Annotated in this window: 49 protein-coding genes and 1 other RNA gene (2 of these 50 only partly in view); 28 read left to right on the top strand and 22 right to left on the bottom strand. The window is 61.3% G+C overall.

What is annotated here, in order from left to right; genetic code table 11:
• Window positions 1–919, top strand: partial view of an ABC transporter ATP-binding protein gene (locus tag AB5Y94_RS18930; RefSeq protein WP_368206306.1) — the 3' portion only. It extends 218 nt beyond the left edge of the window; the window shows 919 of its 1,137 coding nt (coding positions 219–1,137); the start codon falls outside the window, past its left edge; the stop codon is at window positions 917–919.
• A 115-nt stretch (window positions 920–1,034) separates the two neighbouring features.
• Here AB5Y94_RS18930 and ppk2 read toward each other — a convergent pair whose 3' ends face one another.
• Window positions 1,035–1,850, bottom strand: coding sequence for a polyphosphate kinase 2 (gene ppk2 / locus AB5Y94_RS18925; RefSeq protein WP_368206305.1), 816 nt, complete (start codon window positions 1,848–1,850; stop codon window positions 1,035–1,037).
• A 173-nt stretch (window positions 1,851–2,023) separates the two neighbouring features.
• Between ppk2 and AB5Y94_RS18920 the strand changes: the two genes are divergently transcribed.
• Window positions 2,024–2,824 (top strand): alpha/beta fold hydrolase, encoded by an 801-nt coding sequence (locus AB5Y94_RS18920; protein ID WP_201988538.1) that lies wholly within the window; start codon window positions 2,024–2,026, stop codon window positions 2,822–2,824.
• Window positions 2,825–2,898: 74 nt separating this feature from the next.
• Here AB5Y94_RS18920 and AB5Y94_RS18915 read toward each other — a convergent pair whose 3' ends face one another.
• Genes AB5Y94_RS18915 through AB5Y94_RS18905 form a run of 3 tightly spaced genes read right to left on the bottom strand, consistent with a single transcriptional unit; the run spans window position 2,899 to window position 5,073 of the window.
• On the bottom strand, window positions 2,899–3,687 hold the full coding sequence (locus AB5Y94_RS18915) for a MipA/OmpV family protein (protein ID WP_368206304.1): 789 nt from the start codon (window positions 3,685–3,687) through the stop codon (window positions 2,899–2,901).
• Between the two features lie 56 nt (window positions 3,688–3,743).
• Entirely contained in the window at window positions 3,744–4,814 is a 1,071-nt protein-coding gene (locus AB5Y94_RS18910; RefSeq protein ID WP_017786655.1) for an AI-2E family transporter, read from the bottom strand.
• 16 nt (window positions 4,815–4,830) lie between these two features.
• The gene (locus AB5Y94_RS18905) at window positions 4,831–5,073 is read right to left on the bottom strand and encodes a sulfurtransferase TusA family protein (protein ID WP_017779381.1); all 243 of its coding nucleotides are present in this window, start codon (window positions 5,071–5,073) and stop codon (window positions 4,831–4,833) included.
• Between the two features lie 129 nt (window positions 5,074–5,202).
• Here AB5Y94_RS18905 and AB5Y94_RS18900 point away from each other — a divergent pair, with 129 nt between their 5' ends.
• Window positions 5,203–6,657: a M48 family metalloprotease gene (locus AB5Y94_RS18900; RefSeq protein WP_368206303.1), complete on the top strand. Its 1,455-nt coding sequence runs from the start codon at window positions 5,203–5,205 to the stop codon at window positions 6,655–6,657.
• Window positions 6,658–6,786: 129 nt separating this feature from the next.
• On the opposite strand, the gene AB5Y94_RS18895 is transcribed toward AB5Y94_RS18900, so the two are convergent.
• On the bottom strand, window positions 6,787–7,269 hold the full coding sequence (locus AB5Y94_RS18895; RefSeq protein ID WP_195878382.1) for a TlpA disulfide reductase family protein: 483 nt from the start codon (window positions 7,267–7,269) through the stop codon (window positions 6,787–6,789).
• A 60-nt stretch (window positions 7,270–7,329) separates the two neighbouring features.
• Here AB5Y94_RS18895 and arsC point away from each other — a divergent pair, with 60 nt between their 5' ends.
• Together arsC and AB5Y94_RS18885 are read left to right on the top strand one after the other, a co-directional pair.
• Entirely contained in the window at window positions 7,330–7,680 is a 351-nt protein-coding gene (gene arsC / locus AB5Y94_RS18890) for an arsenate reductase (glutaredoxin) (RefSeq protein WP_010634363.1), read from the top strand.
• On the top strand, window positions 7,677–8,060 hold the full coding sequence (locus tag AB5Y94_RS18885) for a DUF2069 domain-containing protein (protein ID WP_017781717.1): 384 nt from the start codon (window positions 7,677–7,679) through the stop codon (window positions 8,058–8,060). Before arsC ends, AB5Y94_RS18885 begins: the two co-directional genes overlap by 4 nt.
• 143 nt (window positions 8,061–8,203) lie before the next feature.
• On the opposite strand, the gene AB5Y94_RS18880 is transcribed toward AB5Y94_RS18885, so the two are convergent.
• Both AB5Y94_RS18880 and AB5Y94_RS18875 read right to left on the bottom strand, forming a co-directional pair.
• Window positions 8,204–10,486, bottom strand: a complete 2,283-nt coding sequence (locus tag AB5Y94_RS18880) for a hypothetical protein (RefSeq protein WP_195878729.1) — start codon at window positions 10,484–10,486, stop codon at window positions 8,204–8,206.
• 844 nt (window positions 10,487–11,330) lie between these two features.
• A complete protein-coding gene (locus tag AB5Y94_RS18875) occupies window positions 11,331–11,945 on the bottom strand; it encodes an ACP phosphodiesterase (protein ID WP_368206302.1) in 615 nt (204 codons plus the stop codon).
• Window positions 11,946–12,120: 175 nt separating this feature from the next.
• Here AB5Y94_RS18875 and iadA point away from each other — a divergent pair, with 175 nt between their 5' ends.
• Window positions 12,121–13,251: a beta-aspartyl-peptidase gene (gene iadA, locus AB5Y94_RS18870; RefSeq protein WP_319870671.1), complete on the top strand. Its 1,131-nt coding sequence runs from the start codon at window positions 12,121–12,123 to the stop codon at window positions 13,249–13,251.
• Window positions 13,252–13,365: 114 nt separating this feature from the next.
• Here the strand turns inward: iadA and AB5Y94_RS18865 are convergent, their stop codons facing one another.
• The gene (locus tag AB5Y94_RS18865; RefSeq protein WP_010634358.1) at window positions 13,366–14,268 is read right to left on the bottom strand and encodes a lysine exporter LysO family protein; all 903 of its coding nucleotides are present in this window, start codon (window positions 14,266–14,268) and stop codon (window positions 13,366–13,368) included.
• Between the two features lie 533 nt (window positions 14,269–14,801).
• Here AB5Y94_RS18865 and AB5Y94_RS18860 point away from each other — a divergent pair.
• From AB5Y94_RS18860 to AB5Y94_RS18845, 4 genes are all read left to right on the top strand, one after another.
• Window positions 14,802–15,572, top strand: coding sequence for an ABC transporter ATP-binding protein (locus tag AB5Y94_RS18860; RefSeq protein WP_005299631.1), 771 nt, complete (start codon window positions 14,802–14,804; stop codon window positions 15,570–15,572).
• 64 nt (window positions 15,573–15,636) lie between these two features.
• Complete coding sequence (locus AB5Y94_RS18855) at window positions 15,637–16,410, top strand: ABC transporter substrate-binding protein (RefSeq protein ID WP_017765964.1); 774 nt, start codon at window positions 15,637–15,639, stop codon at window positions 16,408–16,410.
• Between the two features lie 139 nt (window positions 16,411–16,549).
• Window positions 16,550–17,290 carry an ABC transporter permease gene (locus tag AB5Y94_RS18850; protein ID WP_005299635.1) on the top strand — a complete coding sequence of 247 codons (741 nt, stop codon included), beginning with the start codon at window positions 16,550–16,552 and terminating at the stop codon, window positions 17,288–17,290.
• Between the two features lie 3 nt (window positions 17,291–17,293).
• Window positions 17,294–17,986: an ABC transporter permease gene (locus AB5Y94_RS18845; RefSeq protein WP_124250140.1), complete on the top strand. Its 693-nt coding sequence runs from the start codon at window positions 17,294–17,296 to the stop codon at window positions 17,984–17,986.
• A gap of 51 nt (window positions 17,987–18,037) precedes the next feature.
• Here AB5Y94_RS18845 and AB5Y94_RS18840 read toward each other — a convergent pair whose 3' ends face one another.
• The 3 genes from AB5Y94_RS18840 to AB5Y94_RS18830 all read right to left on the bottom strand — a co-directional run bounded on the left by AB5Y94_RS18840 (window position 18,038) and on the right by AB5Y94_RS18830 (window position 22,589).
• Window positions 18,038–18,679, bottom strand: coding sequence for an energy-coupling factor ABC transporter permease (locus AB5Y94_RS18840; protein WP_368206301.1), 642 nt, complete (start codon window positions 18,677–18,679; stop codon window positions 18,038–18,040).
• A gap of 86 nt (window positions 18,680–18,765) precedes the next feature.
• On the bottom strand, window positions 18,766–19,584 hold the full coding sequence (pflA, locus tag AB5Y94_RS18835) for a pyruvate formate lyase 1-activating protein (RefSeq protein WP_017765948.1): 819 nt from the start codon (window positions 19,582–19,584) through the stop codon (window positions 18,766–18,768).
• A gap of 65 nt (window positions 19,585–19,649) precedes the next feature.
• Window positions 19,650–22,589 (bottom strand): EAL domain-containing protein, encoded by a 2,940-nt coding sequence (locus AB5Y94_RS18830; RefSeq protein ID WP_368206300.1) that lies wholly within the window; start codon window positions 22,587–22,589, stop codon window positions 19,650–19,652.
• Window positions 22,590–22,723: 134 nt separating this feature from the next.
• Between AB5Y94_RS18830 and AB5Y94_RS18825 the strand changes: the two genes are divergently transcribed.
• The 3 genes from AB5Y94_RS18825 (at window position 22,724) to pbpC (ending at window position 31,870) form a co-directional block, all read left to right on the top strand.
• Window positions 22,724–24,412 carry an FAD-dependent oxidoreductase gene (locus AB5Y94_RS18825; RefSeq protein WP_126882082.1) on the top strand — a complete coding sequence of 563 codons (1,689 nt, stop codon included), beginning with the start codon at window positions 22,724–22,726 and terminating at the stop codon, window positions 24,410–24,412.
• An 86-nt stretch (window positions 24,413–24,498) separates the two neighbouring features.
• Window positions 24,499–29,469 carry an alpha-2-macroglobulin gene (locus tag AB5Y94_RS18820; protein WP_368206299.1) on the top strand — a complete coding sequence of 1,657 codons (4,971 nt, stop codon included), beginning with the start codon at window positions 24,499–24,501 and terminating at the stop codon, window positions 29,467–29,469.
• Between the two features lie 10 nt (window positions 29,470–29,479).
• Entirely contained in the window at window positions 29,480–31,870 is a 2,391-nt protein-coding gene (gene pbpC / locus AB5Y94_RS18815) for a penicillin-binding protein 1C (protein ID WP_368206298.1), read from the top strand.
• 101 nt (window positions 31,871–31,971) lie between these two features.
• Here the strand turns inward: pbpC and AB5Y94_RS18810 are convergent, their stop codons facing one another.
• Window positions 31,972–32,931 (bottom strand): hypothetical protein, encoded by a 960-nt coding sequence (locus tag AB5Y94_RS18810; protein ID WP_139753745.1) that lies wholly within the window; start codon window positions 32,929–32,931, stop codon window positions 31,972–31,974.
• A 178-nt stretch (window positions 32,932–33,109) separates the two neighbouring features.
• Here AB5Y94_RS18810 and thiI point away from each other — a divergent pair, with 178 nt between their 5' ends.
• Window positions 33,110–34,558, top strand: a complete 1,449-nt coding sequence (gene thiI, locus AB5Y94_RS18805) for a tRNA uracil 4-sulfurtransferase ThiI (protein WP_005299656.1) — start codon at window positions 33,110–33,112, stop codon at window positions 34,556–34,558.
• Between the two features lie 73 nt (window positions 34,559–34,631).
• Here thiI and AB5Y94_RS18800 read toward each other — a convergent pair whose 3' ends face one another.
• Both AB5Y94_RS18800 and AB5Y94_RS18795 read right to left on the bottom strand, forming a co-directional pair.
• Window positions 34,632–35,024, bottom strand: coding sequence for a hypothetical protein (locus AB5Y94_RS18800; RefSeq protein WP_005299659.1), 393 nt, complete (start codon window positions 35,022–35,024; stop codon window positions 34,632–34,634).
• Window positions 35,025–35,124: 100 nt separating this feature from the next.
• Window positions 35,125–35,757 carry a trimeric intracellular cation channel family protein gene (locus AB5Y94_RS18795; protein ID WP_017779902.1) on the bottom strand — a complete coding sequence of 211 codons (633 nt, stop codon included), beginning with the start codon at window positions 35,755–35,757 and terminating at the stop codon, window positions 35,125–35,127.
• Window positions 35,758–36,172: 415 nt separating this feature from the next.
• Here AB5Y94_RS18795 and flaA point away from each other — a divergent pair, with 415 nt between their 5' ends.
• The 7 genes from flaA to AB5Y94_RS18760 all read left to right on the top strand — a co-directional run bounded on the left by flaA (window position 36,173) and on the right by AB5Y94_RS18760 (window position 43,327).
• A complete protein-coding gene (gene flaA, locus AB5Y94_RS18790; RefSeq protein ID WP_274182495.1) occupies window positions 36,173–37,084 on the top strand; it encodes a flagellin A in 912 nt (303 codons plus the stop codon).
• A 579-nt stretch (window positions 37,085–37,663) separates the two neighbouring features.
• Entirely contained in the window at window positions 37,664–38,569 is a 906-nt protein-coding gene (gene flaB / locus AB5Y94_RS18785) for a flagellin B (protein WP_368206297.1), read from the top strand.
• A 38-nt stretch (window positions 38,570–38,607) separates the two neighbouring features.
• The gene (locus AB5Y94_RS18780; protein ID WP_368206296.1) at window positions 38,608–39,051 is read left to right on the top strand and encodes a flagellar protein FlaG; all 444 of its coding nucleotides are present in this window, start codon (window positions 38,608–38,610) and stop codon (window positions 39,049–39,051) included.
• Between the two features lie 27 nt (window positions 39,052–39,078).
• Window positions 39,079–40,488 carry a flagellar filament capping protein FliD gene (fliD, locus tag AB5Y94_RS18775; RefSeq protein ID WP_368206294.1) on the top strand — a complete coding sequence of 470 codons (1,410 nt, stop codon included), beginning with the start codon at window positions 39,079–39,081 and terminating at the stop codon, window positions 40,486–40,488.
• A gap of 25 nt (window positions 40,489–40,513) precedes the next feature.
• Window positions 40,514–40,936, top strand: a complete 423-nt coding sequence (gene fliS, locus AB5Y94_RS18770; protein WP_094697281.1) for a flagellar export chaperone FliS — start codon at window positions 40,514–40,516, stop codon at window positions 40,934–40,936.
• Complete coding sequence (locus tag AB5Y94_RS18765) at window positions 40,933–41,232, top strand: hypothetical protein (RefSeq protein ID WP_124250010.1); 300 nt, start codon at window positions 40,933–40,935, stop codon at window positions 41,230–41,232. The genes fliS and AB5Y94_RS18765 overlap by 4 nt, the downstream gene beginning before the upstream one ends.
• Before the next feature lie 7 nt (window positions 41,233–41,239).
• Window positions 41,240–43,327, top strand: a complete 2,088-nt coding sequence (locus tag AB5Y94_RS18760; protein WP_368206293.1) for a 6-hydroxymethylpterin diphosphokinase MptE-like protein — start codon at window positions 41,240–41,242, stop codon at window positions 43,325–43,327.
• Window positions 43,328–43,426: 99 nt separating this feature from the next.
• Here AB5Y94_RS18760 and AB5Y94_RS18755 read toward each other — a convergent pair whose 3' ends face one another.
• The 5 genes from AB5Y94_RS18755 to AB5Y94_RS18735 all read right to left on the bottom strand — a co-directional run bounded on the left by AB5Y94_RS18755 (window position 43,427) and on the right by AB5Y94_RS18735 (window position 47,761).
• The gene (locus AB5Y94_RS18755; protein ID WP_368206292.1) at window positions 43,427–44,236 is read right to left on the bottom strand and encodes a cobalamin-binding protein; all 810 of its coding nucleotides are present in this window, start codon (window positions 44,234–44,236) and stop codon (window positions 43,427–43,429) included.
• Window positions 44,229–45,179, bottom strand: a complete 951-nt coding sequence (locus AB5Y94_RS18750; protein ID WP_215269338.1) for a cobalamin biosynthesis protein — start codon at window positions 45,177–45,179, stop codon at window positions 44,229–44,231. Before AB5Y94_RS18750 ends, AB5Y94_RS18755 begins: the two co-directional genes overlap by 8 nt.
• Complete coding sequence (mtnN, locus tag AB5Y94_RS18745) at window positions 45,176–45,868, bottom strand: 5'-methylthioadenosine/S-adenosylhomocysteine nucleosidase (RefSeq protein ID WP_017765936.1); 693 nt, start codon at window positions 45,866–45,868, stop codon at window positions 45,176–45,178. Before mtnN ends, AB5Y94_RS18750 begins: the two co-directional genes overlap by 4 nt.
• Before the next feature lie 107 nt (window positions 45,869–45,975).
• Window positions 45,976–46,734, bottom strand: coding sequence for a substrate-binding periplasmic protein (locus AB5Y94_RS18740; protein ID WP_368206291.1), 759 nt, complete (start codon window positions 46,732–46,734; stop codon window positions 45,976–45,978).
• Between the two features lie 94 nt (window positions 46,735–46,828).
• Complete coding sequence (locus AB5Y94_RS18735; RefSeq protein ID WP_368206290.1) at window positions 46,829–47,761, bottom strand: ZIP family metal transporter; 933 nt, start codon at window positions 47,759–47,761, stop codon at window positions 46,829–46,831.
• Window positions 47,762–48,138: 377 nt separating this feature from the next.
• Between AB5Y94_RS18735 and AB5Y94_RS18730 the strand changes: the two genes are divergently transcribed.
• Window positions 48,139–49,770: a methyl-accepting chemotaxis protein gene (locus AB5Y94_RS18730; protein ID WP_162518734.1), complete on the top strand. Its 1,632-nt coding sequence runs from the start codon at window positions 48,139–48,141 to the stop codon at window positions 49,768–49,770.
• A gap of 356 nt (window positions 49,771–50,126) precedes the next feature.
• On the opposite strand, the gene suhB is transcribed toward AB5Y94_RS18730, so the two are convergent.
• Window positions 50,127–50,930 (bottom strand): inositol-1-monophosphatase, encoded by an 804-nt coding sequence (gene suhB / locus AB5Y94_RS18725; protein WP_005299686.1) that lies wholly within the window; start codon window positions 50,928–50,930, stop codon window positions 50,127–50,129.
• Between the two features lie 202 nt (window positions 50,931–51,132).
• Between suhB and AB5Y94_RS18720 the strand changes: the two genes are divergently transcribed.
• The 3 genes from AB5Y94_RS18720 to emrD all read left to right on the top strand — a co-directional run bounded on the left by AB5Y94_RS18720 (window position 51,133) and on the right by emrD (window position 53,886).
• Window positions 51,133–51,588, top strand: a complete 456-nt coding sequence (locus AB5Y94_RS18720) for a hypothetical protein (protein WP_017765933.1) — start codon at window positions 51,133–51,135, stop codon at window positions 51,586–51,588.
• Between the two features lie 186 nt (window positions 51,589–51,774).
• Window positions 51,775–52,437, top strand: a complete 663-nt coding sequence (locus AB5Y94_RS18715) for a glutathione S-transferase family protein (RefSeq protein ID WP_005299690.1) — start codon at window positions 51,775–51,777, stop codon at window positions 52,435–52,437.
• Between the two features lie 249 nt (window positions 52,438–52,686).
• Window positions 52,687–53,886, top strand: coding sequence for a multidrug efflux MFS transporter EmrD (emrD, locus tag AB5Y94_RS18710; protein WP_005299692.1), 1,200 nt, complete (start codon window positions 52,687–52,689; stop codon window positions 53,884–53,886).
• A 149-nt stretch (window positions 53,887–54,035) separates the two neighbouring features.
• Here the strand turns inward: emrD and ssrS are convergent.
• Together ssrS and zapA are read right to left on the bottom strand one after the other, a co-directional pair.
• Window positions 54,036–54,218, bottom strand: a non-coding RNA gene (ssrS, locus tag AB5Y94_RS18705) — 6S RNA.
• Window positions 54,219–54,234: 16 nt separating this feature from the next.
• Window positions 54,235–54,567, bottom strand: a complete 333-nt coding sequence (zapA, locus tag AB5Y94_RS18700) for a cell division protein ZapA (RefSeq protein WP_005299694.1) — start codon at window positions 54,565–54,567, stop codon at window positions 54,235–54,237.
• A 173-nt stretch (window positions 54,568–54,740) separates the two neighbouring features.
• Between zapA and AB5Y94_RS18695 the strand changes: the two genes are divergently transcribed.
• The 3 genes from AB5Y94_RS18695 to AB5Y94_RS18685 all read left to right on the top strand — a co-directional run.
• A complete protein-coding gene (locus AB5Y94_RS18695; protein ID WP_005299696.1) occupies window positions 54,741–55,310 on the top strand; it encodes a UPF0149 family protein in 570 nt (189 codons plus the stop codon).
• Between the two features lie 183 nt (window positions 55,311–55,493).
• A complete protein-coding gene (gene ubiH, locus AB5Y94_RS18690; protein ID WP_124250009.1) occupies window positions 55,494–56,711 on the top strand; it encodes a 2-octaprenyl-6-methoxyphenyl hydroxylase in 1,218 nt (405 codons plus the stop codon).
• Between the two features lie 88 nt (window positions 56,712–56,799).
• Window positions 56,800–57,162, top strand: partial view of an FAD-dependent 2-octaprenylphenol hydroxylase gene (locus AB5Y94_RS18685; RefSeq protein WP_185450613.1) — the beginning only. 873 nt of this gene lie beyond the right edge of the window; the window shows 363 of its 1,236 coding nt (coding positions 1–363); the start codon lies at window positions 56,800–56,802; the stop codon falls past the right edge of the window.

Here is a 57,162-nt window from a genome sequence, read left to right as displayed (position 1 = left end):
GCCGCCGGTGGAGCGCAACGTGGGCATGGTGTTCCAATCCTACGCCCTCTATCCGCACATGAACATCTACGAGAACATGGCCTTCGGCCTCAAGCTCAAGAAGATGGACAAGGAGAACATCCACAAGCGGGTGATGCGCGCCGCCGAGATCCTGGGTCTCGAGCCGCTGCTGGACCGCAAGCCCAAGGCCCTCTCCGGCGGTCAGCGCCAGCGGGTCGCCATCGGTCGCTCCATCGTCCAGCAGCCACAGGTGTTCCTGTTTGACGAACCCCTGTCGAACCTCGACGCCGCCCTGCGGGTCAAGATGCGCATCGAGATCGCCAAGCTGCACAAGGAGCTCAACTCCACCATCATCTACGTGACCCACGACCAGGTGGAGGCCATGACCCTGGCCAACCGCATCGTGGTACTGAGCCCGCTCAAGGCGGATGCGACCACCAACCTGGAACAGTTCGGCACCCCGCTCGAGCTCTACCACAACCCGGACAACAAGTTCGTGGCGGGCTTCATCGGTTCCCCCAAGATGAACTTCCTGGCGGGCGAGCTGGTGGAGATTGGCGAGCAGGAGTGCCTGGTCAAGCTGACCACGGACGACAGCGTGCGGGTGCGGGTCGATGCCCGCCGCGGCGCGGTTGGCGACAAAGTGGAGCTGGGCATTCGTCCCGAGCACCTGGTGCCGCTCGATCACGCCCATGCCGACAGCCGCGTGAGCGGGGTGGTGCAGGTGGCTGAACACCTGGGGGCCGAATCCTTCGTCTACATGGACGTGGCGGGCCACGACTTCACCGTCAAGGCCAGCTCCGACGTGGACGTGGCCACCGGCCAGCAGTACAGCGTCGGCATTCCGGCCGAGGCCTGTTACCTGTTCGATGCCAAGGAGCAAGCCTTCCCGCGCACGGCCAAATACATCCGCACCTGACAAGGGGCGGCTGCCGAGGTTTCCTTTTCTTTATATTCAATGCCTTTTTGCCGGTCGCAAGACCGGCTTTTTATTGCCTGCCGTTTGGCGAGAACGGCAGGCGAGGTGGCAGTGCTCAGGCCTCGAGCGCAGCTGTGATGTCCGGCACAAAGTGCTGGCTGGTGAGCGGCGGGCGCTCGTAACCTTCGGTGCTGATAGGGGGCAGCTCTATGTGTTCGTAGTGGATCGCCTCGTAGGGCACCTTGCCCAGCAGGTGAGAGATGCAGTTGAGGCGGGCGCGGCGCTTGTCGTCCGCCTCCACCACGAACCAGGGGCAATCCTCGGTATCCGTGTAGGTGAACATGTCATCCTTGGCGCGGGAGTATTCGACCCAGCGCGAGCGAGATTGCAGGTCCATCGGGCTGAATTTCCAGCGCTTGATGGGGGTGCTGATCCGCTCCTTGAAGCGCTTCTCCTGCTCCTCGTCGCTGACCGAGAACCAGTACTTGATGAGGGTGATGCCGGAGCGAGTCAGCATCCGCTCGAACTCGGGGCAGGCGCGCAGAAACTCGCGATACTCGTTGTCGCTGCAAAAGCCCATCACCCGCTCGACCCCGGCCCGGTTGTACCAGGAGCGGTCGAACAGCACCATCTCGCCGGCAGCGGGCAGGTGGGCCACGTAGCGCTGAAAGTACCACTGGGAGCGCTCCCGGTCCGAGGGGGCGGGCAGCGCCGTGACCCGGCAGACCCGGGGGTTGAGGGGCTCGGTGATAGCCTTGATGACGCCACCCTTGCCGGCGGCGTCGCGGCCCTCGAACACTACCACCACCTTCAGCCCCTCCTGCTTGACCCACTCCTGCAGCTTGACCAGCTCCTCCTGCAGATGGGCCAGGTGGTGCTCGTAGGTCTTCTTGTCCAGGCGCGGGCGCTTCTTGCTCTTGTCCTTCGGCATGATTGTCTCCTTATTGAGTCCTTTCCAGATTGCACCAGGCGAGCGTCACTGCCAAGGGGGTCGTGTTACACTGCCGCCTCACGAGCCTCCGGCAGGCAATAGAAAAAACATGACGCCAGTGATGGCGATGTGCACTGCCGTCTCATCACCGGCTGTTGGCAACAGGAGAAAACATGAAGCAAGTTATGGAGATAGCGGGCCGCCAGATGGCCTATCTGGACGAGGGGCAGGGCCCGGTCGTGCTGTTTGGTCACAGCTATCTGTGGGACAGCGCCATGTGGGCGCCCCAGGTGGAGGCCCTCAAGGGGCAGTACCGTTGCATCGTGCCCGAACTGTGGGGCCACGGTGATTCCGATGCGCTGCCCGAGGGGGGCTGCACCCTGGCGACCCTGGCCCGCGACCACCTGGCCCTGCTCGATGCGCTCGGCATCGACGAGTTCGTGCTGGTGGGTCTCTCCATCGGCGGCATGTGGGGCGTGGAGCTGGCGCGCATGGCGCCCGCGCGCCTCAAGGGGTTGGTGCTGATGGACAGCTTCGTCGGCCTCGAGCCCCAGATCACCTGCGAGCGCTACCTCGGCATGCTGGCCATGATCGAGCAGCTTGGCACCATTCCGGCTCCCATCGTCGAGCAGGTGGCGCCGCTGTTTTTTGCCGACCAGCCGGATGCCGCCCTGATGAGCGGCTTCAAGGCGCGCCTCGCCGCCTGGCCGGCCGACAAGGTGGCCGCTATGGTGGCGGTGGGCCGCAGCTTCGTAACCCGCGAAGATCGCATTGAGTGGCTGGAAGAGATCCGCGTGCCCGCGCTGGTGATGACCGGTTGCCAGGACAAGGCTCGCCCTGTGCTGGAAGGCTATCTGATGGCCGAGGTGCTGGGCTGCCCGTTCAAGGAGATCCCGGCGGCCGGCCACATCGCCTCGCTGGAGAACCCCGCCTTCGTCAACGGCGCGCTGGCTGAGTTTCTGGCCCGCCTGTAACAGTGTTCTCTGCCGGATAACAAGAAAAGGAGCCATGGGCTCCTTTTCTCTTTGATGCGGGTGTGGTCTGGGCGTTACCAGATATAGCCGAGCCCCAGCCCGGCATAGAGTTCCCCCTGATGCTGGACGAGGGGGCTGTCCGCGATGTCGCCGTCATAGCGTTCGTAGTTGATGCCAAAGCCGCCGATCCAGTTGGCGTTGAAGCGATAGCTGCCGATGAGGGAGACCATGGGGGAGAGGGTGGTGCCGGTGTTCCATGCCGGCCTGTCCGCCCTCGCTTCATCTTGCGAGACACCACCGAAGTAGTAGTTGGCGAGGTTGTGGCTGCGCAGCATGACGCCGGCCCCCGGCATCAGCAGCAGCGGGCCGCAGATGATGGGGAAGTTGGCCCACAGCATCAGCTCCTGGCCATTGCTGGTGCCGGTCACGTCGCTGGTGGCCCGCACGCTCCAGAGGGCATAGGGGGTGATGAGATCGGCCCCGATCCCGGCCTCGAACTCACCCTTGCGCTTGTCGAGGCCGTGCAGGAAGGGATCATCGTCCGGATCCAGATTGCCAAAGCGCATCCGGCCGAAGGCGTAGGTGGAGAGGCCGCCATTGCGGCTCAGGTAGTAGCGGGCCCGATCCCCCAGATACATCAGGTTGTCGCCAAAGTAGAGGGCCCCCGGGATCGGCAGCAGGGTGTCATCCTGGTGCTGGTAGCGGGCCTGACCGCCGATGACGGCCCCGCCCAGCACCAACCCTTTGGGAATGGGGCTGTCGGGGCTGTCGCTGGAGAAGGCGCTGAGCGCCCCGATATCGAGATCGGCCCGGGCCGGCAGGGTGGTCAGGAGCAGGGCCGCCAGCCCCGTCCGTGTGAGCATGTTCAATATCTTCATGGACACTCCGTTGTCATCGATGGCCAGGCACGACTATCGCATTATTTGGGCACGGCGGGCAGCTCTTCGCGCTTGGGCCAGGCATTGAGCACCGCCTTGACCAGGGTGGCGAGGGGGATGGCGAAGAAGACCCCCCAGAAGCCCCACAAACCGCCAAACACCAGCACGGCAACGATGATGGCCACCGGATGCAGGTTGACCGCCTCGGAGAAGAGCAGAGGTACCAGCAGATTGCCGTCGAGGGCCTGGATCACCAGATAGGCCACCATCAGCCAGGTGAACTCGGGGGTCAGCCCCCACTGGAACAGGGCCACCATGGCCACCGGCACCGTCACCGCGGCGGCGCCTATGTAAGGGATCAGCACCGAGAAGCCCACCGCCACCGCCAGCAGCGCCGAGTAGCGCAGCCCCATCAGGGCGAATGGAATATAGGTCGCCACTCCGACGATGAGGATCTCGATCACCTTGCCGCGGATGTAGTTGAGGATCTGCTCGTTCATCTCCACCCAGACCCGGTTGACCAGGGTGCGGTTGCGCGGCAGGAAGCGGCGCAGCCCCCCCATCAATATCTCTTTGTCCTTGAGCATGAAGAAGACCATCAAGGGCACCAGGATGGCGTAGATGAGGATGGCCACCACGTTGATGAGGGAGCCGAGGGAGGCGGTCACCAGCTGCTCGCCCCCGCTCAGGATACGCTGGCGCATGTTGTCGATGACGGTCTCCACCAGGCTGACATCGACCAGCTCGGGGTACTGTTCCGGCAGGGTGCGCACATAGTCCTGAGCATGGGAGAGCATGGCCGGGGACTCCTTGGCCAGGTTCAGCCCCTGGCTTGCCAGGGTCGGGATGAGGCCGAGAAACGCCATGGCGGTGAGGGCGATGAACAGCAGCAGGATGAGACTGGTGGCCAGGGTGCGGGAGAGCCCGGCCCGCTGCAGCCGGCTTACCGGCCACTCCAGCAGATAGGCCATCACCAGTGCGACCAACAGTGGCGCCAGCAGATCGCCAAACAGCCAGAGCACGGCGAAACAGGCCGCCAGCAGCAGAAACAGGGTGACGGCATCGGGATCGGAGAAACGGGTCTGATACCAGCGCTTGATGACTTCTAACATGGCGACATCCTTTACGTTACTGGGGCTGGCTGTGGTGCCTGGCCCCGACCACCAACTGCAAAGAGAGGGTATTGTCCGGCGCTTCCTGCAAGGTGAAGGGGTGACCCTGGCGCTGCAGATAGGCGGGAATGTCCTGCCGTGAGCCGGCATCGGCCAGCCGGATGGCGAGGGCTTGACCGGTTTTGGCCTGGCGCAGCCAGAGCTTGAGCCGGATCAGCGGCTCGGGGCAACGCCAGGGGGTCAGGTCGAGGTATTCCATGGAGGCTCCATCGCGCGTGATGGCGGCTATTATGGCCGTGATGAGAGCGCGAAACAACGCTTGTAGCCCTTGATGGGCAAGGGTATTCTGCCGGTGTCCCGGTAGGGTCTGATTGGAGATAGAGATAACGTGGCACGCTTTTCCCCCCTGATGGCATCGCTCCCCCTGCTGGCTTCCCTGATGGGCGCCACTTTCCATGCCCAGGCCAGCAACCAGCTTCCCGATATCGGCACCGCCGGGGTGGCCGCCCTGCCCATCGAGCAGGAGGTGCGCTACGGCAGCGCCTTCATGCGCTTTGCCCGGGCCGGTTTGCCGATCATAGATGATCCCGTGTTGAGCCAGTACATCGACGATCTGGGCCAGCGGCTGCTCTCCAACGCCGACGGGGTGCGTTTCCCGTTCACCTTCTTCCTCATCAACGACCCCAGCATCAACGCGGCCGCCTTCCTCGGCGGGCGGGTCAAGGTGCACACCGGCCTGTTTCTCTATGCCGACAGCGAGAGCGAGCTCGCCTCGGTACTGGCCCACGAAATCACCCACGTGACCCAGCGCCACATCGCCCGCTATATGGAAGCGCAGGCGAGCAGCTCCGCCATGACCCTGGCCGGGCTGGTAGGCTCCATTGCGCTGGCGGTGATCAACCCCACCGCAGGGATCGCCGCGCTGCAGACCACGCTGGGTCTCTCCATGCAGTCGGCCATCAACTACACCCGCGACAACGAATACGAAGCGGACCGGATCGGCATGAAGACCCTCTACGACGCCGGTTTCGATCCCATGGGCATGGCCAACTTCTTCCAGAAGCTGGCGGCCGAGTATCGCTACGCCAGCAAGCCGCCGGAGATGCTGCTGACTCACCCGCTGCCGGAGACCCGGATCAGCGAGGCGCGCGCCCGGGCGGGCAGTTATGGCCGTCGCAATCTGCCACCGAGCCTCGACTTCTGGCTGGCCAAGGTGCGCATCCAGGTGCGTTTTGGCACCGAGAGCCCGCAGGCCCTGCTCACCTATTTCGACAACCGGTTGCAGAAGGGGGACTACCCGCTCAAGGATGCGGCCATCTACGGCAAGGCGCTGGCGCTGCTGCAGCTCAAGCGCACCGATGAGGCCGACGCCCTGATGCAGGAGCTGGCGACCCGCCACCCGGAAGATCTGTTCGTGGTGGATGCCCTCACCGATATCGACTTGGCCAAGGGGCGCAGCGCCCAGGCCATCGCCCGGCTCGAGAAGTTCCGCACCCGCATGCCGGACAACGAGGTAGTGGTGGTGAACCTCGGCAACGCCTACCTGGAAGGGGGCAACTACAAGAAGTCCATCGCCATTCTCGACCCCTATGCCCGTGAGCACGAAGAGAACAACCTGGCCTGGAGCCTGCTCTCCGATGCCTATCGCAAGGCGGGCAGGATGACCGAGCTGCACATGGCGCGCGCCGAGATGCTCTCCCTGCGCGGTGACTACCAGGCAGCCATTGACGAGCTGATCGTGGCGCGCGGCACCACCAACGACAAGTTGACCCTGGCAAGGCTGGAGGCGCGCATCACCGAGCTGGAGCGGGCCAAGAAGGATCTCGACAGCCTCAAGGGCTGACGGGCCAGCGGTTCTCACACACGACAAGGGCGCACCAGGGGGCGCCCTTGTCGTTGATGCAGGTGGCCGATGGGCAACAACAGGGGGGAAGGGCGGGGAAACAGAGCGGCCGGCGGCAAGGGGTCAGGCTCAGTGGCCAGCCGGCTTGACGGAAGCCCTGAGGGCCTCGACCCGCGATGGGGTGAGTTCTCCCATCAGGGTCTGCAGGAGTTTTCCTTTGCCATCGAGCAGATAGCTGGTGGGCAGCCCGGCGGGACGGGGGAAGGGGAGGCTCGCCTCCTGCCGGGGGATGAGCAGCGGCACCTGGATGCGGTACTGCCCGGCCAGTTTGCGAAGCTCGGCTGGTGTGGTCGGGTCATAGTTGACCATCACCACGGCGATCTCTCCCTCCCGCGCCAGCGCCTCCAGCAGCGGCAGCTCCCGCAGGCAAGGGGCGCACCAGGGGGCGAAGTAGTTGACCAACAGCGGCTTGCCGGCAAAGTCGGCCAGGGCCACCGGCAGGTGCTGGCTGTCGGTGAACTGGGGCGCCGGGCTGCAGGCCGTCAGCAGGCCGGCCACAATCAGCCAACACATTCGTTTCAATTCCTGCACTCTCGCGCTTACCCTGACCATCAGTTTCCCCTACAATAGCGCCGTTTCTTGTCCCATCTTGCGATTAATCAGGGAGTTATCATGAGCGAGACCCAAATCTACCACAATCCGCGCTGCTCCAAGAGCCGTGAAACCCTGGCCTTGCTGGAACAACACGGGATCGCCCCGGCTGTGGTGCTCTATCTGGAGCAGGCCCCGAGCGAGGAAGAGATCCGCACCCTGCTGAGCCAGCTGGGGTTCAGCGATCCGCGCCAGCTGATGCGTACCAAGGAAGATCTCTACAAGGAGCTGGGGCTTGGCGAGGTGAGCGGTGACGCCCTCATTCGCGCCATGCACCAGAATCCCAAGCTCATCGAGCGCCCCATCGTCATCAAGAACGGCCAGGCCCGCATCGGCCGCCCCCCCGAGCAGGTGCTGGAGATCCTCAAGTGAGCACCCGCTTCGCCCGTCTGCTGACCCTGGTCGGCTTCTTTGGCCTGCTGGGCTGGGTGCTGCTGTGGCATCTGTGGCTCTCGCCCCATCCCGACCTCAACCCATGGCTGTTGCCGGTGATCTGGACGGTGCCGCTGCTGTTCCCGCTCAAGGGGATTGTGCAGGGCAACCCCTACACCCACGCCTGGGGCAACTTCGTGCTGATGCCCTACTTCCTGCACGCCCTGACCCTGATCACCACGGATGAGGGGGAGCGGTGGCTGGCGGTGGTGGAGCTGGTGTTCACCGTGCTCGCCTTCATCGGCACCATCTATTACGCCCGCCTGCGCGGCCGCGAGCTGGGCCTGAGCATTCGCAAGAAAAAGGATGCCGACAGCTGACCCGCTGAGTTTCTACCCCGGCTTGCAGGGGAACACGGGCTGTCGCTGCGACCACAGTGCAGAGCGCGCCCCAAATAAAAAGTCCCTGCCAAGGCAGGGACTTTTTTATGGCCAAAGTGGCCTTGGCTACGCTTGCCGTTCGCTTAGAAATGAATGGTCAGCTGGGGCGCTTTGGCCGGGGTTGCCTCCGAGGTATAGACATATTTATCGTAGAAACTGGCATAACCGGGATCGAGTGCGAAGCTCAATCTTGGTTGTTCATAGGTATTGCCACTCCCCGTTTTTGCCCTGTCCAGGGCGGCATTGAACAAGTCAGTGACATCAACCCAGGCCACCTGTTCACTGGAGTAGGTGATTTGGTCGCTGAACTTGGGCCGGTACTCTTTCCAGCTGTTTTGTCGCATCGCCCAGGTTGAGGCGTTGGCGCTGAAGAAGTAGTAACTCCAGTAACTGGAAATATATACGGTGCCGGGATCGTACTGCTCAATTCTCAATGAAACCGAGTTAGGTTTTCTGTTGCCATATTTGGCAACATATTCACCCAGGTTGAATGAGAGAAATCCCCAGGTCATGGCAGGATTGTAAGCACCATCGGCGCCGAGAGTCAGGTAGTTGTTTTGAGACTGACTGACTTGTTTGGGGTCATAGGTATAATAAGCCATGTCTTCATCGGCATAGATGGCATAGGTGCCATCGCTTCTGACCTCATGGGGCTTGTTATATTCCCCTTCTGCCGCGCAATAGTTCTTTATGGTGACCTGACTTGATGGTGCACCGAGACGAATATCAAGACCTTGCTTGGGAGTCAGCGTCACATTGCCCAGTTGTCCTGAATTGATCAGGCGCTTGGCATCGCTGTCCGGATCCAGTGTGTCCTTGGTATAACTCAAGGTGGCGGGATACTCTTTCATGGTCAAATAATAGGGAACGAATTTCCCCTCGGCGTCCGTTTTATTCACCATGGCAATGTCTTTATTCAATATGTTGTCATGGAGGGTGGCGGAATTATTCTTCGCCGTGACGATCAGGGAGATGCTATCCACAACCCCTTTTCCCCCCTGGAATGAAATGCTCGGGCGCTTGCTGTTCAAGCGGTCGTACAAATACATCAAGGGCACATCATCGGTGACTACCGTATACAGCTTGGAACTGCTGCCATTGGTAGACATAGCGGCATAGGAGAAGCTGTCATTATTGCCATCTATATCGTGAAGGTTGGTGAACTGCGGGGTGACATCAGCACTGACCAGATATTTGATCTTCAATCTCCCGGTGAGATTGACGCCGGTATTCTCGGTCGTGTTCCAGCCACTCATGGTCAAGCCCGACTTGGCATTGCTTGCCAGCACGACGTTGGAGGGGATGAAGGTGGTGACCAGCTTGTATCCCTGGGAGCTGGAGCGATCGCTATAGGTCTTGTCGACACGGACCTTCGGGGTGGTCAACAGGGTGAACAAGCCCATGGGCTCATCATAGAGCGGGAACGAAATATCACTGGCACCATTTTCGCCAAAATCTTGCCAGGCGGTGGACAAACTGCCCGGCATTTTCAGTTTGACCGTGATGCCAGGATCTGAGGAGGTCGTTTCACCCCGCAAATACACCTCCGAGAAGGAGATTTGTGGAATGATTGGGCTGTAGCCGGGCACGGCCGCCGCCTGTGTTCCGAAGATGGATCCCACGCCAGACAGGGTGCCGGCCAGTGCCTTGAAGCCTGCCGTTACACTGCTTCCCCCCGGAGCCAGCTCCATCATGCCGCCCAGAAAGTCGCCTGCGGCACCCAGGGCATCGCTGGCCACGGCATTGGAGGTGGCGGAGTCGTTGATGCCGCCGAAGACATTCTGCAGGTCGGAGAGATTGCTGACGGTATAATTGCCGGCCTGTTCCAGGTTGTCGCTCAAGCTACCCGAGACATCCATCAGATAGGCCGCCGGATCGCCGATACCCTCGTCGGTGATATTCTGCGAGATACCGGTGGCATGCCCATACAGTTCAACATTGGCGATCGCTTTTGGACTGATTTTGATGTTCAAGTCAATCTCATCTGAACCGGCGGAACAGGGATCCAGATTCACCTGGAAGTCGGTCACCCCCCAGCCACCATCCTGCGCGTTATTGATGGCGCCAAAGCCGGTCTTGCTGCTGGAGTAGAATCGGGCATCCGCGCTCTGGTTGCTGTCAAAGAGCTTGGATTTGCCAGTGGTGGAGAGCGTCACCGCAACGCCGGTGCCTATGGTGTAGCCAGGGAAATATCCCATCACCCGCAGTTTTGCCGTCATCCGGTTGTAGAGAATGAGGTAGGGGTATTGGTTGGTCGAGAATGCATCATCCCCATCGGCAGACCAGACGGACTTCGCATTGGCATAATGCTGCATCTTGTAGCCAAGATTGAATTTGAGGAGCTCCCAACCGCTATTTGGGTCCATGTCGGGTATTTTGTCTGCGATGGATCTGGCTACCCGCCTGGTGCAGCTTGTGGCGGGAGGAAGCTGATTACCCGGGCCCATGATATCCGAGGTGATGGCTGCGCCACCCGGAATATTATAGAGCGATTCTATTTCGCAGATATAGAATGGGCTGGTCATCAGCTCATCTTCTCCGCTTATCGAAGACATGCCAACTTGCAGGTGTTGGGTGCGCCAGTCGAAAATATTTTTGCGCTGTTGTTGAATTGCCGCTGCCGTATTTGGGTAGCGCGCATGATCCGGGTGGGTAATGACGGCTTCCTGTTTCCAGCGAGCATCTATATCCAGCGGGGTGGCTGCATGAGCCATTAATGGAAGCATGGCACTGACGGCCATCCATAATGTTGAATGCCTGATCTCCATTATCATAATTCTCCAGGTTTTAATCGACATTGTAAAATCTTACAATTGACAGATATCGAGAATGTTATTCTCGCAATGAATATGTCAGCGGATTTTAAATGAAGCATATCCATTACCGTGAGGGTAATAATTAATGCTGGCTAGTCAATGACTTTTTTATTATTCTGGAGGTCATGGATAATAGCAGCGGCATTCGACAGGCGTTTTTATATGAAAATAATGTCAGTCAGAGCTGGTGTGGCCCCATTTATGTGGGGCCTTCATTGGCGTTGATTTTTTTGCAGCCAGAGCGATATATGAAAATATATATTCAATGAATGAAATCTTTTCCATCAAGGGTCACTGCCAAGCAAATATTCCTTACCCCAGCTCAACCGGAGTTATGCTCTCGTGAAGTACGGGGAGCGAAAGAGAGTGTGTTTGCCGTCATTTCGCGGGGTACTCATGGCTGCGGCCGTTCATCCCCGCCACGATAGTGGGCCAGCTGCTGCACGCTGAACTGCATCAGCTGGGGATAGAAGCGCAGAAAGCCCTCTTCGCACTGCTGCCAGCGGGTCGCGTCCAGGGTCGTGAGCGCTTCTCCCAGAGGCTGCGGGCGGCTCAGCCGGCGACCTATGCCGTTGAGGGCCTGCGCCAGTCCCTCTTTGCGCTGATAGGAGGCGATCCAGTCCTGCTCTGCCATTCGTTTGAGGGGCAGGGGCAGCCCCTCCGGCAGCTGGTGTGCATCCGCCAGCAGGCGCCCGTAGCTCTGTTGCAGGAAGCGGGGCAGGGCCTCGTTATGAAACTGCGGCCAGTGCAGGCTGAGCCAGTGGTCATAGAGCATGTCCACCAGGATACCGCCAAAGCGACGCCAGGGAGCCTCGAAGCAGGCCACCGCCGCCCTGTGTTCGGGGTGGCCGTCGGTGAAGGCGTCTATCTTGCGGTGCAGCCAGATCCCCTCGTCAAATTGTGTAGCGAGGCCGGTGGGCAGGGCGCCCTTGACGAAGTCCCCCAGCAGGTTGCCGGTGAGGGAGCTGTGGGTATGGGCTGCCAGATGCAGATGAGCCAGATAGTTCATGAAGGGGGAACCAGCCAAAGGGATTGCCGCTGAGCCTAGCGGATCCGGCGGCCCTTGCCTATGAAAACGGCCGCCTGGCCGTGAGGAAGTGCTTCCCTCCCTGACCGTCGGCTGGGTAGAGTGCAGCATGGCTGCCGCTTTACGGCGCACATCAACATCACGAGGAGCATGCCGCATGTTGACCCTGATCGAAGGGGCCGAACTCTATGGTCCGACCCCGCTTGGCCGCCAGGATCTGTTGGTGGCAGATGGCCGCATCGCCTGGCTCGGGCAGGGATTGTCTGTCCCCGCCGACTGGCCGCTGACACGGGTGGACGCTCGCGGCCGCTATCTGGTGCCCGGACTGGTGGATCCGCTGGCCCACATCACCGGCGGTGGTGGCGAGGGGGGCTTTGGTTTTCGTACCCCGGAGCTCTCGGCAAGGGAGGCGCTGAGCGCCGGGGTCACTACCCTGGTGGCGGCGCTTGGCACCGACAGCCTGACCCGCAGCCCGGCCCAGGTGCTCGGCAAGGTGCGCGAGTTTCGCGCCGCCGGGGTGAGCGCCTTCATGTATACCGGCTCCTACCATCTGCCGGTCAAGACCCTCACCGGCACGGTGGAGTCCGACATCATGCTCATCCCTGAGGTGCTGGGGGTGGGGGAGGTGGCCATCAGCGATCACAGATCCAGCGCGCCGACCCACGACGAGCTGGCACGGCTGGTGAGCGAGGCGCGGGTGGCCGGGCTACTCGCGGGCAAGAGCGGGGTGAGCTTCTTTCATCTGGGGGACGGGCGTGGGGCGCTGGCACCGCTGCGGGCCCTGCGCGATGGCACCGACATCCCGCTGCGCCAGCTCTACCCCACCCACTGCAACCGCAATCCCTGGCTGTTTGCCGAGGCCATCGAGTGGGGCCGGGCCGGCGGCTGGGTCGATCTCACCACCTCGAGCTTCCCGGACCTGCTGGACGATGGTGAGTTGCTGGCGGCCGACGCCCTGGTGGCGCTGCTGGCGGCCGGGGTGCCTGCCGAGCGTATCAGCTTCAGTTCGGACGCCAACGCCAGCCTGCCGCGCTTCGATGGTGAGGGGCGTCTCATCGAGCTGCGCTGCGGCCAGATAGGCAGCCTGTGGCAGGCACTGGTGGGGAGCTGCAGCAAGGGGATCGCACTGGAGGTGGCGCTGGCAGTGGTGACAGCCAATCCGGCCAGGGCGTTGGGGTTGGCGGCCAAGGGCACGCTGGCGGTGGGGCAGGATGCGGATCTGCTGCTGATCGACCCCGACACGCTCACCATCGAGCGGGTGATGAGCGGCGGCCGCTGGTGCAGCTGAATATCGGAATTGATGAGGAATCTGTGAGGTCAGGCCACCCCTCTTTTAAACAACAAGCCCGGCAGCAGTGCCGGGCTTGTTGTTGTTGACCGTGGGCCAGTCAGCGGGTCGAGATCAGATGGCCAGGAAGCCCAGGATCAGGATGGGGCCGAGCAGGCTCAGGATAAAGCCGGAGACGATGGCCACCGGCACCACCTGGATGCCGCCGGATTTCTGGATCACCGGCAGGGTGAAGTCGAGGGCCGTGGCGCCGCCATAACCAATGGCGGCGGAGGGGTGGCGGCGCATCAGCACCGGAATGATCAGGATGGCGATGAGCTCGCGCCCCAGATCGTTGATGAAGGCGGCAGAGCCCAGTACCGGCCCCAGCTTGTCGGCCACCAGGATGCCGGAGAGCGAATACCAGCCGAAGCTGGAGCTGAGGGCCAGGCCGTGGGCCAGCGGCATGCCGAGCAACTGGGCGGCCAGCAGGCTGCCGAGCCAGCTGCTGACGATGACGGTGGCGGCGATCTTCATGCCCCAGGGGTTGAGCAGGATCTGGCGCAGTCGCATGCCGGAGTTGCGCATCTGCACCCCGATGAGAAACAGCAGCAGCATCAGCGCCCACTCGCTCCACTTGTCGATGGGCAGGGCGCGCAGGTCCACCAGCAGCCCCAGCAAGACGCCGCCCAGCACCACGAAGCAGAGCTGCAGCGATTCCCACAACAGGTGCAGCTTGCTCGGCATCTGGCCGTCGCTGGCTTCATGCGTAGGGGGGGAGCGCCGGTCCAGCCACCAGAGGGCCAGCAGGTTGCACAGGGTAATGGCGGCGAGCATGACGCCGGCCACCTTGAAGATCACCGCCAGGTTGCTGCCCAGGTTCTCCACGTAGGCGAGCCCCAGCCCCATCAGGAACAAGATGAGATAGACCATCTTGCCCAGCGATTGATTGACCAGCTTGATCAAACGGGCGGAGGAGAGGGGTACCAGATAGCCGATCACAAGCGGCAGCAGGATCAGCAACACATTGAGCAACATCGGGGCCTCGATCACAAAAACTGACAAAAATGACACCTTATCATCACTTATTGGCCCTGTGTCACATATTTGTGTGTTTGCCTGCCTCATCCGGAACTTTTTTATCGATTTGTTATGTTTCTGGTATGAAATGAGGCCCCGTTTCGGGGCATCTACCCACCCTGGTGCAATCCAAAAACGGCGCGAGCCGGCGATTTTTCAACGGGATGCGAGGGCGGGGCGGGTGAATAAAGCCACTTCGGCTGCCTTATGGCATGATGGGCGGAATTTTCTTGCCAGTAGTGCGCTGCGGGTATAAAAAGGCGGTGTCATCGAACCGGGGTGATTGGCATTTTATGCAGATAAAGTGCTGAAAAATACCTGTTTGGCCAATAAAAATACAGACAAAACACCAAAGACCTCGGTTCTGTATTGTTTTTTGACTATCCGAGTGATATTTTCGCTGAAGGTTGCCATCGGTTAACTTTTTGTTAAATAAGCGATGGCGTGAGTCACGCCCCAGCGGCGTCTAGGGACAGACAAGGTTGTAATGGATGAGCGACGTTGCCGCACTGGAAGTTCGTGATCTGCACAAGTATTTCGGCACCCACGAAGTGCTCAAGGGCATCGATATGACCGCCCACAAGGGGGATGTCATCTCCCTTATCGGCTCCTCCGGCTCGGGGAAGTCGACCTTTCTTCGCTGTATCAATCTGCTGGAAACACCCTCTTCCGGCACGGTTTCCCTCCATGGCGAGCTTATTCGCATGAAAACCAACCGCACCGGTGAACGTCTGCCGGAAGACATGCGGCAGGTGGAGCGCATTCGCAGCCGGCTGGCCATGGTGTTTCAAAGCTTCAACCTCTGGTCGCACATGACCATCATGCAGAACATCATCGAAGTGCCGATCCAGGTGCTCAAGGTGCCCCGCGCCGAGGCCATTGCCAAGGCGGAACACCTGCTCAACCGGGTAGGGCTGTGGGAGCGGCGCGACTACTACCCGGGTCACCTCTCCGGCGGCCAGCAGCAGCGGGCGGCCATCGCCCGGGCGCTGGCGGTGGAACCCGAGGTAATGCTGTTTGATGAACCCACCTCGGCGCTCGACCCCGAGCTGGTGGGCGAAGTACTCGGCCTGATGCGCGAGCTGGCCGAAGAGGGGCGCACCATGCTGGTGGTGACCCATGAGATGTCGTTTGCCCGCGATGTGTCGAACAAGGTAATGTTTTTGCACCAGGGCCGCGTGGAGGAGGAGGGCAATCCCAAGGAGATCTTCGCCCATCCCAAGTCCGAACGGTTCAAGCAATTCATCTCCTCCATCTATTGATGGCCGGAGCTGAGCCCAACAATCTGCAATTGCAACAGTCGATGACTTTATCAAGGAGAGATACATGAACAAGCTGATGCTGGCGACTGCCATGGTTACTGCCCTGTCCTCCGGCAGCCTGATGGCCAAGGAGTGGAAAGAGGTGCGGATCGGTGTCGAAGGTGCCTACCCCCCCTTCTCCTGGACCGAGCCGAGCGGCGAGGTGAAAGGCTTTGACATCGACATCGCCAACGCCCTGTGCGAGGAGATGAAGGTGAAGTGCACCCTGGTCAAGCAGGACTGGGACGGCATCATTCCGGCGCTGCTGTCGCGCAAATATGACGCCATCATCGCCACCATGGACATCACCGAAGAGCGCAAGAAGAAGGTGGACTTCACCCAGAAGTACCAGCACATTCCGGCCCGCTTCGCCGCCAAGAAAGGCACCGAGGTGAAACTGGAGAAGGCCTTCATGGATGGCAAGACAGTGGCGGTGCAGCGTGCCACCTCCATGGACACCTTTATTACCGACAACTTCCCCAACGCCACCATCAAGCGTTACGGCACCGCCGATGAGGCCTATCTCGACCTGAAATCCGGCCGCGTCGACTACGTGCTGGCCGACTCCGCCGCCATCAGCGACGGTCTGCTCAAGAAAGAGGGCGGCGATGCGTTCGAGTTTGTGGGCCCGAAACTGACCGATCCCAAGTGGTTTGGTGAAGGCGCCGGCATCGCGGTGCGCAAGGCCGACAAGGATCTGAAAGAGAAATTCAACGCCGCCATCCTGGCGCTGCGTGCCAACGGCAAGTACAAGGCGATCAACGACAAGTACTTCGACTTCGACGTCTACGGCGAATAACCCCCAAGGCTCGCTGCCAGAGGCAGGAGCCAGGGCGTGACACGCACAATAGCGACAGGTTGACCCTCGTCTGTAGTCATCGGGCCCGTCGTCTCTCGCCAGGGAGTGATGGGCCCGCTTAGTTGCGATGGAACTGCATATGTTTGATTTGAAAGGATACGAAACCTCCCTGCTGGAGGGGGCCTGGGTCACCCTGGAAGTGGCGCTGGCCTCCCTGCTGCTGGCGCTGGTGCTCGGCATGTTGGGGGCGCTGGCCAAGCTCTCCCCCTACAAGTGGGCCCGCGGCTTTGCCACCGCCTACACCACCGTCATCCGCGGCATTCCCGATCTGGTGCTGATGATGCTGCTGTTCTTCGGCGGTCAGGTGCTCATCAACAACCTCTGTACCTGGGTCAACGAGACCTACAACAACTACCTGCTGGCGAGCAATCCCAACCAGGAGTGGGTCTCCCTGCTGCCCGATTACATCGACATCAGCCCGTTTGCGGCCGGGGTGGCCACCATCGGCTTCATCTTCGGCGCCTACATGACCGAGACCTTCCGCGGCGCCATCCTGGCGGTGGACAAGGGCGAGCTGGAAGCGGCCCGCGCCTTCGGGATGCGGGCAACCCAGGTATTTCGTCGCATCCTGTTTCCCCAGATGATGCGCCACGCCCTGCCGGGCTTTGGCAACAACTGGCTGGTCTTGCTGAAAACCACGGCGCTGGTCTCCATCATCGGGCTCGATGACATGGTGCGCAAAGCGTCCCTGGCGGCGGGCTCGACCCAGCTGCCCTTCACCTTCTACATGGCGGTGGCCCTGATCTTCCTGATCTTCACTGCGGTCTCCACCTCGGCACTGAAATGGGCCGAGCGTCACTATGCGATAAAGACGAGGTAAGCCATGGATTTTTCAATCATTCTCAGCGAATGGCCCACCTACTGGCAGGGCCTCTACACCACGGTACTGCTGGTGGCCACCTCCCTGATCCTCGGGCTGATGCTGGCGGTGCCGCTCGGTATCCTGCGCAACAGCCGCAACTGGCTGATCAAGGGGCCGATCTGGGCCTACATCTACTTCTTTCGCGGCACCCCGCTCTTGGTGCAGCTTTTCATCATCTACTACGGCGCCGCCCAGTGGGAGTGGCTGAAAAACAGCGTCGCCTGGGATCTGTTTGCCGAAGCCTGGTTCTGCGCCCTGCTGGCGTTCACCCTGAACACCGGGGCCTACACCGCCGAAATCGTGCGCGGGGCCGTGCTCAACATGCCAAAGGGGCAGATTGAGGCGGCCAACGCCTTCGGCATGACCCGCTGGCAGACCCTCACCCGCATCATTCTGCCCAACTCGTTTCGCCGGGCGCTGCCGGCCTACAGCAACGAGGTGATCTTCATGCTGCAGGGCTCGGCGGTGGCGGGCATCATCACCATCGTCGATCTGACCGGCGCCGCGCGGATCATCAACTCCCGCTACTACAGCCCGTTCGAGGCGTTCCTGACCGCCGGCCTGCTCTACATGCTGCTGACCTTCGTCATCGTCTGGCTGTTCAAGAAGTGGGAAGCCCGCTGGCACGCCCACCTGCGCCCCCGCACCGTGTAACACCCATAAAAAAAGCCCGCAATTGCGGGCTTTTTTGTCGCTGCGTGTCCCTCAGCGGCCCAGGTATTCCCGATCGAAGAAGGTGTTGACCCAGTGGGGGCGGTAGATGGCGAGCAGGGTCATGGTCATGCCGTTGAGCAGGGCTTCGGGGAAGAGCAGCAGTGGCCAGATGGAGAGGTAATCGGCGCTGATGGTGTGCCAGGGGTAGGTGTCGCTCAGACCCATCAGCAGGGCGCTGGCCACCACCTTGACCGAGATGGATAGGGCGCCGCCAAGAAAGGCCACCACGAACAGGTAGACGAACAGGTGACGCGGCAGCCAGGCCCAGCTGGCCAGAAACAGCAGCCAGGTGGTGGCGACCGGCAGGGCCACGCCGATGAGGGCCTGCCAGCCGATGTCGGCCAGCGGGATGACCCCGAAGTAAGCGAGGACCAGCAGGGTGAGGCAGGGGGCGAGCAGGGTGAGGCGCCAGCCCAGCAGCAGGGTGAGGCTGGTGAGGCCGAGAAAGTGCACCTCCAGCCCGTCGTGCAGGCCGGCCCGTAGGGTCCAGAGCGGCACCAGCACGATGGCGCCGCCAAGGCAGAGGTGCTGGTAGAGCGGATTGTCGTGGAGGGTGCGCAGCAAGGTGCCACGCAGGCTGAATGTGAGCAGCAGTACCCAGAGCAGCAGGGCGGCGGCTTGTCCTTCACTCATGGCAGATCCTTGTCCGGTGACGGCATGCAGGTGGGCGAGGCCCGATGTGAAAGGGGCCGGCGTTTTCCCGGCCAGCCCCTGAGCTATCAGTATTTGACGTTGTTGTGGTACTTGGCGAGGATGCCCTGGACGCGGTCCATGGTCTCCTTGCTGGGCGGCTTGATTCCGGTGAGATCATAGGTGTCGCCCAGTACGTCCCACTTGTGCTTGCCGAGTTCGTGATAGGGCAGCAGCTCCACCTTCTCGACGCACTCTCCCAGCTCGGCGATGAACTGGCCGAGCCCTTCGGCGCTCTCGTCATCGTCCGACCAGGTCGGCACTACCACGTAGCGGATCCACATGGTCTTGCCCTTGGCGGCCAGGTAGCGGGCAAACTCCAGGGTGTACTTGTTGCTGACGTGGGTCAGCGGAATGTGCTTGTCGTCGTTGATCTGCTTGATGTCGAGCAGCACCAGATCGGTATTGTCGAGCACCTTGTCGAGCTGTTCGTCGTAGTGGCGCACGAAGCCGTTGGTATCGAGGCAGGTGTGGATGCCCTTCTCCTTGCAGGCGGCGAACAGTTCGGCGATGAAATTTTGCTGCAGCATGGCTTCGCCACCGGAGGCGGTGACGCCGCCACCCGAGGCATTCATGAAGTGGCGATAGCTGGTGATGTCGCTCATCAACTCCGGCACTGTCACCTCGCGGCCGCCCTGGGTATCCCAGGTGTCGCGGTTGTGGCAGTACTTGCAGCGCATCAGGCAACCCTGCATGAACACGATGAAGCGTATTCCGGGGCCATCGACGGTGCCGCAGGTTTCAACGGAATGGATCCGGCCAATGACCCCGGATGTATCGGTGGTCACACTGGTTTCAGCGGCGGTGCCGCTGACTTCGACAGCAGGGATCCGATTAATGACAGACATAGACGACTCCAATGATTCGAGCAGGCCGTTATTTTATTACATAAAGCCCTATAAATCCTACATGTTTAGCCCGGTACCGGGGCACCCAGCAGGCTCTCGAGGGCTTTGGCGGTGAGCGGTCTGCTGGTCAGGAAGCCTTGATAATGCTGGCATCCGAGGGCTTTGAGGATGGCGAGCTGCTCTTCGTCCTCCACCCCTTCGGCGGTGACGGTAAAACGAAAAACCTTGGCCAGTTCCAGGATCGCCTTGACGATGGCCTTGTCCTGCTCGCTGTGCACCAGGGTCTGAATGAAGCTTCTGTCGAGCTTCACCTCGTCCGCCGGCAGATCACGCAGATAGGCGAGCGACGAGTAGCCGGTGCCAAAATCATCGATGGAGAGCAGGATGCCGAGCTCCTTGAGCTGGCGCATCCTGGCGATGCTCTCCAGCCGGTTCTCCAGCACCACGGATTCGGTCACCTCCAGCAGCAGGCGGGAGGGGGGCACCCCGGTATCGCGCAATATGTATTCCACCTGCTGCACGAAGCCTGCGGTGTGGAACTGGCGGGCGCTGACGTTGACCGACAGATGGGGAATGGCCAGCCCGCGGTTGAGCCAGAAGCTGTACTGGGCGCAGGCGGTCTTCATCACCCAGTAGCCGATGTCCTGGATGAGGCTGGTCTCCTCGGCGATGGGGATGAACTCTGCCGGCGGCACCATGCTGCCGTCGCTGCGCTGCCAGCGCAGCAGCGCCTCGATGCCGGAGAGCGCACCGTTGTCGACCCGGTATTGCGGCTGGTAGTGCAGTTGCAGCTCGTGATGGCGCAGGGCATCGCGCAGCTGGTTGTTGAGCGCCAGCTTGCTCTTCTCCTTCTCCGCCATCGCCTCGCTGAAGAACACATAGTTGCCCTGGCCGGATCGCTTGGCCATGTGGGTGGCGGTGTCGGCCTGCTGCATCAGCACCAGGTGATCCTTGTCCTCGCTGGAGAAGAGGCTGATCCCCACCGAGGCGCTGCAGTGCAGCTTGTGATCCTCGATGTCGAACGGGATGCGAAACAGCCCCATCAGCTCGCGGGCGAAGTGTTCTGCCAGGATCTTGGCGGTGACATAACCCTGGCCCAGGGCGCTGAACAGCAGGGCGAACTCGTCCCCCGAGATACGGGCCAGCACCAGGTTGTCCTGGGGCAGGGTCTTGAGCCGCTCCACCACCGCCTGCAGCAGCAGATCGCCGCAGGCATGGCCGAGGGAGTCGTTGATCGACTTGAAGTTGTCCAGATCCACCAGCAGCAGGGCGCCCCACTGGCCGCTGGCCTCCTGCAGAGTGCGCTGCATGATGTCGTTGAGGCTGCGGCGGTTGTAGAGGCCGCACAGATCGTCGTAGTAGGCGAGCTGCTCGATGTGGCGCGCCGCCTCCTTTTCCTGGGTGATGTCGTAGAAGCTGCAGACATAGTGGCTGATCTCGCCGTGCTCATCCTGCACCCCGCTCACCATCAAGCGGACCGGGAACAGGTGGCCATCCTTGTGCAGGCAGCGCTCTTCGCCCATCCAGAACTCCTGGGCCGCTACCGCTTCGCGCACGTCCTGCGCCAGGTGATCGCCATAGTAGGTGGGCCTGAGCCGGACGATATGCTGGCCGATCATCTCATCGTCGGCAAAGCCGGTGATGCGGCCAAAGGAGCGGTTGACCTTGAGGATGAACCCCTTGTGATCCATCACCAGCAGGCCGTCGTGGGTGTTGAAGGCCACCTCGGCCAGCCGCAGCGCATCATCGGCGGCCAATCGTTGCAGCTCGACGGCGGCCCGCTCGTGCTGGCTACTGAGGGCGTCGAGCAGCGGCATGGGGTCGGCCAGTGGCGCATCGAGCAGCAGGGTGAGTTGGCCGATGGGGGCGCCCTGCGAGCCGTGCAGCGGAATGCCGACATAGACGGGGGCATTGAGTGCCAGCAACTGGCTGGCCTGGGGATAGCGCAGGGGCAGGTCTTCCACATAGACAGCCTGGCCGTGCTGGAACAGCTCTTGGCCAGGACCCGGGTCCATCTGGATGGGCTTGAGCACCGAGAAGGTCTCCCCTTCCAGCACGCAGCGCGGGATCATCCAGAGATCCTGGCCGCGCGGCTGGTACTCGCCAATCCAGCCGATGCGCGCGCCGCTGATGCCCATGGCCCAGCTCACCAGGGCGCGGCAGTAAGCGATGCCGGTCAGCAGGGTGAGCTCGGCAGGCAGCGTCAGCACGGCGGCCTGGACCGGTTCCGGCGCCGGTTGCCAGTGGCCGAGCAGCTGGGCGCTGTGCCGCACCAGTTGCAGCATCTCTTCGCTCAGCGGGGTGGCGTTGAGGTATTCGAGGCTCAGCACGCCGATGAGTTTTTCCTGCTCCAGCAAGGCACCGTCCAGACGCGAGCTCACGCCGGCATTGGCCAGATAGTAGTGATGACTCAGCATGGGCTGGTGCGCGGCTTCCGAAAAGCTCAGGGACTTGCGGGTGCGCAGGGCGCGGATGTAGCGACTGTCGCCGCGAATGGCGGCTACCTCGTCGGCACCGAGAGTGAAGACCGGGGTCAGCTGCTCGCTGCCGAGGGGGCCGTTGGCCTGATAGTGCCAGAGGATGAGGCGATCGGCCCCCAGGCTCTCCTTGAGGGCCTCCAGCATGGCGGCAAACTGCTGCTGGCTCGCCATCTGGCTCAGGCGCGGCAGTTGCAGTGCCAGGTCGGCCACCGGCTCCTGACGCAGGGTCTGCAGGCAGATGAGCCAGAAGGCATCTTGTTCGTGGGAGAGGGCAATATGCCACTGCTGGCCGGCAAAGCGCAGTACCAGCTTGCCGCCATGGCCGCTGGCCAGCAACTGTTCGATAGGCAGGCGCAGCGCATCCGGCAACTGGGCCGGCCAGGGGCCTCTGGGCTCATCGAGCCAGTAGAGCGGGGTTTGCATCACATCGGTCAACGCGACCAGCCGTTGGCTGCGCACGTCCAGACGAAAGAACAGCGGTGTCTGGTTGGCAGAAGAGAGATGACTGAGCGCGGTTGACGACATGAACTGATAACATCCTGTTGAACGACTGTCGGGTGGCAAGAATACTGCAAAATTGGTGCAAACAAAATTTCATTGAAATCTAAATTAGAAAATACTAATTTAATGTCAATTTGTCGTTGACTGGAGTCTTGCTGATGAAACGGATCCTGATTGTAGGCGGGGTAGCGGGGGGCGCGTCTGCTGCCGCCAGAGCCCGCCGTCTGAGCGAAGAGGCGGAAATTGTGATGTTCGAGCGGGGCGAGTTCGTCAGCTTCGCCAACTGCGGGCTGCCTTATCACATCGGTGGTGACATCCCCAACCGGGATGCCCTGCTGTTGCAGACCCCCCAAAGCTTCAAACGCCGCTTCAACGTGGATGTGCGGGTCTTTCACGACGTCATCGAGATAGACAAGGCCGGCAAGAGCCTGCTGGTGCGCAACCTGCTGACCGGTGAAGAGCGGCGCGAACCCTACGACGTGCTGCTGCTTAGCCCGGGCGCGGCCCCCATCCGGCCTCCCTTCCCCGGCATTGACAGCTCGGGTGTGCACACCCTGCGCAATATTCCCGACATGGATCGCATTCTGGCGGCGCTGGCGCACGATCAGCCGCGCCACGTCACCGTGGTGGGGGGCGGTTTCATCGGGCTGGAGATGATGGAGGCGCTGCACCAGCGCAAGCTGGACGTTACTTTGCTGGAGCTCTCCGATCAGGTGATGGCACCGGTGGATAAGGAGATGGCCAACATGCTCCATGCCCGCATCCGGGAGGAGGGGATCGACCTGCGCCTGCGCACCGGCCTCTCCGCCATCGAGAGTCTGGATGTGCTAGCGGAAAAAACCGCTGCCGTGGCCACTGAACAACGGGGTGGGCTGCGACTGACCCTGAGCGATGGCACCCGGCTCGATACCGGCTTGCTGATCCTGGCCATCGGCGTCAAGCCCGAGACCCTGCTCGCCGCCAAGGCGGGGCTGGACCTGGGGCCCCGCGGCGGCATCAAGGTGGATGTCGCCATGCGCACCTCGGATCCCTTCATCTATGCGGTGGGGGATGCGGTGGAGGAGACCGACTTCGTCACCGGCGAGTCTGTGCTGATCCCGCTGGCGGGGCCTGCCAATCGGCAGGGGCGCATCGCCGCCGACAACATGCTGGGCCGCGCCGAAACCTACAAGAAGACCCAGGGTACCGCCATCTGCAAGCTGTTCGATCTGGCGGTGGCCAGCACCGGGCTGAACGAGAAGCGGCTGCTGCAGCTGGGGCTGCCGTTCGAGAAGGCCTATGTCCACCCGGGCAGCCACGCCGGTTACTACCCAGGCGCTCACCCGGTCAGCCTCAAGCTGCTGTTTGCCCCGGATGGCAAGATTTATGGCGCCCAGGCCATCGGCAAGGACGGGGTCGACAAGCGCATCGATGTGCTGGCGGTGGCTCAGCGCGCCGGTCTCACCGTGTTCGATCTGCAGGATCTGGAACTTACCTATGCACCGCCCTTCGGGTCGGCCAAGGACGTGATCAACATGGCGGGCTTTGTGGCCAGCAACCACTTGAAGGGGGATACCCTGCTCTGTCATGCCGCCGAGGTTGAGGCCCGTCACCCCCATCAGCAGGTGCTGGATGTGCGAAATGGCCCCGAGCTCGACAAGCTGGGTCGCATTCCGGGGGCGATGCACATTCCGCTTGATGAGCTGCGCAATCGCCTTCATGAACTGCCCAAGGATAAAGAGCTGCTCATCAGCTGCCAGGTGGGCTTGCGCGGCCACGTGGCCTGTCGCCTGCTTAGCCAGCACGGCTTCAAGGTGAAAAACCTCTCCGGCGGTTTCAAGACCTGGCAGATGGCGGTGATGGAGTAACCCGCCCCAGCCGCAAGCGAGCGCCGACCCCAGGGTCGGCGCTGTTGCATCTGGCGGGGGCCGGCGGCGTTTTAACGCAATGAGCTTTGTGTCAAGCGAGCCTGATCCCTTATCCTGTTGGCTATTGCGCTGCACTGGCAGCGAGCCAATCAGGGATGACATTTATGCGCCGCGTCGACTCTCACCCTCGCTTCTCTCGTTCCTCACCGCAACAGACGGCCGCCCCCGGGCGCCGCTGGCCGGTCCTGCTGCTGGCGGGATTCACGGCGCTGCTGCTGAGCGGCTGCGGCCCCGACAAGCCTGTCGCCAATGGGCCGACCACGCAAGCGGCTGCCGCGCAGCAGGAAGCGGGCGCACCAAGCGCCGTAGTGCAGGCCAATGCCCGCCAATATCGGGATGCCCCGGCGCTGGCGCTGGTCTTCTCCAGCTCCCTGACCCCCAAGGCGAACTGGCAAAGCTGGCTTGCAGTCAGCGAGGGGGGCAAGCAGGTGCAGGGGGAGTGGATCCTCGCCGACGATGGTCGCACCCTCTATTTCCCGAACGTTCAGCCCGACAAGAGCTACGAGGTGAGCCTCAAGGCTGGGCTGGGCCCATCCCCCCAGAGCTGGACCCTCAAGACCCGGCCGCTGGAGGCAGGAGCCTCCTTTACCGCCAGCGGCATGGTATTGCCGCTGCGTCAGGAACTTCGCCTGCCCATCAGCGCGGTCAACGTGGACGAGGTCAATATCGACTTCTTCCGGGTCGATGCGGAATATCTGCCCCGTTTTCTGACCGAGTATCGCCCCGGTGCCGGCATGGGCAACTGGGAGCTTGAGCAGATCACCAAGCGGGCCAAGCGGGTGTTCAGCGGTCGCTATGCGCTGGAGCTCGATGCCAACCGGCGCGAGACCCGCCTTATCAATGTGAAGGAGCCGCAACTGGCGGAGGCTGGCGTCTACTTTGCGGTGATGTCGCCCCTTGGCAACTACGACTGGCGCAAGGAGACCACCTATTTTGCGGTGAGCGATATGGGGCTCAGTGCCCGCCGCTACCGCGATCAGCTGGAGGTGTTCGTGAGCTCCCTGGCCAGCGCCGACCCGCTCAAGGATGTGCAGCTCTCCCTGCTCGACGAGAAGGGCAACCGGCTGCAGGTGCAAACCACCGATCCGCAGGGCCATCGCCGCTTCGATCAGGTGCAGGGGGCTCGCCTGCTGCTGGCCGAGCAGGGCAACCATCTGGCGGTGCTGCGTCTCGACGGGGCGGCGCTCGATCTCTCCACCTTCGATCTCGGTACCCAGCCCTGGCAGGCCCAGCAGCTCTATCTGTTCAGCGGGCGCGACCTCTATCGCCCCGGCGAGCGGCTCGACAGCGAGATCCTGCTCAAGGGGCAGGATGGCCAGCTGCTGCCGGGTATGGCGGTGGAGCTGGAGGTGAAGCAGCCGGACGGCCAGCTGCTCGAGCAGAAACGGCTGCTGCCGGATAGCCTTGGCGCCGCCCACTACGGCCTGCGTCTGCCGGATGATGCGCCGCTCGGGCGCTGGACCATCAACCTCAAGACCGCCGCCGGCAGTCGCTTCGAGTGGCCCTTTCTGGTGGAGGAGTTCTTGCCGGAGCGGCTGAAACTGCAGCTTGGCAAGGGGCCGGATGGCGAAGTCACTGATCTGGACGCGGCCCTCACTCTGCCACTGCAAGGGGACTATCTCTACGGCGCGCCAGCCAGTGCCACCAAGGCGAAGGCGGAGGTGAAGTTAAGTCGCGCCACCATGCCCTTTACCCAGTGGCAGGAGTTCACTCTGGGTGACGTGCTGCTCGCCGAGCAGGCCAAGGATCTCGAGCCCCTCAACATCACCCTCGATGCGCAGGGGCAGGGGACTTTTTCGCTGGCTGATGAGCTCGATGGGGTGCGCGCTCTCGGGCCGCTGGAGGTGGCCTATCGGGTGTCGCTCGCCGAGCCCGGTGGCCGCGCCGTCAATCGCAGCCGTACCCAGTATGGCTGGCCCGCGGGCAGCCAGTGGCCAGCTCTCAAGGCCGACTTTGTGGCAGATCGGGTGGAAGGGGGCAAACCGCTCCCCTTCCAGATCCTCAACCTCGATGACAAGGGCCAGCCGGTGGCGGGGGCGGTGAAGGTGCGCCTCATCAACGAGTACCGCGACTACTACTGGCACTACGCCGATGGCGAGGGGTGGAAGTACGAGTTCAACAGCCAGCCCTATCTGGAGCAGGAGCAGACCCTGCAGCTGGATGGCAAGGGGCCGACCCCGCTCACGCTGCAACTGGCGGCGGGCTGGTATCGATTGGAAGTGGAGAACAGTCAGGGCCATCAATCCAGCCTGCGGGTGGAAATAGGCAGTTACGCCTGGGGCGGCGGTGGCGAGCAGGCTCGGCCTGACAAGATTGCCATCACCCTCGACAAGCGTGCCTATCAGGCGGGTGACAAGGCCAAAGTGACCCTGGTGGCGCCGCGCCCCGGCAAGGGCTTGCTGCTGGTGGAAGATGGCGACGGCCTGCGCTGGTGGCAGCGCATCGAGCTCAAGGGGGCCGGTGGCGATGCCAAGGATGCCCGCGGCGAGTTTGAGATCCCGGTCAGCCCCGAGTGGCAGCGTCATGACCTGCATATCTCGGCCCAGATCGCCGCGCCAGACAGCGCCTCCAAACCGGTCGGCAAGCAGCAGGGGCAGAGCTTGCGCTCGGTCGGCCTGGTGCCGCTCACCCTGGATCGGGAAGCGCGCCGTCTGCCGCTTACCCTGAGCTCACCGGACAAAGCGGTGCCGCTCACCCGACTGGAAGTGACCGCCACCTCCACCCCCAACAGTCAGGGCCGCGTGGTGCTGGCCGCGGTGGATCGGGGCGTGCTCAACATCAGCGACTACCAGCCGCTCGACCCGTTCGAGATCTTCTTTGGTCGCAAGCGCTTCGCCCAGGATTTGTTCGACAACTACGGTCAGGTGATCCCGCCGCAGGATGGCAAGCTGGCCCGCCTCAACTACGGGGGCGATCGGGCGCCGCTGAAAAAGGGCGGCGCGCTGGAGAGCCGGGTCGAGATCGCCGCACTCTGGAGCGGCGAGGTGAGTTTTGATGAGAGCGGCAAGGCGATGATCCCGCTCGATCTGCCCAACTTCAACGGCGAGCTGGCGCTGATGGCGCTTGCCTGGAACGAACAGCAAGTGGGTGAGGCTGAGCGCGCCGTCAAGGTAGTAGCGCCCTTGGTGGCCGAAATTGGCTGGCCGCGCTTTGGCGCCAGAGGGGATGAGACCCGGGCGCTGGTGCAACTGCGCAACATGAGCGGCGAGGATCAGACCCTCTCCCTTGCCTGGACCCTCAATGGTGGGCTGAAAGCAAACGGCGAGCTGCCCCGCACCTTGGCCCTGAGAAATGGCGAAGAGCAGTGGCTGACCCTGCCGCTCACCGTGACCGGAGCGAGCGGCGTGGCGAGCCTGCAGTTGGCGGCCAGCGGCAAGGATTTTGCCATCAGCCGCGACTGGTATTTGCCGCTACGCTCCCCCTGGCCGGCCGAGACGCGCCAGCGCTACCAGATGCTGGCCCCCGGCCAGCAGATGAGCTTTTCGCCAGCTGAGCTGGCCGGGCTGGATCGCGTCAACCTGCAGGGGCTGCTCAGCCTCTCCGGCACTCCCCCCTGGGATCCGGCAGCCCAGTGGCAGGCGCTGGCCGACTACCCCTATGCCTGTCTGGAGCAGACCTTGTCCCGTGCCTGGCCTTACTTGCTGACCACGGCGGATGAGCGCGCCGCCTGGAACAAACCGGCAGCGGGCAAGAAAGCGGCGAGTGAGGCGGATGTGCAACGCGCCCTGCTGCAGCGGCTGCAGCGGTTGCAACTGCCAAGCGGCGGTTTTGGCCTCTGGGATGGCCGCTCCGACGAGGAGCAGTGGCTCACAGCCTATGCCGCCGACTACCTGCTGGCGCGCAAGGAGGCGGGCGATGCCGTGCCGGAGGCGATGCTCAATCAGGCGCTGAACCGGCTGCAAAGCTATCTCACCGACAGCCAGTACGGCGAGCGCTGGAGCAGTGCCCCCGAGCACAGCCGGCTGGCCTATCAGGCCTACAGCGCCTATGTGCTGGCCCGGGTGGGCAAGGCACCGCTCGCTACCCTGCGCCTTATCTGGGAGCAGCAGGCCGATCACGCTCGCTCCGGTTTGCCGCTGCTCCACCTCTCGCTGGCCCTCTCGGCCATGGGGGATGAGCAGAACGCCGCCAAGGCCCTCAATCGGGCGTTGGCGACCGAGCGCGGGGACGACTATCTGGGGGATTACGGCTCACCGCTGCGCGATGAAGCCCTTGAGCTCTCCCTGCTGCGCCAGCACAAGCTGGCTGCGGAGCGCTGGCCTGATCTCAGCGCCAAGGTGGCCAATACCCTGGCTCACCGTCAGTGGCTCAGCACTCAGGAGCGGCTCGCCCTGCTACGACTCGCCCGCTTCGACCCGGCCGTCGACTGGCAGGCTAGGGTAACTTCCTCGCTTGGCGGTGGATCCCTGAGCGGTTCGGCTCCGCTGCAGCAGGGTACCCCAGAGGCGCTGGCGGCGAGTACCGTCACCAATGAGGGCAAGGGATCCCTCTATGTGCAGCGCACTCTGGTCGGTTACCCCGAACAGGCTCCTACCAGGTTGAGTCAGGGGATAAGCGTGACACGCAGCTGGTTCAACAGCGACGGTCAGCGTTTTGACCCGACCAAGGTGAAGGTCGGCGATCTGGTGGTGGTGCGGCTCAACGTCAGCAGTGAATCGGCGGTGCCCGATGCCCTGCTGGTGGAGATGGTGCCCGCTGGCTTCGAGCTGGAGAACCCGGCCCTTGGCAACAGCATCAAGCTGGAAGAGCTCTCCATTGAGGGGAAACCGGCGTGGCAGAGCGAGTGGAACGACTATCTCAAGCATCAGGAGTTTCGCGATGACCGCTACACGGCAGCGCTGGATCTGAGCGAGGGGAGCAACCAGCAGCTGGTCTACCTGATGCGGGCGGTGACGCCGGGTCGCTATCAGGTGCCGCCGACCCAGGTGGAGGATATGTACCGCCCCGAGCTCAGGGCCGTGGGTGAGGATATCCATGAGGTAACGATTTCTGAGTAGCTGGCGCTTGATGGGTCGCAGACGCTCTCTGGGCAACGACCCCTCCCTTGAGCGGGTTCGCCCGCTCACTTTCTGGCTGCGTGGCTGGCTGAAATTAGGCCGCGCTGGCGGGCGCTGGCTTGGCTGTCTGCCGCGCTGGCTGCGCTTTTCGGTGCTGGGAGTTGTAGCACTGCTCCTGTCATTGCTGGCGCTGGATCGCATTTTCCCGCCGCCGCCACTCGACCCTGCCTACGCACGGGTGGTGCTCGACATGAAGGGGCGACCGCTGCGCGCCTTTGCCGACACCAGCGGGGTGTGGCGCTACCCCGTGACCCTGGAGCAGGTCTCCCCCCGCTATATCGAGGCGCTGCTGGGCTACGAGGATCGCTACTTCTGGCATCATCCCGGGGTCAATCCGGTGGCCATGGTGCGCGGGGTCTGGCAGTGGCTGCGTTACGGGCGGGCCGTGTCGGGCGGCTCGACCCTCACCATGCAGGTGGCCCGCCTTATCGAGCCCTACCATAGGAGTGTGCCCGGCAAGTTGCGCCAGATGGTCCGAGCGCTGCAACTGGAGTGGCACTACGACAAGCGCACCCTGCTCACCGTCTACCTCAACCGGGCGCCGTTTGGCGGCAATCTGGAGGGGGTGCAGGCGGCAAGTTTTGCCTATCTCGGCAAGAGCGCCGCCAGGCTGACCCATGCCGAGGCGGCGCTTTTGGCGGTGTTGCCGCAGGCTCCCAGCCGCAACCGGCCGGACCGGCATCCCGAGCGGGCCCGCACCGCCCGTGACAAGGTGATGCAGCGACTGGTAGCGCAGGGTGTCTGGCCCGAACAGGTGTGGCTGGAGGGACGTATCGAGCCGGTGCTGGCTCGCGGTCACTTCACGCCGATGGAGGCGCCGCTGTTTGCCCGCCTCGCCGCCGACAATCAGGCTGGGGCGCTGGTGCATACCACCATAGACGGCGATCTGCAGCGCTGGCTGGAGGGGCGGGTGGCGAGCTATATCCGCCGTTTCCCCGAGCAGACCTCCGCCGCCCTGCTGCTGGTGGACAACAGAACCATGGCGGTACGCGCCTATGTGGGCAGCGCCGAGTATGGCAATTTGCGCCGCCACGGTTACCTCGACATGGTGCAGGCGATCCGCTCCCCCGGCTCCACCCTCAAGCCCTTTATCTACGGTCTGGCCATGGACGAGGGGCTGGTGCACTCGGCCTCCCTGCTCTCTGATGCGCCAAGGCTCGGGTCTGACTATCGTCCCGCCAATTTTTCCGGCGCCTTTCAGGGGCCGGTGACCCTGACCCAGGCGCTGCAGCAATCCCTCAACGTGCCGGCGGTGCAGGTGCTGGAGGCGCTGGGGCCGGACAAGTTGGTCAGCCGCCTCGACAACGCCGGGGTACGGCTGGCCCTTTCCGACAAACCCAATCCGGCCATTGCGCTCGGGGCGGCGGGCATTCGACTCGAGCAGCTGGTAGCGCTCTACAGTGCGCTGACCCGTGAGGGACAGGTGGCGATGCCGGTCTGGCTGGCAGGGCAGCAGGCGGTGTCGCGTCCCTTGCTGAGCCCGGGAGCGGCCTGGATCATTTGGCAGATATTGAGCGCGCAGGGGCGGGCGGATCAGCCCTTTGCCAGCGAGGCGACCGGCCGGGTCAACCGGCTGGCCTGGAAGACCGGCACCAGCTATGGCTACCGCGACAGCTGGGCGATGGGGGTCTCCGGTCGCTGGACCATAGGCGTCTGGCTGGGGCGCCCCGACGGCACCCCCATGCCCGGTTTTTACGGCCAGAGCGCGGCGGTGCCACTGCTGCTCTCGGTCTACTCGCGGCTGGCTGACAACAGCCCCCTGCCGGCACAACCCAACACGGTGAGCGAGGCCGAAGTTTGCTGGCCGCTGGGGCGCAAGGCGAGCGCGCCCCTGCCGCAAACGTGTCTGCAGCGCCAGAGTGCCTGGTTGCTGGAAGGACGCGATCCCCCCACCTTGCCGGATCCCATGGATTGGCCCTCGCCGCTGCGCCAGGTTGCGCTGACCAAGGAGGGCAAACCGACCCTGTCACGCTGCCAGGATGCGGCGCAATCCGGTTTTCGGGCCCTCTGGCCGCTGTCGCTGGAGCCGTGGCGGGGGCCTGCAGAGCGGCGCCAGGCGCTGCTGGCGAGTGGTTGCAAGGGGGAGGGGCAGAGCACCGAGCTGCAGGCCCCCATCCGCATCCTGGCGCTGGGGGAGGGCAACCTTATCCGCAGTCAGCGCTACCGGTTGCAGCCCAGGGTGCTGGGCGGTGTCGGCAAGCCGGCCTGGTTTCTCAACGGCCAGCGGCTGCGCTGGGACGGGGATCAGGTGCTGAGCGAGGCGGGTCGCTATCAGCTGGTGGTGGTGGACGAGGCGGGTAACAGCGATCGCATCGAGTTTCGCTTGGAAAATCCCTCCTGAGGGGAGGTGCCTCTCTTTGGGGTGTCAGAATATTGACGACATCGGGGGATGGATCCGATGCCGTCAGCGGATTGTCGATTTCCCCATAGGGCGCCGCGGAGTCAGGGCTTGACCTGACCCAACCGGGTGAAGAAGTGCTGACTCTTGCGCTGGTGGAAGTGGCTCTTCTTGATGGAGTGAAACACCAGCTTGCTGTCCGGATGGCTCGCCTTGAGGCGATGGATCATCGCCATGGCGGGCAGGCCGGTACTGACGAGCGTAGTGAGCGGCAGGCTCTGGGTCTGCGGCCCCAGCAGCTGGTTGAGCCCCTGCTGCGCCTGCTCGAAGCGGGTCAGTACAGCTGGCTCGGCGTAGCCGCTGCCCAGCATGGCGAGCAGGGCATCGAGCGCCTGATTAAACTCGGCCAGCTGCTGGCGAAAGCCGCTGCGACTGCGCAGGGCGATCAGCTCTGCAAACGGGATATCGCTCAAGTGAGTGGGCACTTGCAACGGGATCTCGAGGTGGAAGCAATCCTGACCACCGCGGTTGTGATAGCGGGATTCGAGCAGGTGGAGCAGCCGGTCCAGATAGTCGTGATCGGTGATAAGTGCCCCCTCATTGGCGAGTGCCCACTCGCGGGCGAGCCGCATGGAGAGCAGGTTGGCAAAGCGCCGCGCCATCCTGAACCCGCCCTCCTCCCGGCTGGCAAAACCGTGGGCCAGGCAAAAGCCGTGCAGCCGCTCCAGCCCCGCCTGGGCCGGGCAGAAACAGTCGTGGTTGGCCGGCGTGCGCCAGCGCCCGATCAGCTCCTTGTTGCCAAACACCTTGTGACGCACGAAGTCGGGGGCGATAAGGCCGGCAATCTGACTCTCTATCTGGGGGGTGATGGCGGCAAAGAAGGCGGCATCCGGCCGCTCGGCCAGCAGATCCGTCTCCTGCTCGAGGGTTTGCAGCAGGGCGGTGAGGCCGCTCTTCTCACTGACGGTGAAGACGAAGGCGAGCCGCTCCAGATAGAGCAGGGCAAACTTGAGCCACAGCTCGTCGCGCACTTCCATGCCGGGGTAGTAGATATAGGTCTTCATCGAATGGGTCTGTGGTCAGGAATGTTGCCAGGGCGCAGGTTCGGGAATATACGCAAGATTGCCTCGCTGCGGCAAACATTGCGTGGGGGAATGTGAGCAAACGCTCATCCAGTAGGCGCTGGCCACAAAGTTCTGATATAATTCGCGCCCTTAAATCAAGGTCACCCGAGTCATTACCATGAAGTTCATTATCAAGCTGTTCCCGGAAATCACCATCAAGAGCAAGTCGGTTCGCCAGCGCTTTATCAAGATCCTGCAGGGCAATATCCGCAATGTCCTGCGCCGCTTCGACGACGATGCCCGGGTGCGGATGGATTGGGACAAGCTGATCGTGAGCTCCCGCAATGACCAGTTCCGTGAACAGGCCATCGAAGCCCTGGCCTGCATTCCCGGCATTCAGGCCTTCCTCGAGGTGCAAGCCAGCAAGTTTACCGACCTGCACGACATCTTCGAGCAGGTGAAAGCCGTATGGGGTGACCAGCTCGAGGGCAAGACCTTCTGCGTGCGCGCCAAGCGCCACGGCAAGCACGAGTTCTCCTCCCTCGAAGTGGAGCGCTACGTGGGTGGTGGCCTGAACCAGCACTGCGTGAGTAACGGCGTGCGCCTCAAGAACCCGGATGTGAAGATCAACCTCGAGATCGACGGCGAAGAGCTGTTCATCGTCAGCGCCATCCACCAGGGCCTGAGCGGCATGCCCATCGCCACCCAGGAAGATGTGCTGAGCCTCATCTCCGGTGGTTTTGACTCGGGCGTGGCCTCCTTCCAGTTCATCAAGCGCGGTTGCCGGGTGCACTACTGCTTCTTCAATCTGGGTGGGGCTGCTCATGAGATCGGCGTCAAGCAGGTGGCCTATCACCTGTGGAACCGCTTCGGCTCTTCCCACCGGGTGCGTTTTACTGCGGTGGACTTCGAGCCTGTGGTGGCCGAGATCCTCGAGAAGATCGACAACGGCCAGATGGGCGTGGTGCTCAAGCGGATGATGATGCGCGCCGCCGCCAAGGTGGCCGACGAGTTCCAGATCCCGGCTCTGGTGACCGGTGAGTGCGTGGGTCAGGTCTCCAGCCAGACCCTCACCAACCTGAACGTCATCGACCGGGTGACCGACAAGGTGATCCTGCGCCCGCTCATCACCTGGGACAAACCGGACATCATCAGCGAAGCGCGCCGCATCGGTACCCTGGAGTTCGCCGAGACCATGCCGGAGTATTGCGGCGTCATCTCCAAGAAGCCGACCGTGAAAGCCGATCTGGCCCGCATTGAAGAGGAAGAGGGCAACTTCGACTTCGCCATTCTGGACAAGGTGGTGGCCGAGGCCCGTTACCTCGACATTCGTCGCATCGGCGAAGAGACCGCCGCCGAGGTGCAGGAAGTGGAGACCACCGCCGAGAGCGGTGACAACGAGGTGATCCTCGATATCCGCTCCATGGATGAGCACGACGAGAAGCCGTTGCTGGTGGAAGGGCGTGAGGTCATGCATATTCCCTTCTTCAAACTGGCCACCGCCTTTGGTGACCTGCCCAAGGAGAAGACCTACCTGCTCTACTGCGATCGCGGCGTGATGAGCAAGCTGCAGGCGCTCTATCTGAAAGAGAAGGGTTTTGCCAACGTCAAGGTGTACCGTCCGTAAGGTGACGTTCAAGCGTGCATAAAAAAATCCGGCCAATGTGCCGGATTTTTTTATTTCACTTGCAGGTTGAGGCTCAAGGGCAGGGGACGGGGGTAAAGGTGGACTGCCCCTGGCAGCGCCATCCCATTTCCGCCTGGCGCATCTGCCACAGGTTGTTGCTGCGAAACAGGGTCAGGATGTAGATCATGTCGCTCTTGGTGCCATCGAGGGCGACCGAGAGCACCAGATCGTTGTCCAGCTGCTGCGCCTGGATGCGACTGGGTATGTCGCTGTGGCCGACGAAACGCAGGGCCACTTCACGATAGTCATTGACCCAGCTCTGCTGGGCGGTGCTTGCCTGACGGATCTGCTGGTTGAACTGCTGCACCGGGGTGGACGCGAGCCGACCAAACAGTACCTGGGCTTCAGCCTGCGCCGTTGCCACATTCATCAGTAACAGTGATGCGATGAGTCCAAGTTTTTGCATGAGGGATTCCGGCTTACAACACTGCATCCTATGACAACAGAAAAGCCTGCTTGGTTCAACGCAACCGGGCCGGGAGTGCGACCTGACGCCGGTTGTGAGGTCAATTGCGCTGCAGCGAGAAGGTAGGCAGTGACAGATGCCAGTAGATGGCGGCCACCCGTAAACCGAACACCGCCGTCATGCAGATGAGCATGGCGGTCACCCGATCCACGTCTATCTCCAGCGCCAGGGTATAGAGGATGCCCCCCAGGATGCAGGCGGTGGCATAGATCTCCTTTTGCAGCACCATGGGCACCTCCCGGGCCAGCACGTCACGGATCATGCCGCCGGCCACCCCTGTCATGGTGCCCATCAATACGGCGATCAGCCCCGATGTACCAAAGTTGAGGGCTTTTTGTGCCCCGATCACGGTAAAGAGCGCCAGCCCGAAGGCGTCGGCGACCGGTAACACGTACCAGGGCATGCGACGGGGCAGCTTGACCATCCACATGCCGATGAGTGCCGTGGCGATCACCACCCAGATGTAGAGAGGGTCACGTACCCAGAAGACCGGGGTAGCCCCCAGGATCATGTCGCGGATGGTACCGCCGCCGATGGCGGTGACTGCCGCCAACACCATGACGCCAAAACCGTCCATCCTGAGACGGCCCGCCACCAGTACGCCCGAAAACGCGAATACCGCAGTACCAAACATGTCGCTGATGTAAACAATCTGCTCAACCAGTGTCTGCATGGAGAACAACTCACGTCCAATTGTTGATGGGGCCGCGATTTTAGGGGGGATTGCGGCGTCTGACCAATGGCTGCCTGCAAGAAGTGGGAGCCAGACCAAGTTTTTCTCGGCCGCGCTGGCGCCAGCCAGCGCGATGCATCTGAGCGGCGTCATGTTGTAGGGGAGGTGGACATAAACCTGCGCCCGGCCCGTTGTCGCAAGCCTGATGAATTCAATGAGCAAAACAGGGCACTTTTTTCCTCAAGTTCAGCCGGAACATGCCGATATATAGGGTAAGCGGCGTTAATGCGATGAAGCGTTGAAAATAATGCTAAAGACATCGAAAAAGAGGCCGTTAAATAAGAAGCATCGAACAGAAAAGACAATAAAGTTCGAGCAAATTAAATAGTAAATTTAATAGCTTAGGAGAATAGTCATGGGTCTTTATATCAATACGAACGTTTCATCGCTCAACGCCCAGCGTAACCTGATGAACACCAACAAATCTCTGGATACATCCTACACCCGTCTGGCATCCGGTCTGCGCATCAACAGCGCCAAAGACGATGCCGCCGGTCTGCAGATTTCCAACCGCTTGACCTCCCAGATCAATGGTCTGGATCAGGGCAACCGCAACGCCAACGACGGTATCTCCGTCGCCCAGACCGCCGAAGGCGCCATGGATGAAATCACCTCCATGCTGCAACGGATGCGTACCCTATCCCAGCAGTCTGCCAACGGCTCCAACAACACGGATGACCGTACCGCGTTGCAGCAAGAGTACACTCAGCTGATGACTGAAATCGACCGGGTGTCCAAAGATACCACCTTCGGTGGCCAGAATCTGCTCAATGGTGGCTATGTGGGATCCTTCCAGGTTGGTGCCGACGCTGGTCAGACCATCACGTTCCGGATGACCACTGCTTTCAGCATCTCTGGTATGGCGTCAGCAACGAAAGGTAATGCCACAGTCACAACAACTACTACTGGTGAGCCCTATTCTGTGACGAAGAGCTCGAGTGGGACAGTGACTACAACCAGTATTGGTAGTATCACTACCGCCAAAGATGCACAATCGGCCATGGCCAACCTGGATTACATGATTAAAGTGGTGGATAGCAAGCGTGCCGAGCTGGGTGCGGTGCAGAACCGGTTCGATTCGACCATTCGCAACCAGGCGAACGTCTCTGAAAACGTCAGTGCCGCCCGTTCACGGATCCGCGACGCAGACTTCGCGACCGAGACCGCCAACCTGACCAAGCAGAACATTCTGCAACAGGCAGCCTCGACCATACTGTCTCAGGCAAACCAGCGTCCGCAGTCAGCACTCTCCCTGCTGCAGGGCTGATAAAAGAAAACAGGGCGGTTGTTCAGGCCGCCCTGGTCAAGAGATGGAACAAAGGGGTGTTCGGTTCGCACTCTGTTCTATCGGGAGAGAATCTATTCTCTATTAGTAAAGCCAAGTGTTGTACAGCTGTTCAGTTCTGTCACGCTTGGTCATATTCTCCTGAGCGTATGCTCGTTTTAGGCCGGATCGCCCGGCCTCTTTTTATTGTGCCGTCAAATTGACGCCACTCCCCCAGATAAAAGCACAAACTGTGCCAACACTCAGAATTCATCTCTGTTACGCCGGCTTTAGGCTCTATTCCCGTTCACTGGGGATGGCTTGCCATCACCTTGCCGTTTGCCGGATAAAACTTGCCGCCACCGGCAATTATTTTCCTAAAGCTTGTCGCTGCGCAGCCGTTAAATAAAGTGAAGCAATCGAGGGGTGTTCGGAATCCAACGTTTGCACTACTGCGGGTGACCTGTCCGTTCAAACAGACACCCGCCAGAAGAATCAGGCTCGTTCAACCTGTTCTTCTAACGGTGGGACGCCGCTTTGGCGGTGCAACCCGCAGTCGCATGTTCTTCGGGAGAATATTTTATGGCCATGTACATTAACACCAACATTTCATCACTGAACGCCCAGCGTAACCTGATGAACACCAACAAGTCCCTGGATACGTCCTATACCAGACTGGCTTCCGGTCTGCGTATCAACACCGCCAAGGACGATGCTGCCGGTCTGCAGATCTCCAACCGTTTGACCTCACAAGTTAACGGGCTTGACCAAGGTAACCGCAACGCCAACGACGGTATCTCCGTCGCGCAAACGGCTGAAGGGGCCATGGATGAAGTGACCAGCATGCTGCAGCGTATGCGTACGCTGGCACAACAATCCGCCAACGGCTCCAACAACACCGATGACCGCACTGCACTGCAGCAAGAGTTTGACCAGCTGACCACCGAGATCAACCGTATATCCACCGATACCACCTTTGGGGGGCAGAAGCTGCTGGATGGTTCCTACAAGGGGTCATTCCAGGTAGGGGCTGACGCCGGTCAGACCATCACCTTCAAGATGACTTCTGCGTTCACCATCAGCGGGATTGCGGCGTCAACCAAGGGTAGTGCGACCGTTGCGACCAGCGCCACTGGCGAACCTTATACCGTGACCAAGGGCACGAGCGCCGTGACTTCTACCAGCGTCAGCAGCATCAGCACTGCTAAGGATGCACAGACTGCCATGGCCAACCTTGACTTCATGATCAAGGCAGTGGACAGCAAGCGTGCAGAATTGGGTGCGGTACAGAACCGGTTTGACTCCACCATTCGCAACCAGTCCAACGTCTCTGAAAACCTGAGCGCCGCACGTTCTCGTATCCGTGACGCAGACTTTGCGACCGAGACGGCCAACCTGACCAAGCAGAACATTCTGCAACAGGCAGCGTCCAGCATCCTGGCGCAAGCCAACCAAAGACCGCAATCTGCTCTGTCCCTGCTGGGCTAACAGAAAAGCAGTGATGAGATAGGAAAAGGAGCGACGATATGGCCAATGAAATTGGGATCCCGTCATCGGTCACTCCTTCTTCTCTTCAGTCAAGTAGCAAGAGCGGCCAATCGGCCGCTCAAGTGCTATCTGGCACGACGGAAGAGCAGCGGGTGACGGCACAACAGGATGTGAAAAAACAGCAGGATACTCTGGTTGGTGAAAAAATCGCCAAACAGGGTGTATCCAATGCCGATATTGAAAATGAGGTGCAAAACTTGCAAGAGTTCAGCAAGTTGCAAGGCTGGACTGTCAATTTCAGTGTTGAGAAGGATCTGGATCAGGTGGTCATCAAGGTGGTGGACGCCGAGACCAAGTCAATGATCCGGCAGATCCCGAGCGAGGAGCTGCTGGCCATCAGCAAGCGGATCAAGGATCTGCGTGAGGGCGATGTATCCGGCGGCGGTTCGCGGGTCGGGTTGCTGCTCGATAACGAGATCTGATACGAATAAATTAAGAGGAGAGAGAGTATGCCCACCATTACGTCTGCCGGTGCCGGCTCCGGACTCGATTTGGAGTCAGTGATTGCTGCCAGTGTCGATGCCAAGAAGGCACAACTGATGCAGCCCATCACCACCAAGAAGACCAACACTCAAATCACTCTCTCCGGTGTGGGGCAGCTGAAGTCTGCCATCGCCTCGTTCGTGACCACTCTTAAGGCCATGGCGAAGGATGATGCGTTCAACAAGCGCTCCATCAACATTACTCAGGACAAGGACAAACCCGTGCTCAAGGTGGAGAGCAAGACGGGGGCCTCCAACGGTCAATATGACATCAGCGTCGAACAATTGGCGAAGTCCAGTAAATTTGACGGCACCTTCGACTCGTCGACGACTCCCCTCATCACCCAGGACGGGAAACTGACGTTCAAGGCTGGCGACAAGACCTTCGATGTGGATGTCAAAGCGGGTGACTCGCTGCAGTCCATTCGCAAACGGATCAACAATGACGCTGACAACTTCGGTCTGAGCGTCAACATCATGAATACCTCAGATGGCAAATCCAAGCTGATGATCGACTCTGGGGTCAGCGGCAGCGGTAAGGACCTGCAGATCACCGGCAGCACCACTGAGTTGACCGACAACCTGGTGTCCAAACTGACCCAAAATCAGACTGCCCAGGATGCCCAGATCAAGGTAGATGGTAACACCCTGACCAGTGCGACCAATACCTTCGATGGCACCATAGTCGGGCTCAAACTGACCGTGCTGAGGGAGTCGGATAGCACGACCACCACCGATACCAACGGCAATCCGGTCAAGACCTACAGCTCGAACAAGGTCGATGTGACCACTGACAAGGCCGGCATCAAGGACATGGTCAAGAGCTTTGTCGACGGTTACAACGCGCTGGTGAAGAAGAGCAATGATCTTGGCAAGCGCAACTCGATCGTGGCAGGGAAAAGCCAGAATGATGGCGGTGCATTGGCAGGAGATGCGACCACGCGTGCCGTGGTCAACATGATGAACGGCCTCATCACCGAACCCTCCAAAAAATCGTCTACCTATTCAACGATTTTCCAGATGGGTATCAAGATGGACAACAAGGGGGTATTGTCCATCGACGATACCAAGTTCAGCGAGGCCATCGACAAGAACTTTGATCAGGTGGTTGCGGTGTTTGGCGGCAAGGATGGGGTCGCAGGCAAGCTGGCCAGCCAGCTGGAAACCTACTCCAAGACCGGCGGCCTGCTGGCCAAGCGGGAAGATTCGCTCAATTCCGATCTGCGCGAAGTAAGCCGCAAGGAGTCGGATGTTACCGCCCAGCTGACCAAGTATCAGGAGACCTTGCGGGCCCGTTATGGCAGCCTGGACAGCATGCTGGCCAAGATGAACAAGTCGGCCTCTTATCTGAATCTGCTCAATACCAAAACGAATTAATACGTAGTCAGGAGCCGTGCCTCTTATGTATCGGAAAAATATCAAGGCTTACACCACCCAGAATCTGCAGTCCGAGCTGGCGGTGGCGGATCCCTACCGGGTGATCCAGCTGTTGATGCAAGGTTGCCTCGAGCGTCTTGCCCAGGCCCGTGGTGCCATCGAACGTCGTGATTTCGAAGGTAAGTCCCAGTCCATCTCCAAAACCATGGCCATTATCAACGGTTTACAGGACTCGCTGGACCTCTCCTATGGCAAGGTGCCGGAAGATCTGTTTGCGCTCTACGACTACATGAAGGTGCGCATGATGGATGCCAGTCGTGATATGGACATGGCCGCCATCGACGAGGTGATGAACCTGATGCTGACAGTCAAGAGTGGCTGGGATGCGATTCCGGTCGAAGAGCGCGACAAGGCCATTGCCCAGCAAAAAGCAGGTCGTGCGGAATGAATGATGCCAAGCTGTCCGGCTTGATGAACCACGGCAGCCGTTTGCGGTTGCTGTTGGAGCAAAATGAGCTGGCGGCAGCGGAAGTGCAAATGGAGCACTATCTCGCTGCCCTGAACGAGGTCTTCGAGCATATCCCAGCTGACAGTCATCTTAATGCAGAGCAGCAGCAAGCCCTGTCTCAGTTTCAAATGATCCATGCGCTGATAACGAATGCGAGACACCTGGCAGAGGATGAATTGCGCCAATTTTCCAAGGCCGGTCGTGTGGCGGGCCTTTACAAGATGAATGCGGGTTGAGTACCGAATGGATTTTAACAAGAACATCAAAGATGCCGAGCATGAGCTCTCCCGTCTAGCCAGGCAGAAAGAGCAGGAAGCCGCCATGCTGGAGGTGCTGCCCGTTCGCCATGAACTCAATATGGCTGCCTTTGAAAAATATATGCCCGGAATACATGCATTTTTCAAAGAGTATCAGCCAGTCAGACCCTTCCGATTTTTCTGCAACGAGAACGGCGTTCCAAATGTTCTTTGGCTGGACGATGACGTCGCCCTCTATGGCGATGATCCCTTTGCCGAAGCACAGGCCCAGATTGCCGAGGTGATCGAACATAGCGTATTGCAATGTATCGACTTCGTGCCTCAGTGGCATCTGGAAGGGCAGATCCATATCGCTTACAACAATGCCATCTCCAAACTCAAGGAGAACGTGTCGCTGGAAGGCTTGCCGCTTCGCAAGGCGCTGGATGCCGACATTCCCTTGTCCTTCATGTACGGGATCGGACTGGGTTATCAGCTGGGCTACTTGTATGAGCGGTGCCGGGTTCGGAATCTGTTTGCCTTCGAGCCCGACCTCGATATGTTCTACGCCTCGCTCTATTGCTTCGATTGGCACAAGTTGCTCGAATACATGGAGCAGGAGTCGCTGAGTCTGCACCTGTTCATCGGAGTCGATGAACAGCTGCTGGTTGCCGACATGATGGAGGCGCTGCATCGCAAAGGGGCATTCTGGTCGGCGAGCTATTTCTCGTTTTGTCACTACCACTCACCCAAGCTGCATGCCTTGATCGACAAGGCAGAGGGTGAGTTGTATCTGCTCAAGACGGGCTGGGGCTTTTTCGATGACAATATTTATGCGCTGGCCCACAGTCACACCCATCTGCAGGATGGCACGCCTTTCCTGAAGCGAGAGCGGGATACCTCGCTGGTCGAGCAGGTGCCGGTATTCGTGGTCGGTAACGGACCGTCGCTGGATCAGAGCATCGAATTCATCCGGCAGCATCAACGGCAAGCCATCATCATTGCCTGCGGCACGGCCGTCAGTGCGCTGCACAAGGCGGGTATCAAACCGGACATCTACGTGGCGGTGGAGCGCACCAAGAGCTCGGCGGATTTCCTGCGCATCCTCAATGCGGATGATTTCCTCAAGGATGCGGTCTTCCTCAGCGTTGACGTGATCCACCCCGAGTGCAAGACCTTCTTCCGCAAGACGGGTCTGACCTTCAAGCCCAACGAGCCCATGTTTGCCATGCTGGTCAGCCGGTTTGGTCAGGCTTTCGAGTATGAGTCCATTGAATTCTCCAACCCCTTCGTTGGCAACACCGGCCTCAATTATGCGGCGTTGCTCGGGTTCAAACAGGTATACCTGTTCGGAATAGACAATGGCTACAAGTACGCAGACAAGCATCACTCCACTCTGAGTCTCTATTACAACGAGAAGAGAGAAGCCAAGTACAACGAGAATCTGAAAGGTACTTTCCCGGCACCGGGCAATTTGGGCGGGGAAGTGCGGATCAATCATCTGTTTGGCCTGGCAATCCATAACATGACGCGCGTGCTGACAAGCCATCCGGATATGCGCTGTCTGAATTGCAGTGATGGGGCCTACATTGAAGGCGCCATCCCTCAAGGGGTCGACGCCTTGCACATCAGCAGCCCGGAGCTGGACAAGATCGCCTTGCTTGATGAGCTGATGGCGCGCTGTTTCCAGCCGTTCGACATGACCAGCGTGGATTTTACTGCCGCGCTCAATGTGACGCTGTTTGACGATCTGCTGGAGAAGTTGCGTACCGACTGGCGGACGGTCAAATACGAACACAATGACATACTGGCCATGATGCAGCGTCACCACGACTATCTGCTCTATTTGCTGATGAGCCGTGATTGCCATCTCTACCGTGTCTTGATCGGCTCGATGAACTATTTCTACGCCAACATCATCGGCTTGATGATGACCCTGATTGACGCAGCGCCTGACAAGTTCGAAGCCAAGGTGAAAGAGGCCGAGGTGATACTCGAGCGGTTCTTCGACGATGCGAAGCCGATTTATGCCGATGCCTTCCAGCGACACGATTCCGTCTACTTCGTGGGACTGGATATCTTCAAGAAGAAGTGACGGCTATCTCTCATCACGTCTCTGCCAAATAAAAAACACCGGCCTACGCCGGTGTTTTTTTGTTGTACGAGTGATTGGCTGCGGGCTTTACAGGCGCTGTTACTGTACGCCTGCGATGGCCCGGCATATCTGCTCCACCGCATTGAGTGCTCTCGGGGTGAAACGGTGCAGCTCATCCGAGTTGATGAGTTGCAGACGCTGGTGGCGAACGGCATCCACCATGGGCCACTGTTGCCAGTGGCGCAGGGCGTCAGCGTCTTGACTCCCTGCCAGGATCAACGCCGGATTGGCCTTGATCACCTGCTCCAGGCTGACCTGGGGATAGGGCGTGGGGGCATCCGCCATCAGGTTATCCCCGCCGCACAGCTCGATGGCCTGGGCGGGCCAGGCATTGCCGCTGACGCTGGTCAGCGGTGGATACCAGAGCTGGTAGAACACCTTGATATGCTTGGGTTTGCCGTAGCGCTGGCTAAGGGCGGCCAGGCGGGCGAGATAGGCATCGGCCTCGGCATTGGCGGTTTTTTCCACCCCCAATGTTTTTCCCAAGGCCCGCATCTCGGTGGCGAGGGAGGCAAAGTCGGTCGGTTCTGAATAGAACACCGGGATCCCCAACTGCTCGATGGGGGCCAGCATGCGGGATTGGGCGGAGCGCCAGGCGACGATCAGGTCGGGTTTCTGGGCCAGCAGGGCCTCCAGATTGATGCTGCGATAGTTGGCTACCTGGGGCAGGCGTTTGACCTCGGGCGGATAATCGGAGGCATCGTCGGTAGCCACGATGCGATCGCCGGCGCCGATGGCAAACAGCAATTCGGTCAGGTGGGGGGTGAGGCTGACGATGCGTGTCGGCGTCCCGGCCAGCAGGGCTGGCGACATGCACAACAGGCAGAGCAGGGTGAGCCATCTAGCCATGCAGGTGCTCCAGCACAGTGAGCAGCAATGCCAGCGCCAGCCAGCCCCAACCGGCTTGTTGCAGGCGGTTTAGCAGACGCAGGGCCGTACCGACATCCGGCTCGGCGGCGGCGTCAAACACGGGAAAACGGATCAAGCTGCCCTGATAGTAACGGGGGCCACCGAGCTTGCAGCCCAGCGAGCCGGACAGCAGCGCCAGCAGTATTCCCATGGCGGGGTAGGGCCAGAGCATGGCTGTACGCAATCGGCTGGCCAGCTTGCGCAGCTGGGTCAGGCACAAGGGCAGCGCCAGCAACAAGATGGCAGGGGTACACAGGGCCTGGTAGAGCACGGCGGCGGCCCGGCCAAAGTGGGCAAAGGCTGGCAGTTTCGGGCTCCAGCCCTGGTTCATCAGCTGGGCGAGGCGCCACAACAGGGCCCCCTGCACCCCCGCCAGGGCGAACCCCAGCAGCGGGCCGGCCCACTGCCCGACCAGGCGCAGGGCGCAGCTTTCACTGACCGCCTTGGCAAGCCCCATCAGGGAGAGTTTACCGGTATCTCGTCTGAGCCAGGGGGCGGCCTGCAACCTGGCCACCACCAAGGTATCCTGGTCTGTCAGTGCGCGAGTGGCACGGGCCAGCTCCCGCAGCGGACGCGATTCCAGCATCAGCAGCAGAAACAGCAGATCGAACAGCGGCTCCGAGAGCGAAAGATTGCGAACCGCCCAGAGTCCGGCGGCGCACGGTAGCCAGACAATCAGCATGGCCAGCAGACCGGCCTGCAATTGCTGACCGGGGGCGCCATCGGGACGACACACCTTGTGACCCAGCCGGGTCAGCAGGGGCACGACGGCGGAGAGCCGATAGTGGGCCGGCCAGGGCACGATGGCCTCCAGCAGCGCGGCCCCGAGCAAAATGGCCGCCGGAGTGGCGGCCATCTGTTCCAGAGTGGTGAGTGTGATCACAGCTTGCCGAGCATCTTGATGATCACTTCGGCAGAGTGCTTGCCGGCCACCTCGATGAAGGCATCGAAGGATTCGACCTGTTCCTTGCCGGCGATGTCGGACATGGCTCGCACCACCAGATAGGGCACCTTGAACATGTGGCACACTTGGCCGATGGCTGCCCCTTCCATCTCGACCGCCAGCATCTGCGGGAAGTCGGCACGGGCTTTGGCGATGGCGTCCGGCTTGCACATGAACTGATCGCCGGTGCAGATGAGGCCGACCTTGGTTTGATGCTTGCCTTGTTCGGCAATGCAGGCCTGGGCGACGGCGATAAGCTGCTCGTCGCAGGGGAAGGCGGCAGGCTGCTGCGCCATCTGGCCCATCTCGTAGCCAAAGGCAGTCACATCCACATCGTGGAAGCGCATCTCGCTGGCGATCACTACGTCACCGATGTGCAGGTCCTGGGCAAAGCCGCCGGCAGAGCCGGTGTTGATGACGCAGTCGGGGGCGAATTTTTCCAGCAGCAGGCTGGTGGCGACGCTGGCGGCGACTTTACCGATGCCGGAGCGGGTCAGGATCACCTCCTTGCCTGCCAGGGTGCCCTGATAGAACTCGCAGCCGCCCAGTTGCAGGGTGGTCGGGTTGCTCATCTGGCTGCGCAGCAGGGCCACTTCCTGTTCCATGGCGCCGATAATACCTACTTTCATCACTCACCTCGTCTTGATGGCCAGTTGGCCGAATAAGTTGTTGTGGATCATAACAAAAGTTGGCGATGGCGCCGAGCATTCCGATGCTGGCGGGTGGGAAGGTCCACTCAAGGGTAGCGCTCGGCCAATCTGGCCAGCTCGCCGCGGTCCGCCAACCGTTGCAGGGTGCTGGTAAACAGGGCCAGGCGGGCAGGGGAGGTGCGCTGGTAAAACAGGATGTAGAAGGGGATGGTCTCCATGGTGGTGGGGAGGATGCGGATCTGATCGCTCAGGTGATGGCGCTGCAGATCGGCTTTGATACCGGGTGAGCGATAGTAGACGAAGCGTCCGCGCTTCATCAGCAGCTTGTCGTAGTTGGCTGCGCTGCTGCTCCCGCCGCTGTCGATGATGAGCCCCTGTATGGCCTGCAGCCGTTCGATGGCGCCACTGCCGTGATTGACGAGGATGATCCCCGCATTACCCAGCGCCCTGACGTCGTCCCAGTGACGGATCTCGACCGGGTCGTCGCTGCGCACCGCCAGGTAGTAGCGTACGGTGAAGATGGGGGGCTGCAGATAGAGGAAGTGGTTGCGGCGGACCGGGTTGTCGCCCACGCCGCAGAGGAAGTCGAGCTGGCCGAAGCGCACCCGTTTTTCCAGCCGCTTGAGGGGGATAAAGTGCTGATCCCCCTCGATGCGCAGGGCAGGCTCCTGTTGCTCCATCAATCGAAACAGCTCGACGCAGAGCCCCCCGATGCGGCCATCCGCCATCTGGGTATATTTGGGGGCGGACTCGGGCTGCGCCGCCGTGCGATAAATCTCGGTGGCGCTGACGGCCCGGTGAGTGACTGCCAGCAGACAACCCAGCACCATCACCCGGAATATCATGTCATGCTGGCCCTCGATGCGTGGGGAAATGTGACGGTGCCTGCGGATGTCGCGGCGCTAGTGCTGAAACATTACGCCATATATCAGAACCTTATCAACCAAGTGCCGTATCCAGGGTCATCATCAGCGCAAACCCGGCCATCAGGCCCAGGGTGGCGTGGGTCTGGTGGCCGTTGCGGTGCGTTTCCGGGATCACCTCGTGGGAGACCACGAACAGCATGGCGCCGGCGGCCAGCCCGAGGCCGATGGGATAGGCGATGGCCAGCCCGCTGGAGAGACCGACGCCGAGCAGGGCGCCGAGCGGTTCGAGCAGGCCGCTGCCGATGGCAACTAGCACGGCCATGCCGGGGCGAAAACCGGCAGCGCACATGGCGAGTGCCACCGCCAGCCCTTCCGGAATGTCCTGCAACGCGATGGCGGTGGTGAGCGGCAGGCCCACCGACATGTCCCCCTGCGAGAAGCTCACCCCGATGGCCATTCCCTCCGGCAGGTTGTGCAGGGCGATGGCAAACACGAACAGCCAGACCCGGGAGCAGCTCTCGTGACCGGGGCCGCAGGGGCCGGTCTTGTCGTGTTCATGGGGGGTGAATTGATCGAGCCCTAGCATCAGCAGCACCCCGAGGGTCATGCCGACTACCACCACGGCGGCGGCGAGAAAGCCGTCGCCTGTGATCCCCTCTGCCGCCTCGAGCCCCGGCAGCAGCAGGGAGAAGGCGCTGGCTGCCAGCATCATGCCGGCGGCAAAGCCCAGCATGCTGTCTTCTACCCGTTGCGGAACCGAGCGCAGAAAAAGGGCGGGCAGGGCGCCAAGTGCGGTGGCGGCAAAGCCGGCCAGGCCACCGATAAGGCCATAGCGAACGCCGGGGCTGATGTCGCCGGCGGCCAGCATCACCAGGCTTTGCAGCAGCAACAGCACGACGGCCGCCAAAGCAACGAACAGGCCGATTGCGATCACCGGGCGTGCCCGCAGCTGCTCGCGCAGCTGGGCTGACCAGGTGACAAGGGGCAGGGCTGACGCGTTATCCATGAAGATCACCTCTTTTGCTTGACGGCAGGGATGGCGCGGCGCCATCCGGGGACTCTTGCATTACAGCGAGCCGGGCCTCACTTGTCCATGCCGGGACATCGATTGCATTCATCGGCTAACTATTTGAAATGATTTGGTCGTCTTGAATAATTTGTGACGAAGATCTGGTTGTATGGAAAAACAACTTGCTTTGTTGCGGCGAAAGCTGGTGAAGGAGTAGGCAGGTTTGTGGTAAAGTGCCGCCCTCGCGAAACCCACCCTTCCCTTGGTCTTTCGCAACGTCCCATCTCCCGTCAGGAAAGCCCGGGTTACCAGTTCATACGGATGTGATCGCCACTGTGCACCTGCTTGTCAGCAGTCGAGGATCACCAGCCACCATGTTTTACAAAAATCTGTCTATCGGCAAAAAGATTGCCGTGGTCTTTGCGGTCATTGCCGCCGTCAACGTGATATTCGGTATTTTTCTCTCCAGCGAACTGCGCGGCGTGCGCGATCGCGTGTTGAATTTTACCGATTCCACCCTGCCGAGCGTACTCTCGGTCGAGAACCTGCTCTACGACGTGTCCTACGTGCGCCGCGCCCAGTTTGCCCTGCTGATGGTGGATGACGCCACCGATCTGCAGGCGCGTCGCGGCCGGATCCAGGCCAGTGTCCAGAAAGTCGAGCAGGCCTTCCGGGGCTATGAGGCCACGGTCGGTGCCGCCCATGAGCGTCAGGTGTTCAACGGCGCCAAGCAGGCGTGGCAACGCTACCTGAACTCGGTCAATCTGGTGGATCAACTGCTGGCACAGGGCCAGCTGGAGCAGGCCAAGGTGCAGCTGTTCCAGTCCAACCCCATTTATGGCGAGCTGGAGCAGGCGGTCAACGGCCTGGTGGAAGTGAACCTCGGCTTCGTCAAAGAGAACCGCGGCAGCCTGCTTGACAGCGTCAACATGGTGACCAGTTTTGCCATGGTGAGCATCGGCAGCCTGCTGCTGTTCATGGTGGCCATGACCTGGTTCCTGACCCGCCAGATCTGCCTGCCGCTGCAGGCCGTGGTGGCCCAGGCCAACGCCATCGCCGCCGGCGATCTGACCCATCAGCTGGATCGCCAGCACATCGGTCGTGACGAGCTGGGCATGCTGGCCAAGGCCTCCCTCAAGATGCAGGACAACCTGCGCGGTCTGATTGAAGAGGTTGTGGCGGCCGTGACCCAGCTGGGCGCCGCCATCGAAGAGGTGAGCGCCGTCTCCGAGCAGTCGGCACAGGGGATCCAGAGCCAGCAGCAGGAGATCTCGCTGGTTGCCACCGCCATGGCCCAGATGAAGGCCACCGTGGCCGATGTGGCAGGCAACACCGAGACGGCGTCTGAATCGGCCAGCTCCGCCAATGCCCTGGCACGCCGCGGCAATCAGGATGTGCAGAGCTCGCTGATGGCCATCACCCGGGTTGCCGAGGAGATCGAGCAGGCCGGTACCCTGGTCACCGAGCTGGAGCGCGAATCCGCCCAGATCAACGTGGTGGTGGACGTGATCCGCGGCATCGCCGATCAGACCAACCTGCTGGCGCTCAACGCCGCCATCGAGGCGGCCCGTGCCGGCGAACAGGGCCGCGGCTTTGCGGTGGTGGCCGACGAGGTGCGCACCCTGGCGGGTCGCACCCAGGCGTCCACCGGCGAGATCGTCGCCATCATCGAAACCCTGCAGGCCCGTGCCAACCAGGCCAAAGAGGTGACCGGCCAGAGCTGCGAGATGATCCGCCAGTGCGTGGAGCAGAGCGAGCAGACCAGCGACGGCATCCAGCAGATTGAAGAAGCGGTGGCCCAGATCGCCGACATGGCCATTCAGATCGCCAGCGCTTGCGGCGAACAGGATGCGGTCTCCGATGAGCTGGGTCGCAACGTGGAGCGGATCAACGAATCCTCCAACGAGGTCGCTGTTGGGGCCGATCATACCGCCCGTGCCTGCCTGGAGCTGAGCCAGCTGGCTGCCGGTCTGCGTCAGACCATAGGCCGCTTCCGCCTGGCGTAATAGCTGTACCGGCACCAGACAGGGTGCCGTGTCATGGCCTGTTGCTGCAGGCAAACAGTCAACCCGGCTTCGGCCGGGTTGACTGTTTTTGTTGGTCCATCATTTCAAGGCATGAGCACAGTGATAGGTCACGACTCTTGGCCTGCGGTTGGTATCGAGCATTGACGCCGTACAAGGCGACAGTGACGTTCAGCGAGCTCGCCAGTCGGGACAGCGCTGGCCATGAGGGGCAGAGGAGCGATGGCAATGCGCATTGGCAGGGATTTGCTTGTCAGCGTCGATGGGCTGATGGTCATGAAAAGGTCATAAAAAAACCCGGCCTGAGCCGGGTTTTGATGAGTGCGGGTAGTGCTGGCTTACTTGGCCAGGGATTCCGGCAGCTCTTCGCGGATCTTGCCCAGCATCTCTTTCAGGACGCGCGGGTTGGCCACCACGATGTTGCCGGAGTTCTCGTAGTTGTGACCACCGACGAAGTCGGTGACGATGGCGCCGGCCTCTTTAGCCAGCAGCTCACCGGCAGCGGTGTCCCAGGGCTTGAGGCCGATTTCCCAGAAACCGTCGACGCGACCGGCGGCCACATAGGCCAGATCCAGCGCGGCGGAGCCGGCACGACGGATGTCGGCACACTCGATGAACATGCTCTGGAACATCTTCAGGTACGGCTCGATGTGGTGCTTCTGCTTGAACGGGAAACCGGTGGCCAGGATGGTGCCGGCCAGCTCTTTGGCCTTGCCGACACGGATGCGGTAGCCGTTCAGCTGGGCGCCGCTGCCACGGGTGGCGGTGAACAGCTCGTCACGGATCGGGTCGTAGATCACGGCCTGTTCGGTCTTGCCCTTGACGCGCAGGGCGATGGAGACGGCAAAGTGTGGAATGCCTTTGACCAGGTTGGTCGTGCCATCCAGTGGGTCAATGATCCATTGGTAGTCCGGATTGGTACCGGCAATCTCACCAGACTCTTCAGCCACGATGCTGTGTTCCGGGTAAGATTTTTTGATGGTGTGAATGATGGCCGCTTCGGCTTCACGGTCAACGTTGGTCACGAAGTCATTGCTGCCCTTCTGGATAACCTCGATGTTCTCGGGTTGAGAAAAGGCTTTTACTACTACTTGACCGGCGTTGCGCGCAGCGCGCACGGCGATATTCAGCATCGGATGCATAGGTTCACCACTGGATGTTAAAGAACGGGGGAATAAAAGGACGCGGTATCATACCAGTCTTTTCGACAATGGCAACTGTTATACGTTATCGCTCCGGCCTTGGCGACTGCCAGATCTGACGGCTCCAATATAGGCTCTTTTTGGTCTAGTCTTATGGGCAGCAGCCGAATAACAGGCTGCCTTGAGCATAGGGACGTGGATCATGAATTTGTCATTAGTGAGTCAAAAACCGTCGGCAACCTCCACCCAGGGTTTGCTGGCCGCCTTGCGGAACTCGACCGGATACGGCGACTACTTCAACGAGCTAACCATTACCCAGCCATCCCACTGGCAACCCGGCAAGGAAGAGGCGGCTATCCTGCTGCTGGACGGGGATGCGGCCTGGCCCGAGTTTGCCTGGCAGCGCAACAGCGACACCTTCGGGTTGCCGGTGTTGCCGCTGCTGATGCGCAAGGGAGACGGTACTCTCACCATTCAGGGGCCGGATGTGCGGGACCCACGCTTCTATTTCGTCTCCAACGGTATCGTGCTGGAAGAGTCTGAACTTGCCGATCCCGCCTGCAGCCGGGTGCTGCTGAACAAGCTGGAGTCCTACTTCCCGCTGCTTTCCCGCCTCATTCTGCTGCGCCAGCGTCAACCCATGGGGCTGTGCAACTAGGCCCTTCCTTCTCTGCGCCGGGCTGTTCAAGCGGCACAATATTTGTCATAACTGACCGGTATTGTGCCGCTTCGTCATGTTCAGGCCGGAGGATGTCCATGTTGTCCATCCCGCTGCGTTTCTCTGGCCGACATGGGCGAGGCCCTGTCCGTCCTGTGCCAATGTGTGAATCACAAGGAGTCCATGATGATCGATTTTTATACCGCCGCCACCCCCAACGGCTTCAAGGTGGCGATTGCCCTTGAAGAGCTGGGCTTGCCCTACCGTGTCATTGCGCTCGACCTGTCGGCGCTGGATCAGAAGAAACCCGAGTTTCTGGCCATCAACCCCAACGGCCGCATTCCGGCCATCGTCGATCGAGACAACGGGGACTTCGCGGTGTTCGAGTCGGGTGCCATTCTTCTCTATCTGGCCGAGAAGGCAGGCAAGCTGCTGCCGGCGGACCCCAAGCGCCGCTCCCAGGCCATTCAGTGGTTGATGTTCCAGATGGGTGGGGTCGGGCCCATGATGGGGCAGGCCAACGTCTTCTATCGCTACTTCCCGGAGAAGATCCCGGCCGCCATCGAACGCTATCAGAAGGAGGGACGCCGCCTGTTCGAGGTGCTCGACAGCCATCTGGCCCAGCACGAGTATCTGGCCGACGAGTACAGCATCGCCGACATCGCCACCTGGCCCTGGGTGCGTATCTATGACTGGAGCGGTATCTCCATCGAGGGGCTGCCCCATCTGCAGGCCTGGATGGACCGGATGGCCGACAAGCCGGCCTGCCAGAAGGGGATCACCATACCGCCGCGCAACGAGAAGCCGGAGGATCTGGTCAAGCAGGCCCAGCAGATGGTAACGCGTTGATTTTTATCGTTGACGGGGCCTAAAACCCCGTCGCATTAGAAAAACTAAGGAAAGCTGATTATAAAGATTCGTTCGTTTTTCGTGATCTGAATCACTAAGATGACGGCAAGCCATGGGAGTGTCCTGCTCCCGGCCGGTGCGGGTTCTCCGCCTTGAGTTTTCACCTTTGATTGACCCTGTTTGTTGGATCCCCTCTGCGGTTTTCTGCCAGAGGCGGGCAGCTTTTCGATGATTTTTCGGGACTGAGATATGTATCGGCACAGTTTTTATCCGCTGTTTTTTCTGACCATTCTGATGGTCGCTGTGGGCCAGATGACCCAGACCCTCTACGTGCCCTCCATTCCCATGATGGCGGGGGACTTCAACGTGGCCTCCGGCCAGCTGCAGGCGGTGATGGCCTGCTATCTGATCCCGTACGGCCTCTCCCAGTTTGTCTACGGCCCCTTGTCGGATCGTATCGGCCGTCGCCCCATCATCATCATTGGCATGATGGTGTTCCTGGTGGGTACCCTGACCATCCAGCTGATCCCGAGTTTCATGGCGCTGCTGGCGGGCAGCTTCATCCAGGGGCTGGGGACCGGGGCCGGCGGCGCCATGAGCCGCACCCTGATGCGCGACCGCTACACCGGTGCCGAGCTCAACCGGGCCAACAGCCTAGTGAGCATGGGGGTGATCTTCTCCCCGCTGCTGGCCCCCGTGCTGGGTGGCTGGCTGACCGAGTTGTTCAACTGGCGTGCGGGCTACTGGTTTCTGTTCGGCTTTGGCGCCGTGGCGACCCTGGCCATACTGGCCTGGTTCGTCGAAACCTTGCCAGAGGAGGCCCGTCAGCAGCCGCTGCGAGTCGGTGCCGCCTATCGCCACGTGCTCGGCAACCCGCGTTTTCAGGGCAACCTGCTCTGCCTGATGGCGACCTTCGCCGGTCTGGCGGTGTTTGAAGCGGCCGCCGGCGTGCTGCTGGGCGACGTGCTCAAGCTGAGTGCCCGTACCGTCAGCGTGCTGTTCGTACTGCCGCTGCCCGGCTACCTGTTCGGTGCCTGGCTCTCTGCCAAGCTGAGTTTTCGCCTGAGCCAGGGCAAGCTGATGCGCCTTGGCATCGCCTTCCTGGCGCTGGGGTCACTCATCATCCTGCTGCCCGGTCTGTTCGGGATAGTGAGTGCCGCTTCCCTGGTGGGTGGGGCTGCCGTCTACTTCATCGGTAGCGGTATCCTCTATCCGACCGCCACCTCCTGCGCCATCGAACCCTTCCCGGGCCAGGCGGGCACCGCCGGCGCCATCCTCGGTGGCATGCAGAACCTGGGGGCCGGCATCGTGACCCTGCTGGCGGCCTGCTTCCCGATGGAGGGGCAGGTGACCCTGGGCGCCATCATGACACTGATGGTGCTGATCGTGGCGCTGAGCTTCCTCTGGCTGCGACACCATGGTTCGCCCCACGAGCAGATGGCCGTGTGAGCATAATGATGTGAAAAGACCCGCCCGAGTTGGCGGGTTTTTTATGGGCCGCCGCTGGGGGCTGATATGCCGGGTGACGGAAGCGGGGGAGGGGACTGCCGCGCAGGCAAAGAAAAAGCCCGTCACGCTGGTGACGGGCTTTTTGCTGTTGGTACCCCGGAGATGCCGTTGCCGGTTTGGGCCCTTGAACCGTCGGTTCAAGGCGGGGATCGGATCTGACCGCAGGCTTCTCGGTCGTGCCGAGCATGCGCAATAGCCAGAAGGCAGATCCCCTGTTTGGTATGAATATCGGCTCGGGGACTTGAACCGGCTGACAAACACCCCAGGGAATTTCAAAAACGTTGCGAGTTAGGGTTGTACGCCTTCGTCGCTGGATTCGCCATATTGTCCGTGCTCGATCAAGGCCGCTTCGATGGTGCGTTGCAGCATCTTGATCCGCTTGTCCATGGTCTCAGAGTATTGGTGATTCTTGTCTTTTTCAAGACAGAGCTCATGGCAGAAATTGAGTGCTGCCATCACCGCCAGCTGTTCATTGCTGGAGACCTTGGAGCGTTGACGCAGCTCGATGAGTTTATCAGTCAGCTGGTCGGCGGCCTGGCGCAGGGCATCCTGCTGTCCCAGGGGACAGGATACCTTGTAGGGACGTCCCAAAATGACGATTTCTACGGCCTCTGTGCTCATGCCTTCCTCAATACGGCGGAGTGTCATTCCGCCTTTATCCACGTGGACAACTGGGCGGGACTATATAGCGCAGATGCAGAAGTTTCAAGGCCTTGCTGGCTCTGGAAGGGGGAGAATGCTAGGATCCTGACCATTAATTCTGCATATTTGCCTGAACTTTGAGCGGATCTTCGATGAGCAAAACGAACCCCCTGAAATACGCGGCCGTGGCCGACCTGATGGAACAGCACGAGCTGATGGCAACGGCTGTAGAGGCCCATGGCGTGATCTGCGGTCTAGTGTGCGGTGGTGTGGCCCTGGACGACAAGAGCTGGCTGCCCCATTTCAACGATCTGGTCAACGACGGTTTCGGTCTGCCGGCCCCGGTGCGCCAGGTGATGACCGATCTCTATCATGAGGTGATCGAGAGCCTGATGGCCCAAAAAGGGGTTGAGCTGCTGCTGCCAAGCGACGAAGCGCCCCTCGACGAGCGCATCGATTCGCTGGTGGACTGGTCTCAGGCCTTTCTGGCCGGTTTCGGCGTGGTGCAGCAGGAGCTCTCCAAGGCCTCCGAAGAGCTGCAGGAGATGATCCAGGACATCGCCAGCATCACCCAGGTCTCTGCCGAGTTCGATCAGGAAGATGAAGAGAACGAAGCCTCCTTCCTGGTGCTCTACGAGCACGTGCGCCTCGGGGTCATGATGGCGTTCGAGGAGTTTGGCAAGCGGCCGGATGCCCCGAGCACCCCGCCGACCCTGCACTGAGTCGAGCAAGTCCGAAAAAGAGCGCCTGGTGGCGCTCTTTTTACATTTGGATGTTGCCCGCGCCGGCCGGCTGTGATGAGACAAGTAACGACAGGGACTCCACTTTTTTGCCCGTGGCTTCGCATCCCGACCCCACGCTTTGTGTTAGCATGACCCCACGTTTTCAGCTTTTCCCCTGATCTCATGTCTCAATCTGATCTGAACCACGTCGATGTGGCCATCGTCGGTGGTGGAATGAGCGGCGCCGTGCTGGCGCTCTCCCTCGCGGCCCTGCCAGGGCCCAAGCCCCTGCAGATCCTGCTGCTGGAGGCGAGCGCCCCCGAGCTCAATGCACACCCCGGCTTCGATGCCCGCGCCATCGCGCTCTCCGCTGGTACCTGCGAGGCGCTGACCCGGCACGGGCTCTGGCCCCGTTTTGCCCCCCATTGCAGCCCCATCACCCGCATTCATGTGTCGGATCGGGGCCACTTCGGCCAGGCCGGATTGACGGCCGCCGAGTATGGCCTGTCTGCCCTCGGCCAGGTGATCGAGCTGTCGGCGGCGGGCATCGAGTTGCAACAGGCGATCGCCGCCTGCCCGCAGATCCGCATGCTGTGTCCGGCCCAGCTCGAACGGGTGGAGCCGCTGACGGAGGGGGTGAACCTGACCCTGGCCAGTGGCGAGCGTTATCAGACCCGTCTGCTGGTGGCGGCCGATGGCGGCAACTCCTTCGTGCGCCAGCAGTGCAAGCTGGCGGTGAGCCGCCACGACTACGGCCAGAGCGCCATCATCGCCACCGTCAAGACGGCCGAGGATCCGGCCGGCCAGGCATTCGAGCGTTTCACCCAAGGGGGGCCGCTGGCGCTGCTGCCGATGCAGGGGGGGCTCTCCTCCCTGGTCTGGAGCGTGGCACGGGATGAGGCGCCGGCCTTGATGGCGCTCGATGACGCCACCTTTCTGGCCCGCCTGCAGCAGGCCTTTGGCTGGCGCCTCGGTCGCTTCCTGCAAACCGGCCAGCGCCACGTCTATCCGCTGGTGCTGACGGTGGCTGACTACCCGCTGGCCCAGCGCACCGTGCTGGTGGGCAACGCCGCCCATCTGCTGCACCCCATTGCCGGCCAGGGCTTCAACCTCGGCATGCGCGACCTGGACCTGCTCACCCACGCCGTCGGTCAGGCCCTGGCGGCGGGGGAGGATATCGGCAGCTTCAAGGTGCTAAACGGTTACTGGCAGCAGCGCAAGGGGGATCAGGCGCAGACGGTCTGGCTTACCTCCTCGCTGGCCCAGCTCTTCTCCAATGAGCACGACCCGCTGGTGGCGGGCCGCAACCTGGCGCTCTCCCTGATGGGGCGGCTGGACTGCCTCAAGGCGCCGCTGGCCTCCCGCACCCTAGGCTTTGTTGCCGACCTGTGCCGCCCCTGAGACGGGTCACAGCTTGCGTATTGAAGGGGTCTGCCTTCGGGCGCCCCCTCGCTGATCCCGGCGATCAGCCCTGAAAGGATATAAAACGATGCAGATGCAAAACGTGGATGTGGTGATTGTGGGGGGCGGCATGGTGGGCCTGGGGCTCGCCGCTGCGCTCAAGGGGAGTGCGCTCAAGGTGGCCGTGGTCGAGGGCCAGTTGCCGGCCCCCGCGCTTGACGAAGCGCCGGACAACCGGGTCAGCGCCCTGAGTCTGGCCAGCCAGCGCATCCTGCAGCAGGTGGGGGCCTGGCGCGGCATTGAGGCCCGCCGCCTGCAGCCCTACGTGCAGATGGAGGTGTGGGAGCAGGACAGCTTTGGCCGGATCGCCTTCGATGCTGCCAGCCTGCGTCAGCCCGAGCTCGGCCACATCGCCGAGAACCGGGTCATCCAGCTGGCGCTGCTGGACGCT

This window comes from Aeromonas sp. s5, from assembly GCF_040907865.1.
GTDB lineage: Bacteria > Pseudomonadota > Gammaproteobacteria > Enterobacterales > Aeromonadaceae > Aeromonas > Aeromonas dhakensis.
Note: the sequence above shows the minus strand (reverse complement) of the source record. Positions and strands in the feature narration are given on the sequence as shown.

Coding starts and splice junctions, on each gene's coding strand:
- ppk2 (WP_368206305.1), bottom strand. CDS start 1,850: ATGCCGAAGGACAAGAGCAAGAAGCGCCCGCGCCTGGACAAGAAGACC.
- AB5Y94_RS18920 (WP_201988538.1), top strand. CDS start 2,024: ATGAAGCAAGTTATGGAGATAGCGGGCCGCCAGATGGCCTATCTGGAC.
- AB5Y94_RS18915 (WP_368206304.1), bottom strand. CDS start 3,687: ATGCTCACACGGACGGGGCTGGCGGCCCTGCTCCTGACCACCCTGCCG.
- AB5Y94_RS18910 (WP_017786655.1), bottom strand. CDS start 4,814: ATGTTAGAAGTCATCAAGCGCTGGTATCAGACCCGTTTCTCCGATCCC.
- AB5Y94_RS18905 (WP_017779381.1), bottom strand. CDS start 5,073: ATGGAATACCTCGACCTGACCCCCTGGCGTTGCCCCGAGCCGCTGATC.
- AB5Y94_RS18895 (WP_195878382.1), bottom strand. CDS start 7,269: ATGGTCAGGGTAAGCGCGAGAGTGCAGGAATTGAAACGAATGTGTTGG.
- arsC (WP_010634363.1), top strand. CDS start 7,330: ATGAGCGAGACCCAAATCTACCACAATCCGCGCTGCTCCAAGAGCCGT.
- AB5Y94_RS18880 (WP_195878729.1), bottom strand. CDS start 10,486: ATGGACCCAAATAGCGGTTGGGAGCTCCTCAAATTCAATCTTGGCTAC.
- AB5Y94_RS18875 (WP_368206302.1), bottom strand. CDS start 11,945: ATGAACTATCTGGCTCATCTGCATCTGGCAGCCCATACCCACAGCTCC.
- iadA (WP_319870671.1), top strand. CDS start 12,121: ATGTTGACCCTGATCGAAGGGGCCGAACTCTATGGTCCGACCCCGCTT.
- AB5Y94_RS18865 (WP_010634358.1), bottom strand. CDS start 14,268: ATGTTGCTCAATGTGTTGCTGATCCTGCTGCCGCTTGTGATCGGCTAT.
- AB5Y94_RS18860 (WP_005299631.1), top strand. CDS start 14,802: ATGAGCGACGTTGCCGCACTGGAAGTTCGTGATCTGCACAAGTATTTC.
- AB5Y94_RS18855 (WP_017765964.1), top strand. CDS start 15,637: ATGAACAAGCTGATGCTGGCGACTGCCATGGTTACTGCCCTGTCCTCC.
- AB5Y94_RS18850 (WP_005299635.1), top strand. CDS start 16,550: ATGTTTGATTTGAAAGGATACGAAACCTCCCTGCTGGAGGGGGCCTGG.
- AB5Y94_RS18845 (WP_124250140.1), top strand. CDS start 17,294: ATGGATTTTTCAATCATTCTCAGCGAATGGCCCACCTACTGGCAGGGC.
- AB5Y94_RS18840 (WP_368206301.1), bottom strand. CDS start 18,679: ATGAGTGAAGGACAAGCCGCCGCCCTGCTGCTCTGGGTACTGCTGCTC.
- pflA (WP_017765948.1), bottom strand. CDS start 19,584: ATGTCTGTCATTAATCGGATCCCTGCTGTCGAAGTCAGCGGCACCGCC.
- AB5Y94_RS18830 (WP_368206300.1), bottom strand. CDS start 22,589: ATGTCGTCAACCGCGCTCAGTCATCTCTCTTCTGCCAACCAGACACCG.
- AB5Y94_RS18825 (WP_126882082.1), top strand. CDS start 22,724: ATGAAACGGATCCTGATTGTAGGCGGGGTAGCGGGGGGCGCGTCTGCT.
- pbpC (WP_368206298.1), top strand. CDS start 29,480: ATGGGTCGCAGACGCTCTCTGGGCAACGACCCCTCCCTTGAGCGGGTT.
- AB5Y94_RS18810 (WP_139753745.1), bottom strand. CDS start 32,931: ATGAAGACCTATATCTACTACCCCGGCATGGAAGTGCGCGACGAGCTG.
- thiI (WP_005299656.1), top strand. CDS start 33,110: ATGAAGTTCATTATCAAGCTGTTCCCGGAAATCACCATCAAGAGCAAG.
- AB5Y94_RS18800 (WP_005299659.1), bottom strand. CDS start 35,024: ATGCAAAAACTTGGACTCATCGCATCACTGTTACTGATGAATGTGGCA.
- AB5Y94_RS18795 (WP_017779902.1), bottom strand. CDS start 35,757: ATGCAGACACTGGTTGAGCAGATTGTTTACATCAGCGACATGTTTGGT.
- flaA (WP_274182495.1), top strand. CDS start 36,173: ATGGGTCTTTATATCAATACGAACGTTTCATCGCTCAACGCCCAGCGT.
- flaB (WP_368206297.1), top strand. CDS start 37,664: ATGGCCATGTACATTAACACCAACATTTCATCACTGAACGCCCAGCGT.
- AB5Y94_RS18780 (WP_368206296.1), top strand. CDS start 38,608: ATGGCCAATGAAATTGGGATCCCGTCATCGGTCACTCCTTCTTCTCTT.
- fliD (WP_368206294.1), top strand. CDS start 39,079: ATGCCCACCATTACGTCTGCCGGTGCCGGCTCCGGACTCGATTTGGAG.
- fliS (WP_094697281.1), top strand. CDS start 40,514: ATGTATCGGAAAAATATCAAGGCTTACACCACCCAGAATCTGCAGTCC.
- AB5Y94_RS18765 (WP_124250010.1), top strand. CDS start 40,933: ATGAATGATGCCAAGCTGTCCGGCTTGATGAACCACGGCAGCCGTTTG.
- AB5Y94_RS18760 (WP_368206293.1), top strand. CDS start 41,240: ATGGATTTTAACAAGAACATCAAAGATGCCGAGCATGAGCTCTCCCGT.
- AB5Y94_RS18755 (WP_368206292.1), bottom strand. CDS start 44,236: ATGGCTAGATGGCTCACCCTGCTCTGCCTGTTGTGCATGTCGCCAGCC.
- mtnN (WP_017765936.1), bottom strand. CDS start 45,868: ATGAAAGTAGGTATTATCGGCGCCATGGAACAGGAAGTGGCCCTGCTG.
- AB5Y94_RS18740 (WP_368206291.1), bottom strand. CDS start 46,734: ATGATATTCCGGGTGATGGTGCTGGGTTGTCTGCTGGCAGTCACTCAC.
- AB5Y94_RS18735 (WP_368206290.1), bottom strand. CDS start 47,761: ATGGATAACGCGTCAGCCCTGCCCCTTGTCACCTGGTCAGCCCAGCTG.
- AB5Y94_RS18730 (WP_162518734.1), top strand. CDS start 48,139: ATGTTTTACAAAAATCTGTCTATCGGCAAAAAGATTGCCGTGGTCTTT.
- suhB (WP_005299686.1), bottom strand. CDS start 50,930: ATGCATCCGATGCTGAATATCGCCGTGCGCGCTGCGCGCAACGCCGGT.
- AB5Y94_RS18720 (WP_017765933.1), top strand. CDS start 51,133: ATGAATTTGTCATTAGTGAGTCAAAAACCGTCGGCAACCTCCACCCAG.
- AB5Y94_RS18715 (WP_005299690.1), top strand. CDS start 51,775: ATGATCGATTTTTATACCGCCGCCACCCCCAACGGCTTCAAGGTGGCG.
- emrD (WP_005299692.1), top strand. CDS start 52,687: ATGTATCGGCACAGTTTTTATCCGCTGTTTTTTCTGACCATTCTGATG.
- zapA (WP_005299694.1), bottom strand. CDS start 54,567: ATGAGCACAGAGGCCGTAGAAATCGTCATTTTGGGACGTCCCTACAAG.
- AB5Y94_RS18695 (WP_005299696.1), top strand. CDS start 54,741: ATGAGCAAAACGAACCCCCTGAAATACGCGGCCGTGGCCGACCTGATG.
- ubiH (WP_124250009.1), top strand. CDS start 55,494: ATGTCTCAATCTGATCTGAACCACGTCGATGTGGCCATCGTCGGTGGT.